The sequence below is a fragment of the Collinsella sp. AM38-1BH genome (assembly GCF_003467545.1).
Lineage (GTDB): Bacteria > Actinomycetota > Coriobacteriia > Coriobacteriales > Coriobacteriaceae > Collinsella.
Genome location: NZ_QSHC01000001.1, coordinates 236700 through 294370, shown reverse-complemented (window position 1 = coordinate 294370; position 57671 = coordinate 236700). Strand labels below are relative to the sequence as shown.

At 59.7% G+C, this 57671-nt stretch carries 46 protein-coding genes and 5 tRNA genes (1 of these 51 only partly in view); 35 read left to right on the top strand and 16 right to left on the bottom strand.

Features of this window, described 5'->3' with window-relative positions:
- The 7 genes from lysS to DW870_RS01180 form a co-directional block, all read left to right on the top strand.
- Positions 1-973, top strand: the final stretch of a protein-coding gene (gene lysS / locus DW870_RS01210) for a lysine--tRNA ligase (protein ID WP_117848026.1). The gene continues 992 nt to the left of window position 1, outside the view; only the last 973 of its 1965 coding nucleotides appear in the window; its start codon lies off the left edge, out of view; its stop codon occupies positions 971-973.
- A gap of 365 nt (positions 974-1338) precedes the next feature.
- Positions 1339-2907, top strand: a complete 1569-nt coding sequence (locus tag DW870_RS01205) for a threonine/serine exporter ThrE family protein (RefSeq protein WP_225093848.1) — start codon at positions 1339-1341, stop codon at positions 2905-2907.
- A 311-nt stretch (positions 2908-3218) separates the two neighbouring features.
- Positions 3219-3767, top strand: a complete 549-nt coding sequence (locus DW870_RS01200) for a DUF2798 domain-containing protein (RefSeq protein ID WP_117848029.1) — start codon at positions 3219-3221, stop codon at positions 3765-3767.
- Positions 3768-4048: 281 nt separating this feature from the next.
- Positions 4049-8488 (top strand): acyl-CoA dehydratase activase, encoded by a 4440-nt coding sequence (locus DW870_RS01195; RefSeq protein ID WP_117876645.1) that lies wholly within the window; start codon positions 4049-4051, stop codon positions 8486-8488.
- Entirely contained in the window at positions 8472-9161 is a 690-nt protein-coding gene (locus DW870_RS01190; protein ID WP_117848032.1) for a TetR/AcrR family transcriptional regulator, read from the top strand. The genes DW870_RS01195 and DW870_RS01190 overlap by 17 nt, the downstream gene beginning before the upstream one ends.
- A 197-nt stretch (positions 9162-9358) precedes the next feature.
- Complete coding sequence (locus DW870_RS01185) at positions 9359-12001, top strand: ATP-dependent Clp protease ATP-binding subunit (RefSeq protein ID WP_117848034.1); 2643 nt, start codon at positions 9359-9361, stop codon at positions 11999-12001.
- A 214-nt stretch (positions 12002-12215) separates the two neighbouring features.
- On the top strand, positions 12216-13673 hold the full coding sequence (locus tag DW870_RS01180) for an aminoacyl-histidine dipeptidase (protein WP_117876643.1): 1458 nt from the start codon (positions 12216-12218) through the stop codon (positions 13671-13673).
- Positions 13674-13753: 80 nt separating this feature from the next.
- Here the strand turns inward: DW870_RS01180 and DW870_RS09540 are convergent, their stop codons facing one another.
- Positions 13754-13981 (bottom strand): manganese efflux pump, encoded by a 228-nt coding sequence (locus tag DW870_RS09540; RefSeq protein ID WP_369831627.1) that lies wholly within the window; start codon positions 13979-13981, stop codon positions 13754-13756.
- A 20-nt stretch (positions 13982-14001) separates the two neighbouring features.
- Positions 14002-14331: a manganese efflux pump gene (locus DW870_RS09535; RefSeq protein WP_255414986.1), complete on the bottom strand. Its 330-nt coding sequence runs from the start codon at positions 14329-14331 to the stop codon at positions 14002-14004.
- A 373-nt stretch (positions 14332-14704) separates the two neighbouring features.
- Here DW870_RS09535 and disA point away from each other — a divergent pair, with 373 nt between their 5' ends.
- The 6 genes from disA to DW870_RS01145 all read left to right on the top strand — a co-directional run bounded on the left by disA (position 14705) and on the right by DW870_RS01145 (position 20166).
- On the top strand, positions 14705-15745 hold the full coding sequence (gene disA, locus DW870_RS01170; protein WP_369796797.1) for a DNA integrity scanning diadenylate cyclase DisA: 1041 nt from the start codon (positions 14705-14707) through the stop codon (positions 15743-15745).
- Positions 15745-16473, top strand: coding sequence for a 2-C-methyl-D-erythritol 4-phosphate cytidylyltransferase (ispD, locus tag DW870_RS01165; RefSeq protein WP_035137545.1), 729 nt, complete (start codon positions 15745-15747; stop codon positions 16471-16473). The genes disA and ispD overlap by 1 nt, the downstream gene beginning before the upstream one ends.
- Complete coding sequence (gene ispF, locus DW870_RS01160; RefSeq protein WP_006234975.1) at positions 16463-16957, top strand: 2-C-methyl-D-erythritol 2,4-cyclodiphosphate synthase; 495 nt, start codon at positions 16463-16465, stop codon at positions 16955-16957. The genes ispD and ispF overlap by 11 nt, the downstream gene beginning before the upstream one ends.
- 3 nt (positions 16958-16960) lie before the next feature.
- On the top strand, positions 16961-18427 hold the full coding sequence (gene cysS / locus DW870_RS01155) for a cysteine--tRNA ligase (protein ID WP_117848038.1): 1467 nt from the start codon (positions 16961-16963) through the stop codon (positions 18425-18427).
- Positions 18428-18570: 143 nt separating this feature from the next.
- A complete protein-coding gene (gene rlmB, locus DW870_RS01150) occupies positions 18571-19485 on the top strand; it encodes a 23S rRNA (guanosine(2251)-2'-O)-methyltransferase RlmB (protein WP_117848039.1) in 915 nt (304 codons plus the stop codon).
- Positions 19486-19488: 3 nt separating this feature from the next.
- Positions 19489-20166, top strand: coding sequence for an NYN domain-containing protein (locus DW870_RS01145; RefSeq protein WP_006234978.1), 678 nt, complete (start codon positions 19489-19491; stop codon positions 20164-20166).
- Between the two features lie 27 nt (positions 20167-20193).
- Here the strand turns inward: DW870_RS01145 and DW870_RS01140 are convergent, their stop codons facing one another.
- Positions 20194-21534, bottom strand: a complete 1341-nt coding sequence (locus DW870_RS01140) for a DNA-binding protein (protein WP_117848041.1) — start codon at positions 21532-21534, stop codon at positions 20194-20196.
- A 162-nt stretch (positions 21535-21696) separates the two neighbouring features.
- Here DW870_RS01140 and DW870_RS01135 point away from each other — a divergent pair.
- The 11 genes from DW870_RS01135 (at position 21697) to rplA (ending at position 26888) form a co-directional block, all read left to right on the top strand.
- Positions 21697-21771: transfer RNA gene (locus DW870_RS01135), tRNA-Thr, on the top strand.
- Positions 21772-22506: 735 nt separating this feature from the next.
- Positions 22507-22588 (top strand) — tRNA-Tyr (locus DW870_RS01130).
- 10 nt (positions 22589-22598) lie between these two features.
- Positions 22599-22674 (top strand) — tRNA-Thr (locus tag DW870_RS01125).
- A 3-nt stretch (positions 22675-22677) separates the two neighbouring features.
- Positions 22678-22754 (top strand) — tRNA-Met (locus DW870_RS01120).
- A gap of 96 nt (positions 22755-22850) precedes the next feature.
- Positions 22851-24041 carry an elongation factor Tu gene (gene tuf, locus DW870_RS01115; RefSeq protein WP_035137538.1) on the top strand — a complete coding sequence of 397 codons (1191 nt, stop codon included), beginning with the start codon at positions 22851-22853 and terminating at the stop codon, positions 24039-24041.
- Positions 24042-24320: 279 nt separating this feature from the next.
- Positions 24321-24470, top strand: a complete 150-nt coding sequence (gene rpmG, locus DW870_RS01110; RefSeq protein ID WP_022093895.1) for a 50S ribosomal protein L33 — start codon at positions 24321-24323, stop codon at positions 24468-24470.
- 13 nt (positions 24471-24483) lie between these two features.
- A tRNA-Trp gene (locus DW870_RS01105) sits at positions 24484-24559 on the top strand.
- 76 nt (positions 24560-24635) lie between these two features.
- Positions 24636-24974: a preprotein translocase subunit SecE gene (gene secE, locus DW870_RS01100; RefSeq protein WP_035137537.1), complete on the top strand. Its 339-nt coding sequence runs from the start codon at positions 24636-24638 to the stop codon at positions 24972-24974.
- Between the two features lie 3 nt (positions 24975-24977).
- Positions 24978-25514 (top strand): transcription termination/antitermination protein NusG, encoded by a 537-nt coding sequence (gene nusG / locus DW870_RS01095; RefSeq protein WP_099432095.1) that lies wholly within the window; start codon positions 24978-24980, stop codon positions 25512-25514.
- Positions 25515-25634: 120 nt separating this feature from the next.
- A complete protein-coding gene (gene rplK / locus DW870_RS01090; RefSeq protein ID WP_022093893.1) occupies positions 25635-26063 on the top strand; it encodes a 50S ribosomal protein L11 in 429 nt (142 codons plus the stop codon).
- Positions 26064-26180: 117 nt separating this feature from the next.
- Positions 26181-26888 carry a 50S ribosomal protein L1 gene (gene rplA, locus DW870_RS01085; RefSeq protein ID WP_022093892.1) on the top strand — a complete coding sequence of 236 codons (708 nt, stop codon included), beginning with the start codon at positions 26181-26183 and terminating at the stop codon, positions 26886-26888.
- 125 nt (positions 26889-27013) lie between these two features.
- On the opposite strand, the gene DW870_RS01080 is transcribed toward rplA, so the two are convergent.
- From DW870_RS01080 to DW870_RS01035, 10 genes are all read right to left on the bottom strand, one after another.
- A complete protein-coding gene (locus tag DW870_RS01080) occupies positions 27014-27724 on the bottom strand; it encodes a metallophosphoesterase (protein WP_006234987.1) in 711 nt (236 codons plus the stop codon).
- Positions 27721-29637, bottom strand: coding sequence for a BMP family ABC transporter substrate-binding protein (locus DW870_RS01075; protein ID WP_117769330.1), 1917 nt, complete (start codon positions 29635-29637; stop codon positions 27721-27723). Before DW870_RS01075 ends, DW870_RS01080 begins: the two co-directional genes overlap by 4 nt.
- Before the next feature lie 91 nt (positions 29638-29728).
- Positions 29729-30496 carry a mechanosensitive ion channel family protein gene (locus DW870_RS01070; RefSeq protein ID WP_117769332.1) on the bottom strand — a complete coding sequence of 256 codons (768 nt, stop codon included), beginning with the start codon at positions 30494-30496 and terminating at the stop codon, positions 29729-29731.
- A 129-nt stretch (positions 30497-30625) separates the two neighbouring features.
- On the bottom strand, positions 30626-32650 hold the full coding sequence (locus DW870_RS01065) for a bifunctional UDP-sugar hydrolase/5'-nucleotidase (protein ID WP_117876641.1): 2025 nt from the start codon (positions 32648-32650) through the stop codon (positions 30626-30628).
- Between the two features lie 158 nt (positions 32651-32808).
- Positions 32809-33603, bottom strand: a complete 795-nt coding sequence (locus tag DW870_RS01060) for an ABC transporter ATP-binding protein (protein ID WP_055250279.1) — start codon at positions 33601-33603, stop codon at positions 32809-32811.
- On the bottom strand, positions 33596-34519 hold the full coding sequence (locus DW870_RS01055; RefSeq protein WP_117876640.1) for an ABC transporter permease: 924 nt from the start codon (positions 34517-34519) through the stop codon (positions 33596-33598). The genes DW870_RS01060 and DW870_RS01055 overlap by 8 nt, the downstream gene beginning before the upstream one ends.
- A 204-nt stretch (positions 34520-34723) precedes the next feature.
- Positions 34724-35704: an ABC transporter substrate-binding protein gene (locus DW870_RS01050; RefSeq protein WP_117876638.1), complete on the bottom strand. Its 981-nt coding sequence runs from the start codon at positions 35702-35704 to the stop codon at positions 34724-34726.
- A 160-nt stretch (positions 35705-35864) separates the two neighbouring features.
- The gene (locus DW870_RS01045) at positions 35865-36650 is read right to left on the bottom strand and encodes a hypothetical protein (protein ID WP_117876636.1); all 786 of its coding nucleotides are present in this window, start codon (positions 36648-36650) and stop codon (positions 35865-35867) included.
- Positions 36651-36908: 258 nt separating this feature from the next.
- A complete protein-coding gene (gene asnS / locus DW870_RS01040; protein WP_022093883.1) occupies positions 36909-38312 on the bottom strand; it encodes an asparagine--tRNA ligase in 1404 nt (467 codons plus the stop codon).
- Between the two features lie 181 nt (positions 38313-38493).
- Positions 38494-39057 (bottom strand): PTS glucose transporter subunit IIA, encoded by a 564-nt coding sequence (locus DW870_RS01035; protein ID WP_233540370.1) that lies wholly within the window; start codon positions 39055-39057, stop codon positions 38494-38496.
- A 244-nt stretch (positions 39058-39301) separates the two neighbouring features.
- Here DW870_RS01035 and DW870_RS01030 point away from each other — a divergent pair, with 244 nt between their 5' ends.
- On the top strand, positions 39302-40204 hold the full coding sequence (locus DW870_RS01030; RefSeq protein ID WP_117876635.1) for an alpha/beta hydrolase: 903 nt from the start codon (positions 39302-39304) through the stop codon (positions 40202-40204).
- Positions 40205-40317: 113 nt separating this feature from the next.
- Here the strand turns inward: DW870_RS01030 and DW870_RS01025 are convergent, their stop codons facing one another.
- Entirely contained in the window at positions 40318-40968 is a 651-nt protein-coding gene (locus tag DW870_RS01025) for a GntR family transcriptional regulator (RefSeq protein ID WP_117583090.1), read from the bottom strand.
- A gap of 255 nt (positions 40969-41223) precedes the next feature.
- On the opposite strand from DW870_RS01025, the gene DW870_RS01020 reads away from it, so the two are divergent.
- From DW870_RS01020 to DW870_RS01005, 4 genes are all read left to right on the top strand, one after another.
- On the top strand, positions 41224-42000 hold the full coding sequence (locus tag DW870_RS01020; protein ID WP_117583089.1) for a dimethylarginine dimethylaminohydrolase family protein: 777 nt from the start codon (positions 41224-41226) through the stop codon (positions 41998-42000).
- 109 nt (positions 42001-42109) lie between these two features.
- Positions 42110-43573: a basic amino acid/polyamine antiporter gene (locus tag DW870_RS01015; RefSeq protein ID WP_117876633.1), complete on the top strand. Its 1464-nt coding sequence runs from the start codon at positions 42110-42112 to the stop codon at positions 43571-43573.
- A 584-nt stretch (positions 43574-44157) separates the two neighbouring features.
- Positions 44158-46569, top strand: coding sequence for a ferrous iron transport protein B (feoB, locus tag DW870_RS01010; RefSeq protein WP_117876631.1), 2412 nt, complete (start codon positions 44158-44160; stop codon positions 46567-46569).
- A gap of 314 nt (positions 46570-46883) precedes the next feature.
- Positions 46884-48548, top strand: a complete 1665-nt coding sequence (locus DW870_RS01005) for a PTS transporter subunit EIIC (protein WP_158551292.1) — start codon at positions 46884-46886, stop codon at positions 48546-48548.
- A 62-nt stretch (positions 48549-48610) separates the two neighbouring features.
- Here DW870_RS01005 and DW870_RS01000 read toward each other — a convergent pair whose 3' ends face one another.
- Positions 48611-49363, bottom strand: a complete 753-nt coding sequence (locus tag DW870_RS01000) for a MurR/RpiR family transcriptional regulator (protein ID WP_158550125.1) — start codon at positions 49361-49363, stop codon at positions 48611-48613.
- A gap of 175 nt (positions 49364-49538) precedes the next feature.
- Here DW870_RS01000 and DW870_RS00995 point away from each other — a divergent pair, with 175 nt between their 5' ends.
- From DW870_RS00995 to DW870_RS00975, 5 genes are all read left to right on the top strand, one after another.
- Positions 49539-50912, top strand: coding sequence for a 6-phospho-beta-glucosidase (locus DW870_RS00995; RefSeq protein WP_117583084.1), 1374 nt, complete (start codon positions 49539-49541; stop codon positions 50910-50912).
- Positions 50913-51077: 165 nt separating this feature from the next.
- The gene (locus tag DW870_RS00990) at positions 51078-51830 is read left to right on the top strand and encodes a hypothetical protein (protein ID WP_117583083.1); all 753 of its coding nucleotides are present in this window, start codon (positions 51078-51080) and stop codon (positions 51828-51830) included.
- A gap of 175 nt (positions 51831-52005) precedes the next feature.
- A complete protein-coding gene (locus DW870_RS00985) occupies positions 52006-53202 on the top strand; it encodes an MFS transporter (protein WP_117637617.1) in 1197 nt (398 codons plus the stop codon).
- 153 nt (positions 53203-53355) lie between these two features.
- A complete protein-coding gene (locus DW870_RS00980) occupies positions 53356-54732 on the top strand; it encodes an alpha-amylase family glycosyl hydrolase (protein ID WP_117876629.1) in 1377 nt (458 codons plus the stop codon).
- A 3-nt stretch (positions 54733-54735) separates the two neighbouring features.
- Positions 54736-55299 carry a DNA-deoxyinosine glycosylase gene (locus DW870_RS00975; RefSeq protein ID WP_117876627.1) on the top strand — a complete coding sequence of 188 codons (564 nt, stop codon included), beginning with the start codon at positions 54736-54738 and terminating at the stop codon, positions 55297-55299.
- 1 nt (position 55300) lies between these two features.
- Here DW870_RS00975 and DW870_RS00970 read toward each other — a convergent pair whose 3' ends face one another.
- On the bottom strand, positions 55301-55960 hold the full coding sequence (locus DW870_RS00970) for a hypothetical protein (protein ID WP_117876625.1): 660 nt from the start codon (positions 55958-55960) through the stop codon (positions 55301-55303).
- A 93-nt stretch (positions 55961-56053) separates the two neighbouring features.
- Here DW870_RS00970 and DW870_RS00965 point away from each other — a divergent pair, with 93 nt between their 5' ends.
- Positions 56054-57190 carry a pyridoxal phosphate-dependent aminotransferase gene (locus DW870_RS00965; RefSeq protein WP_117876623.1) on the top strand — a complete coding sequence of 379 codons (1137 nt, stop codon included), beginning with the start codon at positions 56054-56056 and terminating at the stop codon, positions 57188-57190.
- Positions 57191-57671 lie beyond the last annotated feature (481 nt).

Below are 57671 nucleotides of genomic sequence, written 5' to 3'. Positions count from 1 at the left end.
CGACGTGCTCGGCAAGCAGGTCACCATCGACACGCCGGTCGAGGAGCTTGCTGCCGCCGCGCGCGAGAAGGGCCTGGAGATCAAGCCCGAGTGGACTGCTGGCAAGATCATCGCCGAGATTTACGATGAGCTGGGCGAGGACACCATCGTTAACCCGACGTTCGTGTGCGATTACCCCATCGAGGTCAGCCCGCTCGCCAAGCGTTTTGAGGACGACCCGCGTTTGACCCACCGCTTTGAGCTGGTCATCGCCGGCCACGAGTACGCCAACGCTTTCTCCGAGCTCAACGACCCGGTCGACCAGGCCGAGCGCTTTGCCGCCCAGATGGCCGAGAAGGCCGGCGGTGACGACGAGGCCATGGAGTACGACGAGGACTACGTGCGCGCCCTCGAGTACGGTATGCCTCCCGCGGGCGGCATTGGCATTGGTATCGACCGCGTGGTCATGCTGCTCACCAACCAGGCTTCTATCCGCGACGTGCTGCTGTTCCCGCACATGAAGCCCGAGAAGGGTTTCCAGTCCGGTGCCGCTGCCGCCAAGGCTGCCGAGGCCGGCAACGCCGCGAGCCCGTTCGTTACGTCGCTTAAGCCCACGCTCGATTACTCCAAGATCGCCGTTGAGCCGCTGTTTGAGGAGTTCGTCGACTTTGATACCTTCTCCAAGAGCGACTTCCGCGCTGTGAAGGTCAAGGCATGCGAGGCCGTCAAGAAGTCCAAGAAGCTGCTGAACTTTACGCTCGACGACGGTACCGGTACCGACCGCACCATCCTCTCCGGTATTCACGCTTATTACGAGCCCGAGGACCTGGTCGGCAAGACCTTGCTCGCCATTACCAACCTGCCTCCACGCAAGATGATGGGTATTCCCAGCTGCGGCATGCTGATCAGCGCTGTCCACGAGGAGGAGGGCGAGGAGCGCCTCAACCTGATCCAGCTCGACGCCTCCATCCCTGCCGGCGCAAAGATGTACTAGGGGGTTACGCGGGTTTACCAACCCGCGTAACCAGTTGACGCTGCGCGCCGCCCAGGGCGACAATTTGTCATTCAAAAGGCAAGGCATGACCAGAAGGTCTATGCCTTGCCTTTTTCATGCCAACTTGTTCGCCCTGGACGTCGCTCGCTGTCCGTCCTCTATCTGCGGTGTTGCCCTGGTTGGCACTTAGGGACGTTCCTTTTCTGCCGGCACTTGGGGACAGTCCTTGTCAAGCTATTGGTGCAAGGGAGACGACTGCCCAACGGATATTGCGCACATGGCTCGCGTGACAGTCGTCTCTTTTATGTTTCCTTTAGCCGTTGCTGTCTAGGATGGGGGTTAGTCGGCAGGAAGGGAGCGTCTATATGGACGACGCGAGCGAGCGTGCAATCGAAGAGGACATGCTCGATCAGTTCAACTACTTTGATGATGAGGACGAGGAATTGATCGACCGTCGCGAGCCGGCGGCGCTCGATACTTTCGACCTTATTGATGAAGAGCCCGACGAGGACGAGGTCGGATCAGCGGAGCCCCCACAGCCTTCGCGCCTTGACTCGCTGCTTTCGAGAGCCCCCATGCACCACGGCGTTCGTGCCGGCGCGCTCCATATGAAAACTGACTGGCACCAGATCGTGACGGCAGGCGATGAGCTTGCCGTCGATGCGCCACTCACCGATAAGTCATCCATCATCTGCCGCACCGGCATGCTTATGCTGGCAAGCGGAACAGGTGCCTGGCGCGTGCGCGATACCATGAATCGTGTTGCTGCCGTACTCGGCGTCACGATTCACGTCGACCTGAGTCTTCTGTCGTTTGAGTGCACTTGCATCGAAGATGGCCACTGCTTTAACGAGGTTGTCAGCCTGCCCACAACGGGAGTCAATACCCATCGCATTTGGATGATGGAGAGTTTCCTCAAGGAAATCGAGACCTATGGTCGTCGCTTCACGGTACACGAGTATCACGAGATGCTCAGGACCGTTGAGAGCTCAAAGCCTGATTACTCTCCCTGGCAACAGGGCCTTGCGGCAGCCTGTGCTTGCGGCGCCTTCGTCTTTTTGCTCGGCGGCGGCCCTATCGAGATGGCCTGCGCGTTCGTGGGCGCGGGTGTCGGCAACTTTGCCCGCTCCCATATTCTCAAGCAAGGCCTTGGTCAGTTCAGCGCGCTGACGACCGGCGTTGCGCTCGCTTGCGTTTCGTATCTGCTGGCATTGCTCGGCCTTGGCCAGGTCATACCGGGGGCAATGTCGCACCAAGAAGGCTATATCGGCGCCATGCTCTTTGTGATTCCCGGCTTTCCACTCATTACGGCAGGCCTCGACATCGCTAAGCTCGACATGCGAAGCGGTATCGAGCGCCTTTCATATGCCGTATCGATTATTGTGATGGCGACCCTCGTAGGTTGGATGGTTGCCGAGTGTGTTGGCCTGGCGCCGGACGACTTTGCCCCACTGGGCCTTTCGCCGCTTGCCCTTACGCTCCTGCGCGTGGTGATGAGCTTCGTTGGCGTATTCGGCTTCTCGGTGATGTTCAACAGCCCGGTAAAGATGGCCGCGGCAGCTGGGTTGATCGGCGCCGTGTCCAATACCCTGCGTCTGACCCTTGTCGATGCGCCGACGATGATTCCCTTCCTGGGCCTCAGCACGGGAATGCCTCCCGAGGCAGCAGCGTTTATCGGCGCGCTGGTATCGGGGCTGCTCGCAAGCTTGGCTGAAGTCAAGCTCACCTACCCGCGCATCGCCCTCACGGTGCCTTCGATTGTCATTATGGTGCCGGGCTTGTATCTGTATCGCTCGATGTATTACATGTGCACCTTCGACACGGTCAATATGCTCGGCTGGTTTGTGCGCGCAGTGCTCATCGTAGCGTTTCTGCCCGTTGGACTGGGTGTGGCGCGTACGCTCACCGACCCTCGCTGGCGCCACACCAGCTAATTGGTACAAGGGGGACAGGTTACTTTGCACCAAATGAGTTGCGGTGAAATAGGGACTGAATTGTTGCTTAAAGGGTCAAAACAGTCCGTATTCCACCGCAACTTATGGGGTCGGGGGTTTTGGTGCCCTGCATCTCCACAAACTCAACGCTTACGAAGCGCGCGCCGTTCGTGTTAGGGTAGTTCCACCACATAAGTAGTCGCAGACGCGCGTAACACGGGCGGGCGAGATGAAGTCCCAACAGCTCCATCTTGCCCGCCCGTTTTTGTTGCGTGGCGCCGCGGTACAACACAGAGAGGAATCTGCCCTTTATGCCTATCAACAAACGGGAGAGCCTGCTGTTCACCTTTATCATGTGCTTTTGCATGGTGCTCTGGATGAGCATCTACAACGTTGCCCTGCAGCATGGGGCCATCAACGGCGAGGTTGTTGCCGCCGCGTGGCTCGGCTTCCCCGTTGCCTACATTTTTGCCATGTGCTGCGACTGGTTTGTTGCCAGTCCCCTTGCCAAGGGTTTCGCTTTTAAATTCCTGGTCACGCCGGGCAAGAGCTCGCCACTTGCCATGACGCTCGCCGTCAGCTCCTGCATGGTCGTTCCCATGGTCATCATCATGTCGCTGTACGGTGCCTGTGAGGGTCTGACGCACATGCCCGGCGGCATCCTTGCGAACCTGTATTCCGTGCCCGCGATCTGGATGATCAACATCCCGCATAATTTTGTGATGGCGCTGCCGTGGAACCTTTTGGTAGCCGGTCCGATTTCCCGCTTCGTCTTCCGTCGCGCCTTCCCTGTGGGGACGGTTTTCGAGGAGGAGCATGCCGAGCTCTTGGAGCAGGCTATGGCTCCTGAGTGCGAGTAGCTCGCTTAGGGATCTGCTGAGCGCGGGCGACTTGCTTGGTTGGAGCCCTAAGCGTGGATAGCTCTCTCGGCGACATCGCGGGCGTGAGCGGTGCGCATGACCGGAGGGCCCGTGCTGCTCCGTTGCCCGACGTGCTAGCGCGCAGAACAATCTGTTGGTGCATTCGGCGGCTGCTGAAGCGTTTCGGCAGCCGCTTTTTATACGGAGTTTAAATACAACAGTCTGTTGTATTACGTAGAGTGGTATATCTCTAGCGGGAAAAATGCGAGAGACGGAGCATTATGGCGTTGCTAGTAGGACTGGACGTAGGGTCGACGACGACCAAAGTTTACGCGATGCACGAGGATATGACCGAGGCGTGGTGGGGATATCGCCGCCACGGGGCGTGTCAGACAGCGAGCGTGCGCGCCATGCTCGGCGAGCTCGCCGAGCGCTTTCCCCATGAGTCGCTGCGCGTTGCGGTGACCGGCTCGGGTGCGCGCGATATCGCGACCGCGCTGGGCGCCTCGTACGTTCAGGAGGTGGTCGCCAACGCGCTCGCGATCAGCAGGTTCTATCCGCAGACGCGCTGCGCCATCGAGCTGGGCGGCCAAGACGCCAAGATGATCTTCTTCCGCACCAACGATAAGGGAGACATCGAGGTTGCCGACATGCGCATGAACGGCTCGTGCGCAGGCGGTACCGGTGCATTTATCGACGAGATGGCAAAGCTCATGGGGGTCGGCACCGAATCGGGCGAGTTCGAGCAGCTCGCAAGCCGGGGAACGACCGTCCACGAGGTCTCGGGCCGCTGCGGCGTGTACGCAAAGACCGATATCCAGCCGCTGCTCAACGAGGGCATTCCTGCCACCGACCTGGCGCTTTCGGCGCTTCACGCGGTCGCCCGCCAAACGATCGGCGGTCTGGCCCAGGGTATCGACATCGAGCCGCCGGTAATCTTCGAGGGCGGTACGCTCGCCTACAACCCCACACTGGTCCGCGTGTTCCGGGAGCAACTGAATCTATCGGACGATCAGGTTATCGTCCCGCGCGATCCGCAGATCATGGTCGCGCGCGGTGCCGCCCTGTCGCTGACCGACATGTTCGCATCGTCCCAACCGATCGACCTTCCCGACGCTTTTGTCCGGCTGGATAAGCTCGAGACGGTCGCGCCCGCAAGCGGGGAGGGACGTCTTGCCCAGCCCTTTTTTGCCACACCTGCCGAGCAGGCGGATTTTACGGCACGCCATGGCAAAGAGACGCCGGCAAAGGGTCCGGATGCGTATGCGCCCGGAGAGACGGTGCGTGTGGCGCTCGGTATCGATTCGGGGAGCACGACGACCAAGTTCGCCCTGGTCGATGAGGCGGGTGAGCTTGTCGATTCGTTCTACGCGTCTAATAACGGCAGACCGCTCGACGTCGCCCAACAGGGTCTTGTCAGCTTGAAGAACCGCTGGGAGACAGCGGGAGTCACGCTTGCGATCGATGCCGTGGGCACCACGGGATACGGCGAGGAGCTTTTCGCGCGCGCGTTCCACGCCGACTACCATACGGTCGAGACGGTCGCGCACGCCCGCGCCGCGTGCGCATGCGTTCCCGATGCGACCTTCGTGCTCGACATCGGCGGACAGGATATGAAGGCCATCTGGCTCAACCACGGCGTGCTGACCGATATCGTCGTCAACGAGGCGTGCTCTGCGGGCTGCGGCTCGTTCCTCGAGGGTTTTGCCAAAAACCTCGGAATAGCCGTTGAGGATATCGCGACCGAGGCATTTTCGTCCAAAGCCCCCGCCGTTCTCGGCAGCCGCTGCACGGTGTTCATGAACAGCAGCGTCGTTTCCGAGCAGCGGCGCGGTAAGGGTCCGGGCGACATCATGGCCGGTCTCTGCCGTTCGATTATCGAGAACGTGTTCACCAAGGTCATTCGCGTTTCAAATCTCAACCGTCTGGGCGACAAAGTCGTCGTCCAGGGCGGCACGTTCCGAAACGACGCGGTGCTGCGCGCATTCGAGCAGTATCTGGGCAAACCCGTCACGCGTGCGCCCCACCCGGGGCTGATGGGCGCTATCGGTATCGCCCTGCTCGCGCGCGAGGAATGCCGCAAGGGCGACGCCGGCACGTCGTTTATCGGGCTCGATGCCGTGGAGCGCTTCGAGCATCGCGAGTTCGGCGGCGTTACCTGCCGTCGGTGCAACAACCGCTGCCAGCGCGCGGTCGTGGCATTTGGCGACGGCTCGCTTTACGTCACGGGCAATCGCTGCCCGCGCGGCGGCGCCATCTCATGGGATGAGCTCGTGCGCGAGGTTCCCGCGGCGGAGGAGCTGCGTCCGCAGGGTGCTTGCGAGGCACAGGCACCCGGCACGGGGCGCGACCGGACCGCGGCTGCCCCCAATCTCTTTGTCGACCGCGAGAAGCTGCTGTTCGAGTCGTACCCCACGGTTCCCGTCTGCGGGGGGCGCGATGTCACGATCGGCATTCCCCGTGTGCTCGAGTTCTGGGACACCATGCCGTTCTGGTCGACGTTCTTCAGCACGCTCGGCTTTAAGGTGCGCGTCTCGGGACGCAGCACCAAGGCGATGTACGAGCGCGGTCTGGCGCACGTCACATCCGACACCGTGTGCTTCCCGGCCAAGCTCGTCCACGGGCACATCCGCAATCTCGTCGACGCCGGCGTCGACCGCATCTTCATGCCCATCATCACGACGGTGCCCACCGAAAACACCGCCTCTACCAGCGAGTGGATGTGCGCCGTCGTAAAGGGATACCCCTACGTGATGCGCAATTCCGATAACCCGGAGGAGCGTTTCGGCGTTCCGTTCGATACGCCGCTGTTCCACTGGTACGACGAGGGCGACCGAAACCGCCAGCTCAAGGCGTGGTGCAAGGAGACCTTCGATATCGATGCCGACCTGGTTGCCAAGGCGACCGAGCAGGCGGACCGCGCGCAGGAGACGTTTGAGAACCAGCTGCAGCTGCGCGGCAGGCAGGTGCTCGAGAACGTGCGCGAGGACGGCGGCTACGCGGTGGTGATCGCTTCGCGCCCGTACCACAACGACCCGCTGGTCAACCACGGGCTGCCCAAGCTCTTCTCTGAGCGCGGCATCCCCGTGCTGACGCCCGATGCGGTGCCGGGGGTCTGCAACGTCGATCTTTCCAACAGCCGCATCGACATCGTGAACAACTACCATGCGCGCATGCTGTCGTGCGCGGTCATCGTCGCATCGACGCCCGAGCTCGAGCTCGTGCAGATGGGCAGCTTCGGCTGCGGCCACGATGCGTATCTCACCGACGAGATCGCGCGCATGATGGGCGAGATGGGCTCCAAGGTTCCGATGATGATCAAGCTCGATGAGAGCGACGTCGCCGGTCCCATGGGCATTCGCGTGCGTTCGTTTATCGAGTCGGTCAACCGTCGTCGCGCGGAAGAGCGTGCCGAGGGCGCCCGGGTGCACGCGGTCCATCCGCTCGACGACCCGTATAAGGTCAAGTACACCAAGCGCGACCGGCACGACAAGATCGCGCTGGTCCCCAACACCTCCCATGCGTTCTGCAGGCTCATGACCGCGGCGATGCGCAATCAGGGCGTGCGCGCCGAGGCCCTTGATATCGGGCGCGAGGATGCCATCCGCCTGGGCAAACGCTATGTGCACAACGACATCTGCTTCCCCGCGCAAATCGTGATCGGCGAGGCGCTCGCGGCACTCAAGAGCGGTAAGTACGACCCGCACGACGTCGCCGTGGTGACTGGCAAGTATATCGGCGACTGCCGCCTGACGCACTACATGCCCCTGCTGCGCCGCGCGCTCGACGACGCGGGATACGACTATGTCCCGGTGCTCACCAACGACGACGTCGATGCCCACAATGCGCATCCGGGCTTCAAGCTCGGCCTTGGCCCGAGCATCCAGATCGCCTACGGTCTTCCCATGATCGATGCCCTCGAGGCCATGCTTAGGCGCATCCGTCCCTATGAGCTCGAGAAGGGCGCGGCGGACGCTGCGTTCGACCGCGCGCTCGATGAGGTTATCGAGGGCATGGAGCGCTCGGGGCTGAGAGGCCAGGCGACGGGCTTCAAACGCGCGCTTGCGATCATGGACGCCGTTCCGTACGACCGCTCGAACCCGCATCCGACCGTTCTCATCGTGGGCGAGTACCTGCTCAATTTCCATCTCGGCGCCAACCACGAGATCGAGCGCTACCTCGAGGACAACGGGCTCGAGGTCATCGAGGCGCGCATGACCGACGTGATCCGCAAGACCTATTTCTACAAGCATGCGCAGTCGCGCGAGTTCCACGTCGACCTGTCGCTGCCCGAAAAGGCCTGGTACGCCACGGCGGACAACCTGTTCGAGCTCGCGCACGACCGTTGCGACCGCCTGGGCGCGGCGAGCCCGCTCTACGAGCCGCCGACGCGCATGCCCGAGCTCGTGCGCGCGAGCGATAAGATCCTGCACCATACGTTCGATGCGGGCGAGGGCGTGCTGATTCCGGCGGAGATCCTCGAGCACGCCAAGCGCGGCTGCCGCAACTTCGTGATCCTGCAGCCGTTCGGGTGTCTGCCCAACCATGTCGTGGGGCGCGGGCTCATCCATGCGCTCAAGGAGCAGTATCCCACGGCGCAGTTCCTGCCGCTCGACTACGATCCCGACGTGAGCTTCGCCAACGTGGAGAACCGTCTTCAGATGCTCATCATGAACGCCAAGGCGCAGGGGTGCGGTGAGGCGCATGGCGAGACCGCGTAAGGACGCCGATGCGCCCGATGCACGCACCCGTATCATCGAGGCGTTTTGGGAGCTCATCGAGAACAACAGCATCTTCGAGCTGTCGGTTGGCGAGGTGACCCGCGCCGCCCAGTGCAATCGCGGAACGTTTTACTACTATTTTCACGATTTCGATGAACTCGTCGCCATCGCCATAGCCCAGCTGCTGCAGGATAACGAGCTCATCACCGATGCCCTCTGGCATTTTTCGAGCGAGGGCGACCTTTCGGCGTTCGACCGGCGCGACGTCCGCTGCCTGCTGCGGCGCATCGTCATCACCATGAGGGCGGGTGCCGCCGAGCAGGTCGAGCAGGGCATCCATACGATCATCATCGACCGCGTGAGAGAGATCGTCCACCCCGACGGAGAAGAGCTCAAGGCAGATTCGAGCTTTGCGGTGGGCTTTCTGGTCTCGGGCATCATGGGCTTTGTGATGGCGGTCGGCTTTGCCCGGGAGGGCGGCGAGGAGATAGACCTCGAGCAGCTGGGGGACAGCGCGTGCGCGTACCTGAGGGCGGTCGCCATGCAGACGGTTGAAACGGTCGCGCAAGTCGAGGGCGTCGATACATCCGAGCTGCTCGAACGCGTCTCCAAGGAGGCCGATGCCTATCGCGCATCGCGTGCGACGAGTCCCGACGTGGTGAAAGACGTCTAGGGTTTCTCTTGCGGGGCGCCCGTCGCGCATCGCGCGGTGAGTCCCGCGATGCGGTCATAACCTGCATTCATGTGAGCCGGGTTTATAGATATTCCTCCAGCTGTTAACATATACTCCATATGGGTAAAGAGACCAAAGCGCTGCCGCGGGGCGGCGCTTTGCGTTTGAAAAAACTAGCTCGTCTAAGAGGAACTAGCATGTTAGACCGTTTTACCGATCGTGCGCGTAAGGTCATGTCCATGGCCAAGCAAGAAGCGCTCGATCTTCATTCAAATAAGGTGGGCACCGAGCACCTGCTGCTCGCGCTTGCCAAGGAGGACGAGGGCATTGCCGCCGAGGCGCTGCGTTCGCTCGACATCTCCTATGATGACATCATGGATACTCTCAAAGAGGTCCAGACCACGGTTCCCGAGCCCAGTGAGGAGACCGAGGCGGCCAAGCTCGCCTTTACGCCGCTCGTCATTAGCGTGATGGAGCGTTCATTCCGCGTGGCGCGCGAGAACAACCAGACCTACGTGTCGACCGAGCACTTGCTGATCGGCATCGTCGAAGAGGGCAACGGCATGGCCATGGACATCCTCATGCGCCTGGGTGTGTCGTCCGCCTCCATCAAAAAGGCTATCGAGAAACTCACCGCCAAGGACCAGGACAAGAAGCGTCCGCTCGCCGGCGCCGGTGCTGGTCGTCCCGGTGCGGGCCTGCCGTTCTTTAGCGGCTCGGATACCTCTCAGCAAAGGGGGGGTGGCACCGATACGCTTAAGCAGTTCGCGACCAACCTCACGCAGAAGGCGCGCGACGGCGAGCTCGACCCTGTAATTGGTCGCGAAAAGGAAGTCCAGCGTATGATGGAAATTCTTTCGCGCCGCACCAAGAACAACCCGCTCATTCTGGGCGACCCCGGCGTGGGCAAGACGGCCATCGTCGAGGGCCTGGCTCAGCAGATTGCAGCCGGCAACGTGCCCGAGAACCTCATGAACCAGAATATCTGGACGCTCGACCTGCCGGGCCTCGTGGCGGGCGCCAAGTATCGCGGCGAGTTTGAGGAGCGCCTCAAGAACGTGATCCAGGAGGCCACCGAAGCTGACGACGTCATCCTGTTTATTGACGAGATGCACACCATCATCGGTGCCGGCTCTGCCGAGGGCTCCATCGACGCGAGCTCCATGCTCAAGCCCGTTCTCGCACGCGGTGCTTTCCAGATCATCGGTGCCACCACGGCCGAGGAGTTCCGCAAGTACCTCACCAAGGACCCGGCCTTCGAGCGTCGCTTCCAGACCATCGATGTCGAGGAGCCGAGCGTCGAGGACACGGTCAAGATCCTGACCGCGCTCAAGCCGCGCTACGAGGAGCACCACCATGTGCGCTATACGCAGGGTGCTATCGAGGCCGCCGCGAACCTCTCCGACCGCTACATCCAGGATCGCTTCCTGCCCGATAAGGCCATCGACCTCATTGACGAGGCCGGCGCCCGCGCCCGCATCGCCGCCAACCGCGCGCCCGAGCCGGTGCGCGAGGCCGAGCATCGCGTGGAGGAGCTTAAGGCCGCCGCGCAGGAGGCCACCGAGAGCGACGACATGAACAAGGCCGCCGAGATCACCGAGCAGCAAAAGGCTGCCGAGATTGAGCTCGCCGAGGCCAAGGCTGCCTGGACGGCCGAGCTCGACGCCAGCCCGCTCACCATCGATGTCTCCCAGATTGCCGACATCGTGTCCGTGACCTCGGGCGTGCCGGTGTCCTCGCTCACCGAGAGCGAGAGCCGCCGCCTGCTGCAGGCCGAAAGCGTGCTCAAGACGCGCATCATCGGTCAGGACGAGGCCGTCGAGGCCGTTGCCAAGGCCGTGCGCCGCAGCCGCTCGCCGCTCAAGGACCCGCGTCGCCCCGGCGGCAGCTTTATCTTCCTGGGCCCCACCGGCACGGGCAAAACCGAGCTCGCCAAGACGCTCGCCGAGTATCTCTTTGGCAGCAAGGACGCGCTCATCAGCTTCGATATGTCGGAGTTTGGCAGTGAGTTCGAGGTCTCCAAGCTCATCGGTAGCCCCCCGGGCTATGTGGGCCACGACGAGGGCGGCCAGCTCACCAAGGCTGTTCGCCGTCACCCGTACTCGGTCGTGCTGTTCGACGAGATCGAGAAGGCGCACCCCGACATCTTCAATATCCTGCTGCAGGTGTTGGAGGAGGGCCGTCTGACCGATAGCCAGGGCAAGACGGTCGACTTCCGCAATACGGTGATCATCATGACGTCAAACGTGGGCGCCCGCGAGATCGCGCAGGATGCGAGCGTTGGCTTTGGCACCACCGGCGAGCAGAGTCTCACGTCGAGCGAGATCAAGGGCCGTGCGATGGGCGAGCTCAAGCGCCTGTTCCGCCCCGAGCTGCTCAACCGTATCGACGATATTGTGGTGTTCCAGAAGCTCTCGGGCGAGAACCTGACCAAGATTGCGCACCTGCTGGTGGACGATCTGCGCCAGCGCCTGATCGCAAACGGCATGAACATCAAGCTTACCGATGCGGCCTACGACAAGATTGTGGCGGAGGGTACCGACCTCACCAACGGCGCGCGTCCTCTGCGTCGTGCCATCCAAAAGCTCATCGAGGATCCGCTGTCCGAGGAGCTGCTGGCCGGTGAGTGGGGCGAGGGCGATACCGTCCTGTGCGACGTGGTCGACGGCAAGTTTGTCTTTAGCCACGGCACGGGTGAGATTCCGGCGCCGCGTCCGGCGGGTGCACTCGGGGGCGATACCGCTCCGGCGGCGCCGCACACCGGAAACGCCGCGCCTGTGAGCAGTGGCGTGAGCTCGGGCCCCGGCGGCATGATGCAAGCCGGTTCCGGCGCGCTGTAGGGCGTGGCGACAATTTGATACGCGCAATCGAGGCGCTCCGGAAAGGGCGCCTCGATTTGTAGAGCTGCGGTAACTGTGACCGTTACGCTATGCGGTCCACCGTTAGCCGATGATGCGAGGGCGCTCGGCGTTTTCGACTGGTTTATGCACGCAAAGTCTGGGAATATACAAGTCGCATGTCTTACTGTCTAACCAGTTGCGCCAAGGAGGCACCATGGACTACAAGATTACCGGCTACGAGCCCGCCCAGCTGTTCCATTTCTTTGAGGAGGTCAGCGCGATCCCCCGCGGGTCTGGCAACGAGAAGGGCATCAGCGATTTTCTGGTCGCGTTTGCCAAGGAGCGCGGCCTCGATGTGTACCAGGACGAGGTCTACAACGTCATCATTCGCAAGCCCGCATCTGCCGGTGCCGAGAATGCCCCGACCGTGATGCTGCAGGGCCACATCGATATGGTGTGCGACAAGTTGGGCTCCGTTGAGCACGACTTTACGACTGATGGTATCGACCTTGTCGTCAAGGACGGCGTCCTCACCGCTAACGGCACCACTCTGGGCGCCGACAACGGTATTGCCGTCGCTCTGATGCTCACTGTTCTCGATGACGATTCGATCATTCACCCCGCCCTCGAGTGCGTGTTCACCACCGACGAGGAGACTGGCCTGGTCGGCGCCGAGACGCTCGACAAGTCCCAGATTAGCGCCCGCACCATGATTAACCTCGACTCCGAGGAAGAGGGCGTTGCCACCGTCAGCTGTGCCGGCGGCGTCGTCGTTACCTACGCCTGCCCGATCGTGCGCGAGCACAAGACCGGTAGCACCCTCACGCTCGACATCTCCGGCCTGCTGGGCGGTCACTCCGGCAGCGATATCCACCTGGAGCGCGGCAATGGTAACCTCATCATGGCCCGCATCATCGACCGCCTGATGGTCGCCGGCGAGCCCGCCATCGTTAGCTTTAACGGCGGCACCAAGGACAACGCCATCAACCGTGAGTGCAAGGCTGTTCTGGTCTACGTCGACCACGCTGCCGCCGAGGCCGCGGCCCAGATCGCAAGGGGCATCATCGCCGACGTCACCGCCGAGCTTGAGGTCTTCGACCCCGGCTTTACCTGCACCGTCGAGATTGCCGACGACGCCGAGGTCGAGGCCATGGACCAGAAGTCCGCGCTTGCCCTCATCCGCGCCCTGCGTCTTGCCCCCAACGGTGTGATCCGCCGCAACGTCGCCACCGACGGCTCCGTCGAGGTTTCCTCCAACATCGGTGTGGTTGCCACCTCTGACGACGAGGTCAAGATCATGCTGTCCCCGCGCTCCTCGATCACCTCGCTGCAGAACGAGTTCAAGGACCGTCTGCAGACGCTGGCCGATGTCCTGGGCTTCGACGCCAAGTTCGAGTTCGAGTATCCCGGCTGGAGCTATGCCGAGCATTCGCCGGTCCGCGACGTCTTCGTCGAGAGCTATCGCGAGCTCTTTGGTTCCGAGCTGCGCATCGAGTCCATTCACGCCGGCCTTGAGTGCGGCCTGTTTGCCGAGGCCCTGCACGGCCTGGACGCCATCGCCGTGGGTCCGACGCTCTCCGATGTCCACACCCCGGACGAGAGCATGGAGCTCGCTTCTGCCGAGCGCTTCTACGAGCTGCTCATCGATGTCCTCAAGCGCCTCGCTGCGTAAAGGTCGCCTTAGTTAAGCCGCTCTAAAACGGCTGGCTATGAAAACGACCGCTTGGCGTAATGCCGGGCGGCCGTTATTCGTTACAGTGCGAGAATCCCCAGATGCTCAAGCAAGATCTTAAGCCCGATGAGGACGAGCACGACGCCACCCACGATGGTGGCGGGCTTTTCGTAGCGCGCGCCAAAGGTGTGGCCGATCGCTACGCCGGCAACGGAGAAGACAAAGGTCGTGATGCCAATGAGCGACACGGCGGGAACGATATCGACCGAGAGCGCGGCAAACGAGATGCCCACGGCAAGCGCGTCAATCGAGGTGGCGATGGCAAGGATTAGATATTCGCCAGGTCGATCTTTTCGGCATCCTTGCCGTCGCCTTCGTTCTCGTCCTCAGTAAAGGCTTCCCACAGCATCTTGCCGCCGATAAAGGCGAGCAGGATAAAGGCGATCCAGTGGTCGATGGGGCTGATGATGCCCATGAACTGGCTACCAAGGGCCCACCCAATTACGGGCATGCCGGCCTGGAAACCGCCAAAGAACAGGCCGAGTATCACGGCGACCTTAAGGTTGATCCTTTTCATGCCAAGGCCCTTGCAGATGGATACGGCAAAAGCGTCCATAGAAAGGCCGATAGCGAGCAACACAAGCTCTGCGAGTCCCATAGTCTGGCTCCCTCTCTGCGGGCGGGCCCGCGTGTACCTCTTGGGGGAGTAACAAAAAAGACCCGTGGCGTACGCGTTGCGCGCACAGCCACGAGTCTCGTTCATTAAGGCAAGCCAGGCCGCATCGGCCAGTGTGTTGACTTGCCGCGCCACCGGAGGCGAACCCGATCACGCGACTACTCCCTCATTTATGCGAATCCCGATGCTACCACATGAACAGCTGATTTGGGTTGGGCTCTCAGCTGTGTTCGCTCATTCTGTAAGCATCGGATTTCGCAAGCGCCGCAGGGACAAACCGTGAGAAACTATTTAGCGTTTATGGAGCGTATACGATGGGAGCGATGCCTTGGATAAGAACGAGCTGCAAAAGCGTATGGAACAGGCCATCCGCCTGACGGCACCTGGTCAGCCGATCCGCACCGCCCTCGACATGATCATCGCCGGTCACCTGGGCGCCCTTATCTGCGTCGGCGACACCGAAAACGTGCTCGCTGCCGGTAACGACGGCTTCCCGCTCAACATTTCGTTTACCTCGAACCGCCTGTTCGAGCTTTCCAAGATGGACGGCGCCATCGTTATCGATGGCGACCTCACCCAGATCCTGCGCGCCAACTTCCACCTCAATCCCGATCCCTCGCTCGCCACGAGTGAGACGGGCATGCGTCACCGTACTGCCGCTCGCATGTCGGTGCTCACCGATGCCATCGTGATCTCGGTTTCGGCTCGTCGCGCCGTCGTCAACGTGTACGTCCACGGCAAGAGCTACGAGATCCAGCCCGTCACCACCATCATGAGCTCGGTCAACCAGCTCGTCGCCACGCTCCAGACTACCCGTCAGTCGCTCGATCGCTCCCTGCTGCGCCTGACGGCCCTCGAGCTCGACGACTACGTCACACTCGCCGACATTACCGGTATTTTCTCGAGCTTCGAGATCATGCAGCAGGCAAAGACCGAGCTTAAGGATTGCATTGTCAAGCTGGGCAACCAGGGTAAGCTCGTGCAGATGCAGCTCGAGCAGCTCGCGGGCTCCAGCATGGATACCGAATACGACTTGATGATCCGCGACTACGCGAGCGATTCCTCTGAGGCCAACGCCGAGAAGATTCGCGCCGAGCTGAGCCGTATGACGCCTAAGGACCTGTCCGACCCGCAGCACGTGGCGGCAGTTCTGGGCTATGACGACTTGGACGAGGACTCCGTCATGACGCCGCTGGGCCTGCGCACGCTTTCGCGCGTGTCCGTCGTGCGCGACGGCGTGGCCGAGAAGATCGTCGACGAGTACGGCTCGCTGCAGGAGCTCATGGACGACATCAGCGAGGATCCGGAGCGCTTGGGCGACTTTGGCGTCAACAACCCTGCCATTCTTGCGGACTCGCTGTACCGCATGAAGGGCACCAAACAGGGGAACGCATAATGGCGCCCGTATGCGCCGTGGTCGTTGCCGGCGGCAGCGGCCAGCGCTTTGGAAATCCCGGCGGCAAGCAGCTCGTTAATGTGGCGGGCCGTCCGCTCATGAGCTGGTCCATCCGCGCGTTCGATCGTAGCGATAAGGTCGGCCATATCGTCGTGGTTTGCCCTGCCGAGCGCCGTGCCGAGATGCGCCGCCTGGCCATTGACCCGTTTGACTATGACACGCCCATCAGCTTTGCCGATGCCGGCGATACCCGTCAGGATTCCACCCGTGCCGGCGTGCATGCGGTTCCGGCGGGTTTCGAATATGTCGCCATCCACGACGGCGCTCGTCCGCTCATTACGACCGAGGCCATCGACCACGCTATCGACGTGCTCGTGAGCGACCGTGCCCTCGACGGTGTCGTGTGCGGTCAGCCCGCGATCGACACGCTCAAGATCGTTGACGGCGATAATATCGTCGAGACGCCGCCGCGTGAACTCTACTGGGCAGCGCAGACGCCGCAGATCTTTAGCGTCGATGCTATGAAGCGCGCCCACGCTGCAGCCATTGCCGAGGGCTTTATCGGTACCGATGATTCGTCGCTGGTCGAGCGCATGGGTGGGCGCGTCCGCTGCGTCCAGAGCCCACGCGATAACCTTAAGGTGACGGTGCCCGAGGACCTGCGTCCCGTAACCGCGATTCTGCTTGGCCGCATGGCCGAGGGAGAGGACCTTCCCCATGTTCAGTAACCTGCGCATTGGCCATGGCTACGACGTTCACCGTCTGGTGGAGGGGCGTCGATGTATCATCGGCGGTGTCGACATTCCCTACGAGCGCGGCCTGCTGGGCCACTCGGATGCCGATGTGCTCGCGCACGCCTTGGCCGACGCCATTCTGGGCGCCTGCCGTGGGGGAGACATCGGCAAGCTATTCCCCGACACCGATCCCGCCTACGAGGGTGCCGATTCGATGGTGCTGCTTGCCCGCGTGATGGACTATGCGCGTGAGCTGGGCTTTGAGTTTGTCGATGCCGATTGCACCATTGCCTGCCAGCAGCCTAAGATCACCCCGCATCGCGATGCCATGCGCGCCAACCTTGCCCATGCCCTGGGCGTTGACGTCGAAAACGTGGGCGTCGCCGCCACTACGACCGAAAAGCTCGGTTGGGAAGGCCAGGGCGAGGGAATCGGCGCCTGGGCCGTCTGCCTGCTACAGAAAACCGTTAAGGAGTAACGAATGCGTATCTACAACAGCGCTACCCATAAAAAGGAAGAGTTCCAGCCCATCGAGTCCGGCAAGGTCCGCATGTACGTGTGCGGCCCCACGGTCTACGACAACATCCACATCGGCAACGCCCGTACGTTCATCAGCTTTGACGTGATTCGCCGCTGGCTCATCGCGAGCGGTTACGAGGTCACGTTCGCCCAGAACCTCACCGATGTCGACGACAAGATCATCAAGCGCGCCAACGAGCAGGGCCGTACGGCCGCCGAGGTCGCGACGGAGTTCTCCGACAAGTTCATCGGCGTCATGCGCGCCGCCAACGTGCTCGATCCCGATGTGCGCCCCCGCGCCACCAAGGAGATCGGCCCCATGATCGCCATGATCAAGACGCTTATCGAGCAGGGCCACGCTTACGCAGCCGATAACGGCGACGTGTACTTTGCCGTGCGCAGCGATCCCAACTATGGTCAGGTCTCGGGCCGCAACATCGACGACCTTATGGTTGGCGCGCGCATCGAGGAGAACGAGGACAAGAACGACCCGCTCGACTTTGCCCTGTGGAAGGCCGCCAAGCCCGGCGAGCCCAGCTGGCCGAGCCCCTGGGGCGAGGGCCGTCCCGGTTGGCACACCGAGTGCGCCGCCATGGTGCATCGCTACCTGGGCACTCCGATCGACATCCACGGCGGCGGCTCCGACCTTGCCTTCCCGCATCACGAGAACGAGTGCGCCCAGGCCACCTGCGCCTGGCACCAGGGCTTCTCCAACACCTGGATGCACACGGGCATGCTGCTGGTAGACGGCGAGAAGATGTCCAAGTCGCTCGGCAACTTCTTTACGCTGGCCGAGGTCCTCGAGCAGCACTCCGCTGCCGCCCTGCGCCTGCTGATGCTGCAGACGAGCTATCGCTCGCCGCTCGACTTTTCTTGGGAGCGCCTGGAGGGTGCCGAGAACTCGCTCACGCGTATCGCCGGTACGGTCGAGAACCTGCGTTGGGCCGCGAACCACGCGACGGCCGATGCCGACGAAGCGGCTGCCGAGGCGTTTGCCGCCAAGGCCGCCGAGACCCGTGCCACCTTTAAGGAGTGCATGGACGACGACTTTAACACCGCTGGTGCCATGGGTGCCGTCTTTGGCTTTGTCACCGAGTGCAACCAGTACCTGGAGCAGGCGGGCGACGCTGCCGACAAGACCGCCGCGCTTGCCGCCGCCGACACGCTGGCCGAGCTGCTCGATACGTTTGGCGTCGAGCTTCCCGAGCCCAAGGTCGAGCTGCCGCTGGGTCTGCTGGGCGTTGCCGCCGGCCTGGTCGCCTACACGGGCGACGACGTGGACGAGGCCGCTGCCAAGATTCTCGAGGCCCGCGCCGAGGCCCGTGCCGTCAAGAACTGGGACCTGGCAGACGCCATCCGCGACCAGCTCAAGGACTTGGGCCTCACCATTGAAGATACGGCCGCGGGTACTCGTATTAAGACCCTCTAGTATTTGTCGACCGTTCGAGGTGTGGCAGATTGCCTTGAAAGGGGAAGGCATAGACCTGGTGGTCATGCCCGACGATTGAAAGGCAAGGTGCCGTGGCTCGGACGGTCGATTCTTGTTCGTTATCTATTTAAGGAGGCCGTTTTATGGCCGACAATCGCAAGCGTGTACCGCGTGGAGGCAAACAGGCCGCTTCTGGCTCGCGTCCGATTCGCCACAATGACCGCGCTGCCGCTCCCAAGGGCCAGCGCGATCGCACCCAGGCCGCACGTCCGCAGCGCGATCGCAACCGCGACGCTGCCCAGGCTCCCAAGGGTGAGTTCATCGAGGGTCGCCGTGCTGCTGCCGAGGCGCTGCGCACCGGTTTTCCCATCAAGTGCGCGCTCATTGCCGAGGGCGGGGAGCGCGATGCCGCCTTGTCGCGCCTGGTCGACGACCTCAACGCTGCGGGCGTCCGCATCAAGTATGTGCCGCGCGCGCAGCTCGACGCACTGTCGAGCCATGGCGCTCACCAGGGTATCGCGCTCGAGGTTGGTAACTTCCCTTACGCCGATGTCGCCGACATCCTCGACCGCGCGGGTGACGGACCGGCGCTCGTCGTCGTGCTCGACCATGTGACTGACGACGGCAACTTTGGTGCCATCGTGCGTTCCGCCGAGGTTGTGGGCGCGGCCGGCGTCATCATCGCCAACAAGCGCGCCGCCGGCGTGACCGTGGGCAGCTACAAGACTTCAGCCGGCGCCGTCATGCATCTGCCTATCGCGCAGGTGCCCAACATCGCCCGCGCACTCGACGATCTTAAGGACGCTGGCTTTTGGGTGGGCGGTGCCTCCGAGCACGCCGAAGGCAGTTGCTGGGATGCTCCCTTCGAGGGCCGCGTGGCGCTCGTCATGGGCTCCGAGGGCGACGGCATCTCGCGCCTGGTGCTCGAGAAATGCGACTTTTTGGCCAAGCTTCCCCAGCGCGGCATGACCGAGAGCCTCAATGTTGCCCAGGCGACCACGGCGCTGTGCTTTGAGTGGCTGCGCCGCAACGCCGGCGAGCTCATGGGGGAGGAGTAGCGCATGTCCAAAAAGAACCGCGCCAAGTCCAAGGCCAAGCGCTTTGGCGAGGGCTCGGCCAAGCCGATTGTTTCGGCCGCGACCTATGGCGTGGGCGGCAATGCGTTTGCGCAGGCCATCGCCGATCCGGTCTCGACGGTGCACTCCAACAAGCCCGAGCTGCTGGTGGTCGACGGCTACAACGTGATCCACTGTACGCCGCGCTACGAAAAGCTCGTGTACGACCATTCTGACGATCCGTATTCCAGCGACGTTCACGATATGGCGCGCACGGCGCTCATTAATGACGTAGCTGCGTTTGCCCAGGGCCGCTACGAGGCTGTGATCGTATTTGACGGCGCGGGCAATATCTCCAGCGAGCGCCCCAACCTACCGGCCCGCGGTGTGCGCATTGAGTTTTCGCCGACGGGTGTTTCGGCCGATACCGTGGTGCAGAAGCTCTGCATCGAGGCACGTGAGGAAGGCCGCGCGTGCTCCGTGGTATCGAGCGACGGCACGATCCAGGCCGTTGTCATGGGCAAGGGCGTCACGCGCATCTCGAGCCGTATGCTGGTGGACGAGATCAAACAGATCGATAACGACGTTCACGAGGCAGAGGAAGCTCCGCAGATTAAGATGACTCTGGGCAGCCGCCTGAGTCCCGATGCCCTGGCCAAGCTCAAGGCCCTGCGCGGACGGTAGGGGAGTTGGCGGGGCAATGCTGCCTTGCTAACTCCATTCAGCGATGTCGATCATTCTTTCGAGGCGCCACGTTAGCGCCTCTTTTAGATAAGGCAGTCTCGCTGCTAGGGCATCGTTTTTAGACAGAATCTCGATTGCCTCGTCGACAAAACCTTCGAGTTTGCCCCCGTCAAACCAGCTCATATCCTCAACAAGCAACATTTGTTTCGCGGGACTTGAATGGAACTGCGCGCTGGCAAAACTGTGCTCTCCTGCCCTAAGCTCCTCTAGAGATATGTTGCACCAGAGCGATGAGCCCGAATCGAAGATGGGGGCTGGTCTGCAGGCCAGTGAGTTGACGTTTCGCACGAGGCCGAAGTTGCGCCAATGACGATCGTAGTTGGCGATGATGTCGTCGCATACGATCATGCGGTCAAGGGCATCCTTAACGCCTGCCACCCCGAGCTCCTCGCAATTTGCTACATATCGCTCGTAGTCGGTTAGCCGTTCATCTGCGTTTGCGTGCTGGTTTACATAGAACGCAGGGACATACTCTTCTTCATCAGTTAAGAAGACATCGCATATGCTCAGGGCGGAAGTGCCCGTGCCCTCGAGCGAGTAAGGCACGTAATCGCAGGCGTTTAGGATGCGACGGTGGAGCGCGGTCGCCACCAGCTCGTTATAAGGTTCCTGGTTCAGGTGCGCTCCTGCCTTATGCAGAATTCGACGCCCGCCCTCGCACGTCCAGTACTTTTGAAGATTGCCGTCCGAGGTGTTATCGGGCTTTGCGGCAGCCGCTTTTCCCTCTGGGGCAAAGGGCGCAATGGACAGCGAGACGTCATCAAAGGCGTTATTGAAGAAGTTGATATCCTCCCAGGCGAGACCGGAATCTTGGGGTCTAATCCAATACTGGTCGGATAGGGAGAGGCCAAGATTTCGCTGGACGAGTTCATCGGGAACATCGACTGCGGCTTCTGCAAGCAGGGAGGCTAGCCCAATGCGTGCGAGCGGGATACCGCGGCCGCGCCACCAGATGCGGAAGGAGTCGAGCGATATGGGGCTATTAGGGCCAAATACTCCAATAGGGGCGTGGGCGTAATCGATGTCGGCGCCGATGTGGGTAAAGTCTTTTCGAGATGTGCTGTAGACCAGCTGAGCGACTTCGTGCGTGCGATTCATGAGGGTGAACGCGATCTCGCTCTTACCGTGGCCGCGGCGGGGACGTCCCCCCGTTTTGGTCACGGAGCGGAGTCGCGTGTCGACGCTGTCTTTGTCGATGAGCCATACACCAGAAGCCTTGCGGGCCTCAAGTGCTCCGTTTTTTATGAGCTCCTGCACCCTGCGCGGAGTGATGCCGAGCAGTTCGGCTGCTTCCTTGGTAGTAAGCATCGCGAAACCCTTCGTCAGAACGAATAGTTTTATATATAGCAATTGTAATTAAAACTATTCGTTCTGACGAATGGTTTTGAGATGTGGTCGGGTGAAGGGCCTGTTGCGCCTCGTCGGCAATTCCTTTATTCTTAACTGGCTTCGCGTGAAAGCGCCAAGTGTGCCAGTGTGGCGCAACGGTAGCGCAACTGATTTGTAATCAGTGGGTTGCAGGTTCGATTCCTGTCACTGGCTCCATGAGAGTTTCGGGCTCTGTCTCCAATTGGGACAGGGCCCGTTTCTATTTATGTCGACATGTAAGCGGGTTTGACTCCCACCAAGCTTCAGGTTTGTCTCGATCTGTAACACGGGTGGGCTGAAAACCCTCCTTATAGTTACAGATTGAGACAATGCCAAGGGTTGGCCGATAATATCTCGATCTGTAACACGAAGAGGCTGAAACCGTTCTTACTGTTACAGAATGAGACGTAAGCTGGTGTCTCTGCGTAATATCTCGATCTGTAACAGATGGGGGAGGAATAACCCTCTTACTGTTACAGATCGAGACAAAGGCCGGACCGGTCCCAGTCATCCTGGTCGAGTGAGGATTTCCGGACATACGAGGGTGGATAATCTCCCACTTTGGACTCGAAGCCACGCCAAAAGTGGGAGATTATCCACGCTCGATTCTGTCTGGGAAGCCCCGATCTCGACCTATATATAGGTGCAAATAAGCCATTATCGAAGTTCGATCCTGAAGGTGTACTCCACTACACCAAAGTGTTACCTCGGGAAACGTCACCTCAGTATTCAAAACCACCGTCCTTCATATCCAAACTCAACAAAACCGCAGGTCACAGCTATATAGATACGCCCGGCACCGTGTATCTAGAGGTTTTCGTTGACAGCCCCCAAGGTTGCATCGTATTATCTTTTTCGTTCGCGGGGGCGGCGGTCCAAAAGACCAAAGGACCTGCGGATACTTGAACGATTGGGAGTTTGCCCGAGTGGTTAATGGGGACGGGCTGTAAACCCGTTGGCTCTGCCTACATAGGTTCGAATCCTATAGCTCCCACCCGTCAAGTGCCTGTATAGCTCAGTCGGTAGAGCACTTCGTTGGTAACGAAGAGGTCACCAGTTCAAGTCTGGTTGCAGGCTCCATCCGGCGGTGTAGCTCAGTTGGTTAGAGCACACGGTTCATACCCGTGGCGTCACTGGTTCGAATCCAGTCACCGCTACCATAGGTAACACGGTGGCTTCTCAATAGTATGTTGAGAGGCCACTATGGTATAAAGGCAAAGTCCCGTCCGGGGACGACCTGTTTAGAGGAGGGCTTTATGGCCAAAGAGAAGTTTGAGCGCACTAAGCCGCATGTTAACATCGGCACCATTGGTCACGTCGACCACGGCAAGACCACGCTGACCGCTGCCATCACCAAGGTTCTCTCCGAGACCGAGGGCTGCAAGGCTGACTTCACTGCGTTCGAGAACATCGACAAGGCTCCCGAGGAGCGCGAGCGCGGCATCACGATTTCCGTCTCCCACGTTGAGTACGAGACCGCTGCCCGTCACTACGCTCACGTTGACTGCCCGGGCCACGCTGACTACGTCAAGAACATGATCTCCGGCGCTGCTCAGATGGACGGCGCTATCCTGGTCATCGCTGCTACCGACGGCCCCATGGCTCAGACCCGCGAGCACATCCTGCTCGCCCGTCAGGTCGGCGTTCCCTACATCGTCGTCTTCCTGAACAAGTGCGACATGGTCGACGATGACGAGCTCATCGACCTCGTCGAGATGGAGACCCGTGAGCTCCTCTCCGAGTACGATTTCCCCGGCGACGACATCCCCGTCATCCGTGGCTCCGCTCTGGGCGCTCTCGAGGGCGACGCCAAGTGGATGGACGCCATTCGCGAGCTCATGAAGGCCGTCGACGAGTACATCCCGACGCCTGCTCGTAACAACGACCTCCCGTTCCTGATGGCCGTTGAGGACGTTATGACCATCTCCGGCCGTGGTACCGTTGCTACTGGCCGTGTCGAGCGCGGTGAGCTCAAGCTCAACGAGCCCGTCGAGATCGTCGGCATCAAGGATACCCAGAACACCGTCGTTACCGGTATCGAGATGTTCCGTAAGTCCATGGACTTCTGCGAGGCTGGCGACAACGTCGGTCTGCTGCTCCGCGGCATCAAGCGTGAGGACATCGAGCGCGGCCAGGTTCTCTGCAAGCCCGGTTCGGTTACCCCGCACACCAAGTTCACCGGCGAGATCTACGTTCTGACCAAGGAGGAGGGCGGCCGTCACACCCCGTTCTTCGATGGTTATCGTCCTCAGTTCTACTTCCGTACCACCGACGTTACCGGTACGGTCAAGCTCCCCGAGGGCACCGAGATGGCTATGCCTGGTGACCACATCACCATCGAGGGCGACCTCATCCACCCGATCGCCATGGAGGAGGGCCTGCGCTTCGCTATCCGCGAGGGTGGCCACACCGTCGGTTCGGGCATCGTCTCCACGATCATTGAGTAAATTAGCTCTTTGATATAGCTGACTTAGAGAACCCGGCACTTATATGGGTGCCGGGTTCTTTTCTGCAATGGATATTGAGCCGTTGCTGGTGTCGAGAGGATCGATAATGGTCCTGGATGCACCGTCGATTAGCTCTCGATGGCTTCATTGATGTGTTCCAAATATGAATGGATCCACCGAGAACCAATTGACTCGAGGTTTTCATTGACAGCACTTACGTGGAGCTGATAAAGTATCAACTCGTGCCCGTACGGGGCGGAAATGAAAGGTTCAGGATACATGCGTACTCTAGTTACTCTTGCGTGCACTGAGTGCAAGCGCCGCAACTATACGACCACCAAGAACAAGTCGACCATGCCTGATCGTATGGAGATCAAGAAGTATTGCCCCTGGTGCCGTCACCACACGCTGCACAAAGAGACTCGCTAGTCTCTAGTCACATACGCCAGTAGTTCAATTGGTAGAGCATCGGTCTCCAAAACCGAGTGTTGAGGGTTCGAGTCCTTCCTGGCGTGCCAGTCATTATTCCGTAAGCTCCCACTTGGGGGCTTACGGTTTACTCATGTATAAGCGCATTGCGCGGAGGTAACCCAAATGGCCAACAAGAAGAACAAGAAGAAGGCTCAGCAGCCGGCACCTGCCAACAAAGCTGCCGCCAACTCCAAGGTTGAGGCCAAGAAGGCCGTTGCCAAGAAGAACGAGAAGGCTGCGAAGTCCAAGAAGAACGAGAAGCCTGGTTTCTTCGCCCGCACCAAGAAGTATTTCGCTTCGGTCAAGTCCGAGATGAAGCGTGTCACGTGGCCCGATAAGAAGGAGCTCGTGAACTACTCGGTTGTTGTTTGCGCTTCTCTGATCGTCGTCGGCGTCGTCATCGCTCTGCTCGATGCTGGCTTTGGCGAGGCTCTTGCTCTGTTCTCTGGATTGAGGGGCTAAACCATGTCTAAGCGTTGGTACGTCGTTCACACTTACTCTGGATACGAGAACCGCGTTAAGTCCGATCTCGAGCATCGCATCGAGACTATGGGCATGCAGGACCGTATCTTTGATATCGAGATTCCTATGGAGCGCGTCACCGAGATTAAAGAGGGTGGCAAGCGTGAGACCAAGGATTCCAAGATCTTCCCGGGTTATGTCCTGGTCCGCATGGAGATGGATGACGATGCTTGGACGTGTGTTCGTAACACGCCTGGCGTCACCGGTTTCCTAGGCGGCAACGGCAAGCCCGCTCCGCTTTCCCGCGACGAGTACAACAAGATGACTCGTCGTCCCGGTAAGGGCGATTCGCCCAAGCGCACCTCGGTTGATATTGAGGTCGGTACGTCCGTCCGCGTCACCGATGGCCCGCTTACCGACTTTGATGGCAAGGTCTCCGAGGTTAACACCGAGGCTGGCAAGCTCAAGGTCACGCTGATGATCTTTGGCCGCGAGACGCCGGTCGAGCTCGACTTTAACCAGGTCGCTGTCATCGCTTAAGTTTTCGTCCGTTCGCGCGAGCGTGCTTCTTCTGTGACTGCTCATCTCAGGAGTGCTTCTAACACGTGCGTGCTTACGATATAGCAAGTACTTCACACTCGTGATTCGAAAGGAATGACCATGGCTGAGAAGAAGGTTGCCAACGTCATTAAGCTCCAGATTCCTGCTGGTGCAGCAAACCCCGCTCCTCCCGTCGGCCCCGCCCTGGGCGCTGCTGGCGTGAACATCATGCAGTTCTGCCAGGCCTTTAACGCCGAGACGCAGGACAAGAAGGGTGACATCATCCCCGTTGAGATCTCTGTCTACGAGGACAAGTCCTTCTCCTTCATCACCAAGACCCCGCCGGCGGCTCACCTTATCAAGAAGGAGCTGAACCTCAAGTCTGGTTCCGCTAAGCCCCAGGCTGACAAGGTTGGTCAGCTCTCCCAGGAGCAGCTCACCAAGATCGCCGAGATCAAGATGCCGGACCTCAATGCCAACGACATTGACGCCGCCAAGAAGATCATCGCCGGTACCGCCCGTTCCATGGGCGTCACCATCGCTGAGTAGCGATTTCTTATGGTAACGGCGGGTGCTCCGACCGGGGCGCCCGTTAAATGTGTGCAATAGGGCACACGATACGATGTGGGAGGGCTCACGCCCGTTTAACCACAGGAGGTAATGCACATGGCTAAGCATGGTAAGAGCTATAACGCCGCTGCCGAGAAGATCGACCGCGCCACGCTCTACACCCCCCTTCAGGCTGCCAAGCTCATCAAGGAGCTCGACACCGCCAAGTTCGACGAGACCGTCGAGGCTCACTTCCGTCTGGGCATCGATACTCGTAAGGCTGACCAGAACATCCGTGGTTCCATCTCCCTGCCCCACGGCACCGGCAAGACCGTTCGTGTTGCCGTCTTCGCCGAGGGCGAGAAGGCCCGTGAGGCTGAGGCTGCCGGCGCCGACATCATCGGTTCCGACGAGCTCGTCGCCCAGATTCAGAAGGGCGAGATCAACTTCGACGCCGCTATCGCTACGCCGAACATGATGGCCAAGGTTGGCCGCATCGGTAAGATCCTTGGTCCCCGTGGCCTCATGCCGAACCCCAAGCTCGGCACCGTGACCATGGACGTCGCCAAGATGGTCTCCGAGCTCAAGGCTGGCCGCGTTGAGTACCGCGCCGACCGCTACGGCATCTGCCACGTGCCCCTGGGCAAGAAGTCCTTCTCTGAGCAGCAGCTCGTCGAGAACTACGCTGCCCTGTACACCGAGATTCTGCGCGTCAAGCCCTCTTCTGCTAAGGGCAAGTACGTCAAGTCCATCTCCGTGTCTTCCACCATGGGCCCTGGCGTCAAGGTCGATCCCGCTGTCCAGCGTGACTTCCTGGCTGAGTAACTGCTAGTTACTGCCTGAGTACAGCAAGCATTGCTAAAGAAACCCGGTTCTGCCTTGTGCAGGACCGGGTTTCTTGCTATCGCGTCAAAAGCACCATAAAGGGGACAGTGTCCCCTTTATGGTGGTTACCAGGGTGTTCTGGCTGTTGAGGACTCGATGGCATCGTGGCGTTTGAGCTCGCGGCGCATGGTTTGCGAATTGAGCCAGGCTGCCTGCCAGCCACGGATGGGGTAGCGCGTCTGGTCGAGCTCAAACTGCGTATAGCCGCAGGCGTTGATGATCGTCGTTCCACACACATGCTGCCGCTCGCGCTGAAAATCGTAACCGTAGCTTTGGTGTACATGCCCATGCACCATGTAGTCGGCCCCCCAGGATTCAAGCGCCGTGTTAAAGCACTCAAACCCTCGATGCGGCAGATCGTCCAGATCACCCATACCGGCGGCGGGTGCATGGGTAAGCAGAATGTCGCACCCGCCGACCATCCTAACCTTACGCGACAGCTTACGCATGCGCTTGGACATCTCGCGTTCGGTGTACATGTTGGCGCCGTCGCGATAACGCATGGACCCGCCAAGGCCCGCAATGCGAATCCCTCGGTACGTGTACACGCTGTCTTCTACGCAGATACATCCGCCCGGTGCATGACGTGCGTAGCGGTCATCGTGATTGCCACGCACGTAGATGAGCGGTTTGTTGATGACCGTAACCAAAAACTCAAGATAGTCCGGGTCCAGATCGCCGGCGGACAAAATCAGGTCGACGCCCTCAAAGCGTTCCTTGCGAAAGCACTCCCAAAGGCATCGTTCTTCGGTATCGGCTATGGCAAGGATTTTCATAGGGCAGGGACTTTCGGCTCATCGTCGAGCTGCGGAATGGTGCCTACCACGTTATCCGCCAGCCAATTCATCTCGACAATCTGCGTGCTCGGCAGCGGAGGGAAGCCTTCGATCTGTACCACGCCGTTCTGGCTGTGGAGCTCGCCGCCAAAGGGGTTGATGGATCCCTCAACAATGCCGTTACGGAGCAACTGCACGAGTTTGCGCGTCTGGTAGGGTAGGCCCGGAGCGTAACGGATGTCGATAACGCCAGAGCTCATGCCGTACCAGTAGTTGACGGCGCGCACTTGGTTGTCATCGCTGGTCTCGTCCCACGTGCCGTGCAGAAGGCTGCGAACGATGAGCTCGTAGTAACGGCCCCAGTTCCATACCGGCATGGCGATGCCGGTAACCTTGCCATCGACCAGGCGGTGAAGTCCGTAGGCCGTGGGGTCTTCGAGCGACTTTGACATGTCGGCGCCGGTCATGACGCTTACACCTTCGCGGCACATGGCCTCGGCAAGGCCTCCGGCGGGCACATCGCCCCAAGTCAGGATAATTTGCGCACGGGGGTCGAGCAGCGAGGCGCCAATCGCAAAGGCGTTGATCTCGCTGAGCGCGCCCGAGGCGAAGACCGACGCGTGGTAGCCGATGCGGTGGTTGTCCGCCATGCTGGCGGCAAGGGCGCCCAGGAGGAACTTGGCCTCGTACATCTTGCCAAAGTACGAACGGACGCTTTGATGGGGAAGGCCGATAGAGCAGTTGAGGAACCGAACCTGGGGATACTCAACGGCAGCCCTGAGCGTGTATTCCATCAGGCGGTGCGAGGTCGAGAAGATGACGTTTGCCCCATGTTTGACAGCCGTTTCCACGGCGGCGTAGAACACATCCGGATCGTGACAGTCCTCGAACGCCTCGGTGCGCACGATACCGCCAAAGTGCTCATCGAGATACTGACGCCCTTGGTCGTGCAGGCTGTCCCAGCTCGACGTCGCACAGGGGAACTCATGGATAAAGGCGATGCGCAGGGGGTTGGTCGCCGAATAGACGGTCTTGCCCATAAAGAAGTTGAGCACGCCGGAGGTGGACTTGGCGGGCGACTCCTCCTCGTCGACGCTCGGCGCTTCAACAAGATCGACCTTGTCCTCGTCATTTTTGCCGGCAATGACCAGCTCGCGCCAAATCTTGCACAGGCGGTTTACGACGATATCCGTTGGCGTATCCAGCAGGCGGTCCTGGTTGTACACATTGAGGTACACGAGCATGGCGTCGGCGGGCGTAATGTCCAGGTGGTCGCCGCCTGCGCGAAGGTAGGCGCGCTTAAAGAGCAGGAAGGTGTGGCGCAGGTAGTCGACCTTTTTCTGCGGCCATTTTTCGATAAGATTCTGACCGAGCATCTTGGCGAGCGTCTCGTAGCTTCCCTCACGCGAGAACTCGATCTCGTATAGGGGGCAGACGCGCCAAAACGCGCAGAATTCACCGTACAGGCGGCTTTCGACGGAATCCCATGTGCCGGGGTAGAGACGGGTGACCCTGGCCGAAACCGTTGGAGCGTCCAAGAATTTGAGGACACTGACGCGTTTATTGCCTTCCTGGACATAGAACCGATGCATGAACTCGGTGACGATGATGGGGTCGCGATAGCCCTCGGTTACCTGGATGTCGTAGAGGTTGGACCACTTGCGGGCGAACTCGGTGTTAAACGGCAGCAGGGGCATAAAGTTGCATGAAAAGGCGGACTGACGGCCCTTGGTGACAGTGCCGACGACCATTTCGATCGGAATATCCCGCAGGCCGACACTCACTCGCTGACCTAAGGGGAGCTGAGCAATCAAACTGTCGAGGTCCGTAAGGTATGGATGCTCGCTTTGGCTAATGGCGCGTCGACGTCCTTGCTCGCCGCGCTTGCGTGCTTGACGATAGGCCTCTTCCATGATGTTGCTCCCTTAGTCGTTTAAACAACTACATAAACCATGGTACCACGAATGAAAACCACCACAAAGGTGCCTGTCCCTTTTTGGCGGGTTAGGCGATGATGGGTGCGATGGCGCGGATGCAGGCGTCGGCTGCCGTGAAAGTAGTGCTGTCGTCGCTGACGATAAAGACGATCTTTCCTTTGATGCCAAAGTCGCCGATTTCGCTAAAGAGTACGTAGGGCTCCTTGTCAAAGCCCGAGATGGGAAGCACGGCGGCTTTGGTGGCGCTGGTCAGCTCGTCTGCCAGTGCGTCCAGTGAAGCCCACTTGGACGTGTCCTTGACCGCGACGGGCACGGCAACGCGCCCAAAGGGCATGAGGTGCACGAGCGTGTTCTTGGAGATGTTGGAGTTGGGGACGATGATGGTCTGCCCACAGGCATCCTCAATCGTTGTATGGCGCCAAGTGATGTCTTGGACCACGCCGGATACGCCGCCGACCTCGATATTGTCGCCGGGCTTGATGATGCCCATAAAGGTCACCTGCATGCCGCCGATAAGGTTTGACAGCGTGTCCTGAAAGCCGAGCGAGATGGCGATGCCGCCGACGCCAAGGGCGGCGACGAGCGCGTTTGCGTTAATGCCAAAGCAGTTATCGAGGATAAAGCTGCCGCCAATCATCCAGATGACGGCGCGCGCGATGTTGATGAAGATACTCGATGCCGGAAGCGGGTTATCGTCTCGGTTAAGCAGATGGTTCAGGGTCTTGGATACGACCTTGGCGGCGACGGCGGTGCCTATCGCCAAGATGACGGCCCAGATGATGTTGTGGACCCACCGTTGCTCAAAGAAATGAAGAATCGGCTCAAACAATTCCATGTAGGGAAAACCTCCTAATGATCGTTCAACCATGATACCCACCAAGAAGCCCGTCCGATCAAATTCGGACGGGCTTCTGTGCTCGATATAAGGTTTACGCGGCGGGGCTGTAAGGCCCGGCGGTGTAGCTTAGCGTCGACGCTTCCAGATAATGCCGAGCATGATGACGATGATGCCGCCGATAAGGCACGCGCCAACTACTGCCAGCGTGCGGTCTCCCGTTGCGGCGAGCTTACCGGTCGTCTTCTTGGTGATGACCTTCGTGGTCGTCGTGTCCGTCTTAGGCGAGGGCTTAGGCGTCGGGGCCGGTGTGGGCGTGGGGTCCACGGCAGCGGAGCCAAAGCTGATGGTGCCCGCGAGCGAGGTCATCTTGCTCTCCCAGCTGTCCTGCCCGATCAGCGCCCTTAGCGCTGACTCGCAGGTACCCCACTCGGTGTGCTTGGTGGCGTTTGCGAAGGTGGGGAAGTCGGTCGTGTTGGTGATGATGTAGTTGTTGGTGGCGACGGTATAGGTCTTGGCGGGGTCGAGCGTGCTGCCGTCTTTGGTGAGTGTGGCGCTCACAATGCGCTTGCCTTCGGGCTGTGTCCAATCAATCGTCACGTTGATGCCGCCAAAGGAGAGAACGCTGCCAGAGTCATCGCGCCACTTGTACTTGTCTTGCGCCTCCTGCTCGCTGTGACCGGCCGCCACATAAGCCTGCTGAAGCTCGTAGCTGTCGTTGCAATCGTCGCTGATTTGTAGCGAGTGCTCGAGCGCTGCGAGGAAGTCCGCGCCGGTCATGGTCCAGGTCTCCACAGTGTTGCCGTAGGGCGAGATGGCGATGACGTTGCCGGCGGTCACGTTGCCCGCCGCGATGCCGCCGCGGATGCCGCCAGCGTTTTCGATAGCGAAGTCCGCGCCCGTCAGGGCAAGATAGGAGCCGCAAATCACGTGGCCGATGGTCTGGGCCTTGGTGGTGTCGCCCTCCTTGCCGGGGCGGAAATCGGTGGTGCGCACCATTTCCCAACCATGCGTGCCTGCGGCGTCCTCGCCGTAGAAATAGTTGGTGGTGGATGTGCCGAGCACCTTGTTCGATTCGTTTTCAAAGTCCTCGTCGAGCGGCTTGATCTTGTTGCGGACGGCTTCAAGGCGGCTTTGGTAGTCGGAGCCCTTGTCGGGGTCTGTCAAAAGGTCGTTGACGTTCTTGGCGGTGTAGAGCTTCTCGTCGCTGCCGTCTGCAGGGACCGTGACCGTGTCATCGTCGGTCGTCTCGGTGCCATTCGTGTCGTATTTGTACGGAATGGAAAGCAGCCCCACCTCGGCAAAGGCGCTGCCTGCCTCGACAACGTGGATCGTCTTGCCGTCGGCTCCCGTCACCTTCTCGTTAAGGTTGATGTGCTCGTGGCCTGCGATAAGGGCATCGACGCCACGGAGCCGCGTGGCAAAGGTCTTTGCGTCGAGCGTGTGCGCGATACACACAACAACATCGCAGCCCTCCTTGCGCAGCTGCTCTGCCTCGGCATTGATGGCGTTCGCGGCACTCGAGAAGCTGGTGCCCGCGACCAGGTCCGCGCGCAGCGAGGAACCTAGCGACTCATCCATGGCTCCGACGACGCCGACCTTGATTTTGTAGTCGAATGTGGAGTGATCCTCGCTATCCTCCCAGGTGCGATCGAGCGTCTTCGTGATGCTCGAGCTCCATGCGCCGTTCGAGGACGTTGCATTCGCGCAGAGCATGGCGAAGGGCGTGCCGGTGGTGCTGTAGCCGGTCATGGTGCGGAGTTTGTCCGCGCCGTAGCTCCAGTCGTGGTTGCCTGGCGTGGTTGCGTCGTAGCCGTCGGCGTAGAAGGTGTCCATGAGCTCGGCGATGCTCTTGCCCTCGCTCATGGTGGCGAAGGACTGTCCGTGGAAGGTGTCGCCCGCATCGAGTAAAAGATCGGGGGCGCTGCTTTGGGCGCTATAGAGAACCGCCAGTCCGTCAAAGCCCACAGTGCCGGTGCCCTTGCTTGCGTTGTAGCTGTACTTGTAGCTGCCGTGGATATCGTTGGTGTGCATGACGGCCACGGAGCCGTCAATAGCGGCGGGCAGGTTTCCCGCGCAAGCGAGGCTTGGGATGCCTGCGAGCGCGCCGGCAAACAACGCGGCGGCCAACGCAAAGCGGGGGAGTCTTTTCATGGCAGTTTCCTTAGTTCTTAGCCAGAATGTCTGGTTGAATATCGGATTATCGACATAATATGCGAAAACCGCCGCAAGGGCCTCTGTCCCTTTGCGGCGGTTTTGGCGTTTGCGCAGATAAAACCTACCAAAATAAACCTGTCCCTTTTTGGCAGGTTTTAGCTTAGCAGCATGCGGTCGTTGGCGAGCTCGCCGCCCGAGACCTCCTCGAACTTCTGCAGCAGGTCGGCCACGGTGAGCGACTTCTTCTCGTCGCCGGCCACGTCGTAGATCACATGGCCCTCGTGCATCATGATCAGACGGTTGCCCAGACGGATGGCGTCGTTCATGTTGTGCGTGACCATGAGCGTGGTCAGGTGGTTCTCGTCGACGATCTCCTCGGTCAGGTTAAGCACCTTAGAGGCCGTCTTGGGGTCGAGGGCCGCGGTGTGCTCGTCGAGCAGCAGCAGGCGCGGCCTGGTGAGCGTGGCCATCAGCAGGGTGAGTGCCTGGCGCTGGCCACCCGAGAGCAGGCCGACCTTGGCGTTGAGACGCGTGTCCAGACCAAGGTCCAGGCGCTTGAGCAGCTCGACGTACTCATCTTTCTCGGCCTTGGTGACGCCCCACGAAAGACCGCGACGCTGGCCGCGGCGCTTGGCGAGGGCCAAGTTCTCGGCAATCTGCATGTCGGCTGCGGTGCCGCGCATGGGGTCCTGGAACACGCGGCCCAGGTACTTGGCGCGCTGCGACTCGCTCAGACGCGAGATGTCGGTGCCGTCGAGCTCGATAACGCCCGAATCGAGCGGATATACGCCGGCGATCATGTTGAGCAGCGTGGATTTGCCGGCGCCGTTGCCGCCGATCACGGTTACAAAGTCGCCGTCGTTGAGAGTAAGGTCGACGCCGGTAAGAGCGCGCTTCTCGGTGACGGTGCCCTTGTTAAAGGTCTTCTTGACGTGTGAGAGCTTAAGCATCTGCCTCATCCCCCTTCGTGTAGGAGCTGCGGAGCTTATAGCGCTCCCAAACCACGGGCACGCACAGGGCCACGGCAACGATCACGGCGGAGAGCAGCTTCATGTCGTTGGCGTCCATGCCCAGCTGCAGCACGATGGCGCGAATGAGGAAGTACACCACGGAGCCAAAGACTGCAGAGGCAAGACGGACACTAAACTGCGTCAGACCGCCGGGTAGCAGGCGGCCGAGCACCTCGCCGATAACAATGGCGGCAAGACCGATAACGATGGCGCCGGTACCCATGCCAATGTCGGCATACTTTTGGCTCTGGCAGATAAGTGCGCCAGAGAGGCCGATAAGGGCGTTGGAGAGCACGAGGGCGACCATCTTGGTGGAGTTGGTGTTGACGCCCAGGGCGCGGATCATGTACTCGTTGTTGCCGGTGGCACGCAGCGCCGAGCCGATCTCGGTGCCAAAGAACCAGTACAGGATGGCAACGATCGCCACGGCCAGCACAATGCCCAAGATAATGGCAACGGTGGACTGCGGCAGACCCGTCATGTTGCTGACTGCCGAGAACACGGTGCCCTTGGCGAGGATGGGCGTGTTGGACTTGCCCATGATGCGCAGGTTGATGGACCACAGGCTGATCTGGGTGAGGATTCCGGCAAGGATCGCGGGGATCTCGAAGACGGTGGTCAGAATACCCGTGACGGCGCCCGCGATGGCGCCGGCGCACATACCGGCCAGCACGGCGAGCAGCGGGTCGACGTTATTGTTGACGATGAGTACGGCGCAGACGCAGCCGCCGAGGGCAAAGCTGCCGTCGCAGGTCATATCGGGAATGTCGAGCAGGCGGAACGTGATAAACACGCCAAGCACCATAATGCCCCAGAGGACGCCCTGCGAAACGGCGCCCTGCAATGCAATGAGCATGCTTCATACCTCCTAGGATAGGATGGACACGTGAGTCACCATAATAGCGGTAACAATGCATAAAAGAGCTGCGGACGAATGTTTTGTCTCATCCGTAACAAGCAGGGCGAACGCCGGTCTTTGGCGTTCGCCCCTGTGGCTCAGATATTGAATAACACGGCAACGGCGCAAGTATGGGCCCTAGGCACATCGCCGCGCATGCCGCTACTCGTCCAGAGCGGAAAGATCGATGCCCAGCGCCTCGGCCATTTCGTCGTTCTTGACGACGACCAGGTCCTTGCTCGAGAGGTGCTTGATCGGCATGTCTTCGGGCTTGGCCTCGCCCTTCAGGATCTTAACGGCCATCTCGCCCGCGGCGTAGCCCAGGTCCTCATAGTTGATGGAGAGGGTGAACAGGCCGCCGGCCATGCACATACCCTCCTCGCCAGTCACGAAGGGGAGCTTGTTCTCCTTGCAGATCTGGCCGACCTGCGAGGCACCCGCGGCGATGGTGTTGTCGGTGGGGGAGTACAGCGCGTCGACCTTGCCCACGGCAGACTCGACGACGGACTGGATCTCGTTGGAGCTCGAGACGGTGAAATCGGTGTACTCGAGGCCCAGCTTATCGAGCTCCTTTTTGGCGGCCTTGATCTGGACGTCGGAGTTGGACTCGGCGGTGCAGTAGAGCAGGCCGACCTTTTTAACGTCGGGCAGGACCTTCTGCATCATCTCGAGCTGCTCGGCGACCGGGGTGAGGTCGGAAGCGCCCGTGACGTTGGTGCCGGGCTTGTCGTTGTCCTGGACCAGGCCGGAGGCGGCGTAGTCGGTGATGGCGCAGCCCACGATGGGGATATCCGCCGTGGCACCGGCAGCAGCCTGTGCGGCGGGCGTGGCGATGGCGTAGATCAGGTCGACGCCATCGCCCACGAACTTGTCGGCGATGGACTTACACGTGGACTGGTCGTTCTGGGCGTTCTTCTGGTCGATCTTGACCTTAAGGCCGCTTTTCTTGATGGCCTTGACAAAGCCGTCGTTGGCGGCATCGAGTGCGGAGTGCTCGGTGAGCTGTAGAACGCCGATGGTGTAGTCGGAACCGGCGGCAGCAGAGCCGGAACCAGAGTTGCCGCCGCATCCGGCGAGCGGGGCGAGCGCGAGCAGGCCGGCGGAGACCAGAAGGCTCCTGCGGCTGATGGTGATGTCCTTCATATCATTACCCCCAGTATAAAAATGGCTGGAAACACTGCACTGGGACAAAGTGCAAGTGGAACTATAGTAGCGCTGATGTCCATTTTTACAACAGCCTGGCGGGTTTTTTAATACAGAATCGGATGGGCGGTACGGGTAGTCGAATGGGCGGCGGAGGGTCTTATGCGGCGGAGGAGGCGTCGTCCTCGTCTAGGGCGGCGAAGAGCTTCTTGCCGTCGAGCAGACGCGTGCTGACGTTTCTCATACGGGCGATCTCTACGGTACGCAACGTGTCATCGGCGCCTCGGGCGTCATAGACCGTTCCCAGCAGATACGAGATGCCATCGCGCTGCCTGATGGCAAAGGGACGGAGTGTCATCCGTGCTGCTTCGGTTTCGCCGCGTGTCGTGACGCTCGAAATATCAAAACTCACCGTGGTTCCGTGGTCGATGGCCTGCTCGACGAGCTCGCAAGTGTCGATGCGCTTGATGGGCGTGCGTGTTGCCTTGGTAGCCTTGCTGCCTGCGCTTGGAGCGGGTTCGGGTGTATCGAGGTAGTCGCGAACGTCGGCACTCGCCATGGCAACTAAATGCTGCGCCATGCTCTTGCGGATAGCGATAGGCGTGGAGCGGTTGCGCATGACCATACCGTGGAGTCGGATGATCTCTTCATCGGTGAGCGGGCGGGTAAGAAGTTTGTAGCCCACGCCGCGTTTGTACTCAATTTCGTATCCGGCATGGCGAAGCGCGGAGATGGCGGTGTAGATGCTGCGACGCGCCGCCGAGATGGGCATGCGGGCGGGGTCGTCGGGATGGGCGAGGCGCCGGATCAACTCATCGGAAAGCATGGCCTTGTCCTCGCCGGTGTTTTCGCTTAATAGTTGCAGGATGCGAACGGCGCGATAGGCTGCCATCGAGGCGGCGCCTCTGGTCGTGGTATCGTAGGTTTCAACAGCGGCTTCGGTCATGGTGCCCACGTCCTTTCCGTTTTGGGTGGCGACGGTATGGAGCCTAGGACGTAGGGCTTTCCCAGGGGCGCAGGGTGCTCTGGGCGGTCGGTAGTCGTCGGCAAACGGCGGGTCGAGTTTTCAACAGCCCTGCTCAACTGACCAAAAACTTGCCAAAAGCTTGACGGATGCTGTTGAAAAAAGCGTCTCTCGACCGATGTCGAGAGACGCTTATGCGATGAGCGTCGGCGTGTGGCGATGCGAGCTGGCGTCCGACGATTAGAAGTCGGCGTTACCCACGGTGCGAGGGTGCGGCAGGACGTCGCGGATGTTGCCCACGCCGGTGAGGTACATGACCAAGCGCTCGAAGCCCAGACCGTAGCCGGCGTGCTTGCAGGAACCGTAGCGGCGCAGGTCAAGGTAGTACTTGTACTGCTCGGGATTCATGCCCAGGTCCTTGATGCGGGCCTCGAGCAGATCCAGGCGCTCCTCGCGCTGGGAGCCGCCGATGATCTCGCCGATACCGGGAACCAGGCAGTCGGCGGCGGCGACGGTCTTGCCGTCCTCGTTCATGCGCATGTAGAACGCCTTGATCTCGGCCGGGTAGTCGGTCACGAAGGTCGGGCGCTTAAAGTGCTCCTCGGTCAGGAAGCGCTCGTGCTCGGTCTGCAAGTCGATGCCCCAGCTGACGGGGTAATCAAACTGGTGGCCAGCAGCGACTGCCTGCTCCAGGATCTCGACGGCCTCGGTGTAGGTAACGCGGGCAAAGTCGGAGTTGGCGACATGGTCCAGGCGCTCGAGCAGACCCTTGTCCACAAACTTGTTGAGCATGTTGAGCTCGTCGGGGCAGGTTGCCATGACGTCCTTGAGGACATACTTGAGCATGGCCTCGGCGTTATCCATATAGTCGTTAAGGTCGGCAAAGGCCATCTCGGGCTCGATCATCCAAAACTCGGCGGCGTGGCGCGTGGTGTTGGAGTTTTCGGCGCGGAAGGTGGGGCCAAAGGTGTACACGTCGCCAAAGGCCATGGCAAAGTTCTCGGCATTGAGCTGGCCGGACACGGTGAGGCTTGCATGCTTGCCAAAGAAGTCCTGGCTCCAGTCGACCTCGCCGGACTCGGTGAGGGGCGGATTTTTGGGGTCGAGCGTGGTCACGCGGAACATCTCGCCGGCGCCCTCGCAGTCACTCGTGGTGATGATGGGGGTGTTGACGTAGACAAAGCCCTGCTCCTGGAAGAAGCGGTGGATGGCGGCAGCCGCGACAGAGCGGATGCGGAAGACGGCGCGGAACAGGTTGGTGCGCGGGCGCAGGTGCTGCTGGGTGCGCAGGAACTCGACGGTTGCGCGCTTCTTCTGCAGCGGGTAATCCGGGGCGCTCGTGCCCTCGACCTCGATGGAGGTGGCAGAAAGCTCGAAAGGCTGGGGCGCATCGGGGGTCAGCTTGACGGTGCCGGTGCAAATGAGTGCGGCCGAGACGTTTTGATGGGCGATCTCGTCGTAGTTGTCGAGTGCCTCGCGGTTCATGACGACCTGCAGGTCGCGGAAGCAGCTGCCGTCGTTGAGCGTAACAAAGCCAAAGTTCTTCATGTCGCGGACGGACTTGACCCAGCCGGCGACGGTGACGGTCTGGCCGCCGAGCGATTCGGCATCGGCATAGAGCTGCGCGATTTTGGTGCGGTTCACGTATCCTCCCATAACGGTTGAATGATAGTTATCCATACAGTTCGATATTTTAGCAGCTCGGCTCATTTGGGCTATACAGATAAAGCATTGGCGGGATGGTTTTTCAAACGAAAAGTGCCCGCGGCCAAATGGTCGCGGGCACTTGACGAGGTGCCTTTTGGCTGTGTGGCGCGGGGCCTGGCTACTTGGTCTTGGCTACCAGCAGCGGGTCGCCAAGCTTGACGAGCGGGTTGCCGCCGATAAGCGTTCCAGACTCGCCGACATGGTCGATACTCTTAAGACGATCGAGCTCGGAGACGATGACGGTTACGATGTCCTCGTGACCAGCGGCCTTAATGGCCTCGCGGTCGAAGCTGATGAGCGGCTGGCCTGCCTTGACCACATCGCCCATCTCGACAAAGCGGGCAAAACCCTTGCCGTTCATTTCCACGGTGCCCAAGCCAACATGGATGAACACGCGAAGACCGTCCTCGGTGATCATGCCAATGGAGTGGTTGGTGACAGTGGTGGCGCCGATGCGGCCGTTGGCGGGCGCATAGATGGTGTCGGTAATGGGCTCGATGCCATAGCCCTGGCCAAGCATGCCCGAGGCGATCGTCTCGTCGGGAACTTCGTCCAGATTGACGAGCACGCCGTTGACGGGGGCATAGATGACGCCTTCGCGGGTGGCGAAGCTTGCTGCGGGCGGAACGGACGCCTCGCCGGTCGAGGTGAAGGTGGACTTAAGCGAATCGAGCAGACCCATAGTTGCCTCCAACTTAAATAGGCGCATATCGCGCGTTTGGTTTGCCGGAAACGTTTCATATGTGTTTCGCGGCTTGGTCAACGCCCCCTATTCTACGCTGCTCAGCGATACCTCTGAGCTGGGATTATGTGATATATCAGTTGGAGGGAAACTTATTGCCGGAGAGTTTCTGCGTCCTGCACCCAACTGGGGTACGCTTAGATGCGAAAAACAAGGGCGCATAATTTGCGCGAAGGGAGCACATATGATTGTCGAGAACCATGCGCTGTGGGGCGAGGAGCCGACCGAGGATTATCCGGCGACCTTTACGTATCTGGGTGCCGAGCGGCTGCCCGACAAGCCCAATGGCCGCCGCCCCGCGGTGATCATCTGCGGCGGAGGCGGGTTTACGCATATCGCTCCGCACGAGCAGGACCCGGTGGCGTTTGCATTTTTGGACCGCGGCTACCAGGCCTTTGTGCTCAACTATGTCACGAGTTCTACGGGCGACGTGAGCTTTCCGCACCCGCAGGCGGACCTCGCCAAGATGGTCGCTACCGTGCGCGCCAACGCCGACGAGTGGCATGTCGATCCCAGGCGCGTGTGCGTCGTGGGTTTCTCGGCGGGCGGCATGATCTGCGCCTCGTTGGCAACGCAGTGGAAGACCGGACCTTTCGCGGGCCTTGCCGGGGCTCGTCCGGAGGATATTCGTCCCGACGCCGTGGTGCTGGGCTATCCGTTGCTCGACCTTGCCTATGTGCGCGATATGCAGACGCGCGACCCGCGCATCGACCTGCGCGTGCCCAAGACGGGTGGCAAGACGGGGCGCGATTTGCTCAACGACTATCTGTCGATGGTGACGGGCGGCGAGGCGACCGATGAGCACCTGGCCGACATTTGCCCTACCACGCACGTTTCGCGCCAGATGCCCCCGACCTTTGTGTGGGGCGTTTCGGACGACAAGACGGCGCCGATTGCGCAGGTCTATCCGTTTGCGCAGCGCATGGCCGAGGAGGGCGTCGCTTGCGAGATGCACGTCTTTGACCAGGGCGGTCACGGCCTTTCGCTCGGCAACGCCAACACCGCGGTCGACAACGAGGACAAACAGGTGGCGGTCCGTCCCTGGATTCGCCTAGCCTTCCGCTTTTTGGAACGCCACGGTTTCTAGACCGCGCAGCACGAGAGTGGATAATCTCCCATTTTTTGGTCTGCTTTTCGACAAAAACGGGGGATTATCCACTCTCGTGAGATGGGCGTCTGATAGCTTTCCTTGTTGTATTTCTACCAAACGGTGAACTGGGCGTTTTCCGTGTTCCAATGGACATCGCGAACGTAGTCGCGCACGCCCGTCGCGTCTCGTGCTTCGAACAACTCAAGAATATGAGCATGTTCGTTGTTGGCTTTATTGAGCAGTTTGCAAGCCGTCTCTTGGTCAACAGTCTCGTAATCGCGCTTGATAAAGCAACGCTCGAGCTGCGAGATCATATCGCGCAGACGGTCGTTGCCACAGCGGTTGAAGTACGTAAGGTGAAAGTCTCGCTGAATGTCGTCATACTTACGGATGAGACCGCCTTGGATCGCGAGGTCCATGGAGCCGACGAGAAATTTCAGCTGCGTAATATCGTCGTCAGTTAGATTCGGACAGGCGAGATATGCGGCCTGCCCGTCGAGCGGCCCCATAATCTCAAAGACTTCAACGGCGTTTTGCTGATCGAACCCACGGACGCGGAATCCGCGGCGGGGGAGATTGTCCAGGTAGCCGTCGCTTGCCAGCTGGATGAGCGCTTCGCGGACCGGCGTGCGCGACACGCCCATGGCATCGCAGATCGCCTGCTCGCTCAGCCGGTCGCCGGCCGAAAGCTCGCCGGCGTCAATACGGCTCGAAATATAGTCGTATACGTGGTCCTTCAGGGGCTTTCTGAGCGTTTCCATGAGCCTATGTTCCTTAACGGTATATTTCTAAAAGCAAATACGTTTCACTTGAATAGCTCAGTTGAATTATAGAACGACCAGCTAAATCATGCTACTTTGCGCCGATGCGTAAGAATACGCTTACCGAAGAATACCTACCGTTCAGGATTGTATACAATATACAAAACAGGAAAACCGCCCTAAGATAAAGCCATCGAAAGGAAGGCGGGCGCGAAGAAGTCCCGCTCTCTGCTAAGAGATCCAAGGAGGATCATCATGACCAAGTTCAGCCACGTCATCATCCGCCGCCCCGGCAAGTCCCTGAGCAATGGCATCACGAGTGCCCCCGAGCTTGGCCAGCCCATCTACGAGCGCGCCATCGAGGAGCACTACGATTACGAGCATGCGCTCGAGCAGTGCGGCGTTGACGTGTCGGTGCTGCCGGCACTCGAGCAGTATCCCGACAGCTGCTTCGTCGAAGATCCGGCCGTTATCACTCGCTGCGGCGCCATCATTACCAACCCCGGCGCCGATAGCCGCAACGGCGAGAAGGACGAGATTGAGCCGGCCGTCCGTCGCTTCTTTGACGACGAGCATGTCAAGCACATCGTTTCTCCGGGCACGCTTGACGGCGGCGACGTCATGATGGTCGGTGACCATTTCTACGTCGGTCGCTCCGCTCGTACCAACGAAGAGGGCATTCGCCAGTTCTGTGAGATTCTCGAGGGCTGGGGCCTCGAGGGTTCTGAGGTTCCGCTGGAGGAGGTCCTGCACCTCAAGACGGGCGTCAACTACATAGAGGACAACAACATGCTCGTCTCTGGTGAGTTCATCGATAAGCCCGACTTTGCCCAGTACAACAAGATCGTCGTGCCCGAGGACGAGGCGTACGGCGCCAACTGCATCTGGGTCAACGGTACGGTCATCGTTGCCGAGGGCTATCCGACTGTGCTCAAGGCCGTGCAGGATCTGGGCTACAAGACACTCGTCGTCGACACCTCCGAGTATCGCAAGGTCGACGGCGGCCTTTCTTGCCTGTCGCTGCGCTTCTAACGCGATAGCTGTAACAGTCTGATGATCGCTTGACCGATGGCCCGGCACCCGATTCGGGACGTCCGGGCCATCTTTCGTTCGATCACATGATGAAGGGGGTGCACATACAATGGCCTCTAAAGCTCAAAATGAAGAGATTATCGACCCTAATGGCCTCGATCTCTTCCGTCTGACCATGATGGTCATTACCGCCAGTATTTGTGGCGGCATCTTTTCGCTTGCCGGCGATATGGCAGCAGGCGGGGCAAATACCGGTGCGGTTATCGTCTCGTGGGGAATTTGCTTCATTGGCGTCTTTGCACTGATGATGGTGTTCAACGGTTTGTCTCAGGCCCGTCCCGACCTGACCGGCGGCATCTATGCATACGCTGCGGCCGGTTTTGGCGATTACATTGGATTCAACTCCGCCTGGGGCTACTGGATCAGCGCATGTCTTTCCAACGTGAGCTTCGCGCTCTTGCTGTTTAGCGCGCTGGGCTATTTCTTCCCTGCGTTTGGCGCGGGTAACAACCTGCTTTCCATCGTCTGCGCCAGCGTGTTTTTGTGGTTCCTTACCGCCCTTGTGCTTCGTGGTGTTAAGGAGGCTGCGGGCATTAACACGATCGTCACGTTGGCGAAGCTGGTGCCGCTGGGGCTCTTTGTGCTGAGTATCGTGCTCCTGGGTAAGTTCAACGTCGATATCTTTATGGACAACTTCTGGGGAGAGCCGGCTGGTCCTGGCTTTGGCGAGCAGGTTGTCTCGACCATGATCGCCCTTGTCTGGGTCTTCACGGGCATCGAGGGCGCTGTCGTTATCTCGGGCCGTGCTAAGTACGTGCGTGACGTCGGCCGCTCGACGGCGCTCGGATTTGCGGCTGTATTCACGCTGTATCTGATCATCTCGATGCTGTCGCTCGGCATTATGCCGCGCGAGGAGATGGCACAGCTCGCAACGCCCTCCATGGCGGGAATTCTCGAGTGCGCAATCGGTCCGGTTGGTGCTGCCATCGTAAACCTTGGCGTTATCCTCTCGCTGGTCGGCGCGATGCTGGGCTACGTCATCATCGCTTCCGAGACGCCGTTCGAGGCGGCGCGCCAGGGTTCCTTCCCGCTGGCGTTTGCTAAGACGAACAAGCATGATGCCCCGGTGGTGACGATTCTCGTGAGCTCCGGAATCACGCAGCTCTTCTTGATCGTGTCGTATGTGGCGGCGAGCACCTACCAGTTCTTCTATAGCTGCGCGGTTAACACGATTCTGGTTCCGTATGTCTGCTCGGCTGCCTATTACATGGTGATTGGTTGGAAGAAGGAGCATCTGGACGGACCGCATGCGCCAAGCGTCGGCAAGGCGCGATTCTTCGGCACGCTCGGCTTCATTTACACATTGTTCCTTGTGTGGTCGACGGGCCTCCAGGGCGTCATGATCACGACGATCCTTTTTGCTCCGGCCATTCCCGTTTATATGCTGGGCGAGCGAGGTCGCGGTAAGCCGGTACTTCCGCACCTGCACGACAAGCTGATCGCAGCGGTGGTCATTGTCGTGGCGGTCATCTCGCTGTATCTGCACTTTGCCGGCATTGCGCCGATAGTCTAAGACTATGGCGAGTTTCATTGTTTGGTAAGCCGGCGGGCATCGCGTGTCGGTGCTGCTTGGCACTCCATAACTGATGTGGGTCTCTATAACGTGCCTTTGGGAGCGCCCACCAAGCCCGCGCAGGTGACATTTGTTGCCAGCGCGGGCTTTTGCTGTTGCGGCGAAATGCTGCCAGCAGCTGGGGACGTTCCTATTGTGCCGGCACCCTGGGACACTCCTTGGACGTTCCGTATACGACGGAGGGAACAGATCATTTTGTCGAGGGGCGGGCGGCTGCTTCGGTCCTCGGGGAAACCACGTCCCGTTTCGAGAGCAGATTCCGGGCCGCAGTTTCCCCGAGGGCCCCATTGGGAAATTGCATCCCAGTCTGAGCGCCGATTCCGGGCTGCAGTTTCCGCTAGATGCTTCAACCGGAAAGCCCATCCCGTTTAGGTGTTCCGGAGTGGGATTCGGTTTCCGCAGCAGGCCCGTCTGGGAAGCAATGACCCAGAATCCCCCTTGCAACAATCTGTCGATTGAACGTCGTTGCGTGTTCGCGTTATCATGCATGGTTAAAATTGGTTAGCCATGGCAAACGGTTAGCCATGGTGAACATAAATACAACGCCCTGTGGGCGCCGGGGGAGGAACACGGACGTGAAGCTCGATACACTCGAGATTGGAAAGGACGCCGTTGTCGCATCGGTGGCATCGGACGATCAGGCACTCCGACAGCATATTTTGGACATGGGTCTAACGCCGGGCACCGAAGTCACCATGATGAAGTACGCCCCCATGGGCGACCCGCTCGAGATTCGCCTGCGTGGCTACGAGTTGACGCTGCGCAAGGACGATGCCGCACGCATTGAGCTCGTGGATGTGCACGACACCGATACCGGCCCGCGCGTTAACGCCGCAATCGGCACGACGGAGCATCCGGCCCTGGGCGAGGGGACGTATTCGCCCCGTGCGGCAAAAACGGCCGTGCCCGAGGGCGCACCGCTGCATTTTGCCCTTGCCGGTAACCAAAACTGCGGCAAGACCACGCTGTTCAACCAGCTGACGGGCTCCAACCAGCACGTCGGTAACTTTCCCGGCGTGACGGTCGACCGCAAAGATGGCACCATCCGTAATCATCCCGAGGCGAGCGTTACCGACCTGCCTGGCATTTACTCCCTGTCGCCGTACACAGGCGAAGAGGTCGTGAGCCGTCAGTTCATTCTCGACGAGCGCCCGGATGCCATCATCGACATCATCGACGCCACCAACATCGAACGTAACCTGTACCTGACGCTGCAGCTTATGGAGCTCGACCGCCCCATGGTCATCGCGCTCAACATGATGGACGAGGTGACGGCCAACGGCGGCGCCGTGGACGTCAATCTGCTCGAGAGCCTGTTGGGCGTGCCTGTTGTCCCCATTAGCGCTGCCCGCAACGAGGGTATCGGCGAGCTGGTGGATCATGCCTTGCACGTGGCGCGGTTCCGCGAGCGCCCCGGTCGCCTGGACTTTTGCGCACCCGATGGTCCAGACGGCGGTGCGCTGCATCGCTGCATCCACGGCATCGCCAACCTTATCGAGGACCATGCCGCGACGGCGCACATTCCCGTGCGTTTTGCGGCGACCAAGCTGGTCGAGGGCGATGAGCTGGTAACCGAGGCGCTTCACCTGGATCGCAATGAGCTCGACGCTATCGAGCACATCATTACCCAGATGGAGGGCGAGGCCGGCACCGACCGCCTATCTGCGTTGGCCGATATGCGTTTTAGCTTTATCGGCGACGTGTGCGGGCGTTGCGTCGTCAAGCCGCACGAAAGCCGCGAGCACGTGCGCTCCGTCAAGATTGACCGCATCCTGACAGGTCGTTACACAGCCATTCCGGCGTTTCTGGTGATCATGGGCCTCGTCTTTTGGCTGACGTTTGGCGTGATCGGCGCGGCGTTGCAGGGACTCATGGAGGACGGTATCGCTGCCATCATCGCCTCGGCCGATGCGGGCCTCAAGGCGTTCGGAACCAACGACGTGGTGCGCTCGCTGGCTGTCGACGGCGTGCTTACGGGCGTGGGTAGCGTGCTGACCTTCCTGCCGATTATCGTCGTGCTCTTCTTGTTCCTCTCCATTCTGGAAGATTCCGGATACATGGCACGCGTGGCCTTTGTCATGGATAAGGTGCTGCGTCGCTTTGGCCTGTCGGGCCGCAGCTTTGTGCCCATGCTCGTCGGTTTTGGCTGCACCGTGCCGGCTATCATGTCGACCCGTACGCTCCCATCCGAGCACGACCGCAAGATGACCGTCATGCTCACACCGTTCATGAGCTGCTCGGCCAAGCTGCCGGTTTACGGCTTGCTGTGCGGGGCGTTTTTCCCACAGGCGACGGTTCCCGCCATGGTCTCGCTCTATCTGATTGGTATTGCGGTTGGTTGCATTGCGGCTTTGGTGCTCAACCGTACGGCATTTAAGGGCGATCCGGTGCCGTTTATCATGGAGCTCCCCAATTACCGCCTGCCGAGCGCCAAGACGACGGTGATGCTGGCATGGGATAAGGCCAAGGACTTTATTACCAAGGCCTTTACCATTATCTTTGCCGCTACGGTGGTCATCTGGTTCCTGCAGACGTTCGATATCCGCTTTAACGTGGTCGCCGACCAGTCGCAAAGCCTGCTTGCCGGTCTGGGTAGCATCATCGCACCGGTGTTGGCCCCGCTCGGCTTTGGCGACTGGCGCGCCTCGACGGCACTCGTCACGGGACTTATTGCCAAGGAGAGCGTCATCTCGACGCTCACGGTGCTTTTGGGCGCAACCTCTCCCGCGGCACTGTCAGCCATGTTTTCGCCGTTTACCGTCTACGTGTTCTTGGTCTTTACGCTGCTGTACCCGCCTTGCGTGGCGTCCATCGGCGCCGTCAAGAGCGAGTTGGGCGCGCGCTATGCCGTGGCCGTATTCGCGTTTCAGGTGACGGTCGCCTGGATCGTGGCGTTTGTCGTGCATTCGGCGGGCATATTGCTGGGGTTGGCTTAGGGGCGCGTTGATGCTCCGCGCTTTTGGGCGAGCAACAATTCAATAAATATGAGCCAAAATACCGGTAATTTTCGGCCTGCGGGGACTGTCCTACGCTGCAGGTTGCCGTTCGCTGCCTATTTGCTGCCGTTTACGGATTCGTAAATACTTGCAATCGTCGGTCGATTTAACCGCATTACGCGATGCCGATGCGCATTTTGTGTGCCCCTTTCTACAATCACTTTGTGTCTATTGCCGAACATGTCTTCCGTTTCGCCTGTGTGGGGACGTGGGGTGCAATAGTCGTTTGTAGAGGCTCATTGAGGAGGGAATTGATGAAAGAAAAATTCCAATCGTTCGGAAAGGCAATGCTCGTTCCGATTACGCTCATTGCCATTTCCGGTCTCTTTTTGGGTATCGGTAGCGTTTTTACGACCGAACTGACCCTTGTGTCCCTTGGCGTTAATTGGGACTGGTATGCCGCTTCGCCGCTCTTTACGTTCTTCTCGGTATTTAAGGGTCTCGGCGAGGTAATCATTGGAAACCTCGGTGTTTTGTTTGCCGTCGGCTGCGCCTTCTCCTTGTCTCGCAAAGAGAAGGGCTGGGCTGCCTTTTCTGCCCTTGTCTGCTATCTCACCATGCTCAAGACGGTTGAGATTCTGCTTGGAGCAGCTGGCTTGGCTGCCGACAATACAACGGTGGAAGCTCTTCAGAAGGTCGGCCTTACGTCCATTCAGGCGAGTGAGCAGTCCGCACTCTACACTACCTCGCTCGGCTTTTTTGGCTACAGCTCTGGTGTCTTTGGCGGCATTATCGTGGGCTGCCTGGTCGCCTGGATCACCGGCCGTTTTTACAAGACCAAGCTTCCAACGGCGCTGGCGTTTTTTGCGGGCAGTCGAACGGTTCCCATTGTATCGCTGGTCGCCGGTGGCGTCCTGGGCGGCATCATGTACTTCGTTTGGCCCGTCATCGGTGGATGCTTCTCGGGTATTGCGACGTTCGTGAAAGGCTCCGGTCTGGTCGGTACGTTTGTCTATCGCTGGGTGCTCGAGAGCCTTGTGCCGTTTGGCTTGCATCCGCTGCTCGAGACGCCCATGTATTGGACTGAGCTTGGCGGCTCCATGGTCGTCGACGGAACGCGCGTGGTGGGCAATAGCGCTATTCAGCTTGCACAGCTCGCTTCTCCCAGTAGCGACAAGCTCTTGGTTAGGGCCTTCATGGCTGGCTATGGCATTAACGATTACGCGTTGTTCCCGGGCATCGCCCTTGCTATGTGGTCTTGTGCCAAGCCCCAGAACCGCAAGAAGGTTGCTGGTCTTTTAATCCCCACAGTGATTTCGACTGTTTTCTTTGGCGTTACGGAGCCTATTCTCTTTACGTTCCTGTTTGCCGCCCCCTGGCTCTACTTTGGCGTTTACGCTCCGCTTTCCGGACTGGGTGAAGTTCTCTCGGAGGCAATGGGCGTTTCGGTGTACCAGGGAAATATCAAGGACCTGATCCCATTCTTATTCCGCCCCGAGAAGCTTAATCTGCTTCCGTACCTTATTCTGCTCCCCGCCTTTTTCCTGGCAGCTTTCTTCCTCTTCCGGTTCTTTATTACTAAGTTCGATATCAAGACGCCCGGTCGAGACGATGGTGACGATATTGAGTTGATCAACAGCAGAGCCGAGTTCGAGGCAAAGGCCGCTGAGGCAAAGGGCGAGTCTGATAGCACTCCCGAGAAGGCAGTCCAGGGCCGTGCGACCAAGGACAGCGCGCTTGCTGTTGGCATTGTCGAAGCGCTTGGTGGAGCCGACAACATTGATGATCTTGACAACTGCATCTCACGTCTTCGCGTGATTGTCAAGGATGGTTCTAAGGTTGCAGACGACGAGGTGTTCACCAAGAATCTTGAAGCTATGGGCGTTATCCGCCTGAGCGACAAGGCAATCCAGGTCATTTACGGTCCTCGTGTCGGCGAAGTCGCTTCTGAGGTGCACGAAGTTCTCGGTGACGAGTAAAACGCGCAAGTGGCTTTCAATTGCATAGCGCAATTCCAGGGCTTGGCTTCCTATCGCATGATTTAGGGAGCCAAGCCTTCTTGTTTTAGATTGTCAAGGCAGATACTCAATAGTTCTTCGAATGCGAGAATACAACTTCCGGTAAAGCAGTTAGGCTTAACGTTCTTAAGATCCATTGGGTGATCGTCATGTATCGTAAAGATCGCGTCTGCCGTCTTGGCGAGCTCGCTGTCTTCGTTGCCGGTAAACGCGAGGGTCGTAATGCCCGCGTCGTGGCATGCCCTTGCGGTTTCCAGGATGGCTTCTGTCTGGCCCGATTTGGATATGAGCATCATGCAGCTGAGCGTATTTCGGTTGGATTCGACAAACTGATCGGTTTCTAGGAAGTCCTGTATGACGGCCAAAAAGCCAAGTCCAACGAGCTTGGTCGCCATGTACTGCGCAACGATGCGTGAGAAGCCCTCTCCGTTTACTCCGATCATTCTGTTGCGATGCAGTGCGGCGATGAATACGTCTACATCTCCGGTGTGGCATACGAAGTGGACGCTACTGTCTTTGAGTGATTGATTCATTTCGCGGGAGACATGCTGAAGGTGCTTGAGATCGTACATCATTTCGCGGTAGCCACGGTAGCCGAGCTTTTTCGAAAGCCTGATGACTGTCGTCATGCTGGTAAAGCATGCCATGGCGACGGGTTTTATGCCAATATCATCGAGGGTGTCGATATTGTTGAGCAGGTATTCGAGTACGCTTTGCTCGGTTTCGGATAGCTTTGCGGCTGAGTAGAGCTTGGAAATCTGCTTTTTATCAACCATCGGTGCTCCCTTCCCGCCGGACGTGTGTGGCCGCTTCCGTTGCGTAAATAATAACTCCTTGGGGAATTCCTTTCCCGCCTTGCAGCCGGGGCGGGAAGCGGCCCTCCATGCTGGATACAATATCCATACACAGGCGAACCATGCAATATTGAATGTGCTAATTGGGGGTTTCGATATGAAACTTACGGTCATAGGCGGCGGTGGCGTCCGCTCCATGTTTTTGGCAAAGAGCATAGCCCAGCAGGCGTCATCGCTTGGAATCGATGAACTTGTGTTTATGGACAATGATCCCGAGAAGCTGCGCATCTACGGTGGCCTTGCCGCCCATGTCTCGGGCATGCTTTGCCCCACGCTTAATTTTTCACTGACGGGCGATGCAGTCGAGGCCGTTAAGGACGCCGATTACGTGATCACGACGATTCGCGTCGGTGGGGACCATATGCGCGTTCGCGATGAGCGCATTGCTCTCTCACATGGGGTTCTTGGCCAAGAGACGACTGGCGCAGCCGGCGTGTCTTTTGCCATGCGCTCCGTCCCTGCGCTTGCTTCGTATTGCGAGTTAATCAAGAAGTACGCAAAGCCGGGCGTCAAGGTGTTTAACTTTACTAATCCCGCCGGCGTCGTATCTCAGGCCTTACGCGATATGGGCTACGATTTTACTTATGGCATTTGCGATGCCCCCTCGGGCATGTTGCATCAGTTTGCCGAGTATAAAGGCGTTGATCCCGCATCGGTTCAGGGCGAGTGCTATGGACTCAACCACCTCTCGTTCTTCCGCAATGTGACGGTTGACGGCGAGGACATCATGCCCGACTTGATCCACGACGACGGGGCATATGCTCATACGGATCTTAGGTTCTTCGAGAAGGATCTCGTTCTAAATCGCGGATGCGTGCCAAATGAGTACCTATACTATTTCTACTATCGCGAGCGCGCCGTTGCCAACGTTCTCTCTTCGCCCCAGACGCGCGGCGAACTAATCGAAGAAATTAATCGAGAAATGACGAGCGAGCTTGCATCTATCGATATTGAGAACGACTTCGAAAAGGGCCTCGCGTGCTTTGAGAAGTGGTACGGAATGCGCGAAAACAACTACATGGCGGCCGAGACAGGTATTCACCGCGACAAGCCGTGGACGTTTGACGTGTACGGCAAAGATGCTGGCGGATACGCAGGTGTTGCGCTCCGTTTCATGGATATTGCTCGCTCTGGCAAGACGCAGCAGATGATCCTGTGCACCCCCAACAATGGCGCCATCCCCGGCCTTCTCGATACAGATGTCATCGAGTCAACGTGCGATATCTCCACCGATGGCTGTGTACCGCATCGCGTCGAAGCCGATTCTGTGCCCGCGGGAAACCTCGAATTGATTCGTCGCGTCAAGTACTACGAGCGCACCGTGGCGCGTGGCATCGTTAACCGATCGAAGCGCGACATTGTCGAGAGCCTCGCGATGCACCCGCTCGTTAATTCGTACTCCTTGGCGAAAGACATCGCCGCGCAGTACTTTGAGCTTAACCGCGACTACATCGACGGCTGGACAGACTAGTCTGGACGTTAAAACTAGAAATCATGGATGGGCGGACCGGCGTTTATATTGGCGCTCGTTCGCCCTGCCTAGTAAGAAAACGGGTATAGAGTGAACTTGCGAGAGAACTTCAATGTCTTTCTGGAATCGGGCGATCGGGCGAAGGGATGCCGGAGTGGCTGCACGATGGCGTTATATATCCCCTTGTTTGTTATGAGCGCGCTTCAAATTGGTGTATCAAACGTTGCAACTGAGCTCGCCTATATCAATCCGTCCATTACGCTTATTTGCACTGTGGTCGCGGCCTTTTTAAACCTGCTTCTATCGAATGTGGCTTTTTCATTATTTGCCGTCGACCGGTCCAAAGAGACGGTGCAACCTGCTCGAACCCCTCCGGTTTATCTCTTGGCCTCGACGGTTCCCCTCCAGATTTCTGGGGCGCTGCTAATTTATTTGGTTCACTTGATTTTATCGGCAATTGTAGTCTTTGCCTCGCTTGCGAGCAGCCAGCTCGGGGTGTTGTGCTCGCTTGTGGTGGCAGTAATCGTGACGCTTCTTTCCGCGTCGTTCGTATTCGTGTTAATTGAAGATGCGGACGTGGAGCAGAGGGGACTACGAGGCATTCGGTTTGCACCACGCTACATCATGCGTTCGGTCACGGTGCTTCGTTCCTCCTGCAGGGAAATCGCGCGTCCCGCAACGCTGCTGGTGGCATGGAACCTGGTTGCAAGTTGCGCTATCCAGGTTCTTGTTGGATGGGTAGTTTCGAGTGCGGCGCTGCCGTCGGCACTTTCAGTGACGGCGCTTGTACATGAGGGACTTTATTATGGGGCGTTTGCTTATATGCTGCTTTTGCTAGTTCATTGTGCGGTTGCGAGTTGGCTCGAAATTGACGTGCTCATGGGGGTGTCCTTGTGCGTATCCGAGCAGGCGCGATAGCCCGAAGATGAAGCCGCGTTTTCGACATTGAGTTTCTGCGTACCTTGCTTTCTAAGCAGAATTGGCGCGCCATCTGTTAACGATCGTTTTCCAAGAATTCTTTTGTTGCTCATTTTATAGACTTCTCATTGCTATAATCGCCCACCGCTCTAGATGATCGGAGAGGTTTTCCTATATGGCTCAAACAAAGCAAGGTGGTATCGCACTCAGTCAGTGGCTCCCGCTTATCGGGCTCGCCTGCTGCGCGTTCGTGTTCAACACGTCGGAGTTTATGCCCATCGGCCTTCTGACTGATATCGCCGCATCGTTCTCGCTCACCGAGGCCCAGGCAGGCATCATGATCTCGGTCTATGCTTGGGGCGTCATGCTGCTGTCGCTGCCACTCATGGTGTTTGCCTCGCGCTTTGAGTTCAAGTGGATGCTGCTCGGCGTGCTCGCCGTGTTTTCTCTGGGTCAGTTCCTGTCCGCTGTGGCACCGACATATCCCATCCTGGTCTGTGCGCGCCTGGTGGTCGCTTGCGCACATGCCGTGTTCTGGTCGGTCGCCTCGATTATGGCCTCGCGCCTGGTTGACGCCCGCCACGGGGCGCTCGCCATCAGCATGATCGCCACGGGCTCGTCTATCGCGCAGATTTTCGGCCTGCCCCTCGGTCGTGCCATCGGCCTGGCCGTGGGCTGGCGCATGACGTTTGCCGTGGTCGGGGTTTTCTCTGCCGCCGCGGTGGTGTACCAGGCAGCGGTGTTCCCGGCCATGCCGGCGGGTGAGCGCTTTACCGTTAAGCAGCTGCCCGAGCTGCTCAAGAACCCGTTCCTGATCGCGCTCTACGCGGTCACGGTCTTTATGGCGACCGGCTATTACGCAAGCTACAGCTATATCGAGCCCTTCCTGGCGCAGGTCGCGCACGTCGATGCGGGTGCCATCACCATGACGCTGACGGCGTTTGGCTGTTCTGGTCTGCTCGGAAGCTGGCTGTTTGGCCGCCTGTTCGATGGGCATCGCTTCCCGTTCTTGGCTATCACGCTCTCCGGCGTGCCGGTGGCTCTGCTGCTTATGGCCCCCGCAGCCTCGGCGCTCGTGTTGGTGCTTGCCGTCTGCGCACTATGGGGCTGCTGCGCCACGGCCTTTAACGTGGCGTTTCAGGCCGAGCTCATCAAGTACACGCCGGCGGACTCGTCGGCCGTCGCCATGTCGATCTTCTCGGGCCTGTTTAACCTTGGTATCGGCACGGGCACCGCGATCGGCGGAGCCGTGGTTTCGGGTCCCGGTATCGCTTGGATTGGCTTCGTGGGCGGGGCGATTACCGTCGTGGGCGTCATCCTCGCCATCACCGTACTGTTCCCGGCCATACGCCGTGCCAAACCCGTTGCCTAATCACGTCCTCTCATCAGTTGCGGTGGAATAGTTCCTGTTTAAGGCCTCTGAAGGCCAAAGCAGGAACTATTCCACCGCAACTTATTTTGGGGAAGAGGATACAAGCTGGGCATACAATGGATGTCGTTGTGTTGGGCTTACCGGGAGGTTGCTATGTGGGCATACGAGACGACGTTCTACCAGATCTATCCGCTGGGCTTTTGCGGAGCTCCGCGCGAGAACGTCGCGCCCGTTGCCGAGGACGAGCTCTCCCAAGCTGCTGGTACCGCGTCCAATCCCGATGCCCCCATCATGAAAATCGCCCAATGGGCCGATTACCTGCAGGAGCTCGGTATCGGTGCCGTGCTGATCAACCCTCCGCTTGAGTCCGATAGCCATGGCTACGACACGCGCAGCCTGCGCCATATCGACCGTCGCCTGGGTGGGGACGCCGACTTTGCCGCCGTATGCGACACGCTGCACGCCCATGGCATCCGCGTGGTGCTTGATGCCGTCTTCAACCACGTCGGTCGTGGCTTTTGGGCCTTCCGCGATGTGCAGGAGCGCAAGTGGGACTCGCCCTACAAGGATTGGTTCCACATTAGCTTTGACGGCGACTCCTGCTATGGCGATGGCTTTTGGTACGAGGGCTGGGAAGGCCATTTTGAGCTTGTGAAGCTCAACCTGCAAAATCCCGCTGTGGTCGATTACCTGCTCGAGTCTGTGCGCCGTTGGGCCGACGTCTTTGGCGTTGACGGCCTGCGCCTGGACGTTGCCTATATGCTCGACCGCGACTTTATGCGCCGCCTGCACGCCTTTGCCCGTGAGCTCAAGCCCGACTTTGTGCTGATCGGCGAGACGCTCCACGGCGACTACAACCAGATCGTCAACGACGAGATGCTCGACTCCTGCATCAACTACGAGTGCTACAAGGGCCTGTACTCCAGCTTTAACTCGGTCAATATGTTCGAGATCGCGCACTCGCTGCACCGTCAGTTTGGCGGCGACCCTTGGTGCATCTACCGCGGCAAGCACCTGCTGTCGTTTGTCGACAACCACGACGTGCCGCGCCTGGCAAGCATCCTCACCGACAAGTCGTGCCTGCGTCCCGCCTATGGCATGCTCTTTGGCATGCCGGGCATCCCGTGCGTCTACTATGGCAGCGAGTGGGGAATTGCTGGCGAAAAGGGCGGCTCCGATGGCGACTGGGCGCTGCGCCCTGCGCTCGATGAGCCTGCGCCCAACGAGATGACGGCGTTCATCACGCAGCTTGCGCACCTTCGCTCGGCCGACGACGCGGCGGCCCGTGCTCTCAACTATGGTGCCTATCGCAATGTGGTGATCCAGAACAAGCAGCTGCTGTTCGAGCGCGCCTGCGACGACGCGACGGTGCTCGTGGCGGTGAACGCCGTGGGCGAGCCTTACACCTTTGCCGCCGGCGAGCTCAACGGGTCCTTTGTCGACCTGCTTGGCGACGGCGTGCCCACGGTCGAGCTGGCGGGCTCCCTTGAGCTTGCGCCCTACGAGGTGCGCTATCTGTTGAGGGCCTAGGCCATGGCTGCGTCCGACGTGGGCTATCAACATATTGAGCATGGGTTTGAGCCCGTGTTCGACCAGCACTCGCGCGTTTTGGTGCTGGGGTCGTTTCCCTCGGTGCTTTCGCGCGCCAATGCCTTTTATTACGGCAACCCTCAGAATCGCTTTTGGCGCGTGATGGCCGCGTGTCTCGGTGTGCCCGTGCCGCCCAACGAGGGCGACCCTTTGGCAGGCAGCGAGCCTGCGACGCTCGACGTCTCGATTGCCGCCAAGCGATCCATGCTGCTGAACGGCGGCGTAGCCCTGTGGGATGTGATTGAGGGCTGCGACATTAAGGGCTCGAGTGACGCGAGCATCAAAAACGTCGTTCCGGCAGATATCGAGCGCATTACGGGCAATGCGCCTATTGAGCTGGTGGTGTGTAATGGAGGTACGGCGGGGCGCCTCTATAAGCGCTATCTACAGGAGCGGACAGGCCTGTCCGCTGTCGTATTGCCGTCAACTAGTCCCGCTAACGCGGCTTGGCGTCTGGAACGTCTTGTTGAGCGTTGGCACGAAGCCGTTGACTGGATCGTACGGTAGTCTAGATCCTTGATTGAACATGGGCGCCGAGGCGTTTGATGATGGCGCGCCAGATTGGTGCGGGCACGGCGGGCCTGGCGCGCACCATGCCGTCGGCATCGACGCTACCGGCATTGCCGCCGCCAAGCAGCTGCGCATGCTCTATGGAGCAGCCCATGCGCACGGCGCCCACAAGCTTGTCCATCGCTTCCGAAAATGGTCGACGCAAGAGGCCCATGCGCGGGGAATGGCGAAGCGCTGCGATGCCGCTGCCGGCACAGATGACAACGCCGTCGCACCATGGCAGGTTACGTAGAATGCATGCCCGGTACAGGCGGTCGAGGACTTCGTCCGCCTGTTTGTTGTTTTTGGACAGGGCCTGGACGACGACATAGACGCGCGCGTCTGTATTCTTAAGGCGATCGAGCACCTGCTCGACAGTGATCATAGCCTCATCATCAAATGCATCATCAACAGCGAGCACCATGCCATCGACTGCATCGGCATCATCCGCCTCTAAATCGACCGGGTGGGGGAGCGCGGTGCCGGAAAGCTGAGCATAGGCGGCGATGGCATCCTGCAGGTCCCAGAGCAAAAACTCAAGATCGGCGCTATCGGGAATGCTGATATACGCAATGGTTCGCAACGTTTTTGGTACATCGCCGCGTGCGGTCGTCTCCATGCCGCCTCCTTTCCGGTTGGTTTCCGTTTAGGTTATACCGTCTGGTGGCGTCCCGCCGCGCTATCCTAGTGCAACCCTTACGAAAGGAACGCCATGCGTCTGCCCATGAACACCTCGCTTACCACGCTCAAGCCCTCAGGCATCCGTCGGATCAATGCGCTCGCCGCCCAGCACCCGGGGTGCATCGCGCTCGCGCTCGGCGAGCCCGATTTTCCCACGCCCGATGTGATTAGCGCCGAGGTGACCGCCGCGCTGGGCCGCGGCGATACGCACTATCCGCCCAACAACGGTCGCCCCGCCCTGCGTGAGGCGTTGTCTGCTTACATGGGGGACGCGGGCCTTATGTTTTCCGCCGATGAGGTCATCCTGACCGACGGTGCGACCGAGGCGCTGTCGGCAACATTCATGGCTATGCTCAACCCCGGCGACGAGGTCATTATCCCCACGCCGGCCTTTGGCCTGTACGAAAGCATCGTCGTGGCCAATCACGCCAAAGCGGTCTTTTTGGATACGGAGCCCGCGCAATTTCAGATTGACGAGGACGCACTTCGTGCTTGCGTGACGCCGGCGACCAAAGCCATCGTCATCTGCTCGCCCAACAATCCTACGGGCTGCATCCTTGACGCGGCATCGCTCGACGCCGTGGCGCGCGTGGCAGACCGGGCGGGCATCTACGTAATCTGCGACGACGTATACAACCGCTTGGTCTATGCGGACGGCTACGAGCGCTTCGCCCAGCGCCACCCGGAGCTGCGTGAGCAGACGGTAGTCATCGAGAGCTTCTCCAAGCCCTGGGCTATGACCGGCTGGCGCCTGGGCTGGCTCGCAGCCGCAGCCCCCGTCATCGCCGAGATCGCAAAGGCCCACCAATACCTAGTATCGAGCGCCGTCTCCTTTGAGATGGATGCCGCAACGCGAGCCCTCACCGTCGACCCAACCCCCATGCTCGAAGTCTACCGAGCCCGCCGCGAACGCGTACTCGCAGCCTTAGACGCCATGGGCCTCGACGTAGTAGAGCCCGCAGGAGCCTTCTACGCCTTCCCCAGCATCAAACAATTCGGCCTGACAAGCGAAGACTTCTGCATCAAAGCCATCAAAGAGGCAAACGTAGCCCTAGTTCCGGGAGACTGCTTCGGAACCGAAGGCCACGTCCGCCTCAGCTACTGCGTCTCCGACAAAGACCTAGACGAAGGCCTCCACCGCCTGTCCACCTTCATTTCGACCTTGTAGTCCTCAGGGACGCAACACATCAGCCCACCGACATAAGGGTTATGCGTGGGGCGCGCCGGCCAACGGCAACCCTGGCTGCCCCAAAGTCAACACAGGTCGCGCCGCCAAAGGCCAGGCGCAAGCTTTTCGTAGATTCCGCACGAGCCGAAGGCCACTTAATGTGGCCTTCGTGCGAGCCCAGGACCTGACCGAGCGAAAAGCTTGCGCCTGGCCTTTGGCGGCGCGACCGAGATGGTGGAATTGTGTGCGGCCAGGGTTGCCGTTGACCGACGCCGGGGTCCCCGCCATAATACTTTCGGTTCACGCACGAATCCGCTGCCAGAGACAGCCGGCGCAAACGGGTCTTACCCGCGAGCTTAATGGGACTTCCCGCCAGCCGAGGTGGTCGAGTAGATATGTCTTCTCGCCCCCGTCGCTCATGCAGCGCGGGGGCTTTCTTTTTGGACATGCCCCCGTCACGTCCTTGTGGCGGACCGTGCCC

Excerpts from the sequence above, each read along its gene's own strand:
- DW870_RS01190 (WP_117848032.1), top strand. The coding sequence starts at position 8,472 with ATGGCGAGACCGCGTAAGGACGCCGATGCGCCCGATGCACGCACCCGT.
- DW870_RS00995 (WP_117583084.1), top strand. The coding sequence starts at position 49,539 with ATGAAACTTACGGTCATAGGCGGCGGTGGCGTCCGCTCCATGTTTTTG.
- DW870_RS00980 (WP_117876629.1), top strand. The coding sequence starts at position 53,356 with ATGTGGGCATACGAGACGACGTTCTACCAGATCTATCCGCTGGGCTTT.
- rplA (WP_022093892.1), top strand. The coding sequence starts at position 26,181 with ATGGCTAAGCATGGTAAGAGCTATAACGCCGCTGCCGAGAAGATCGAC.
- ispF (WP_006234975.1), top strand. The coding sequence starts at position 16,463 with ATGTTCAGTAACCTGCGCATTGGCCATGGCTACGACGTTCACCGTCTG.
- DW870_RS00965 (WP_117876623.1), top strand. The coding sequence starts at position 56,054 with ATGCGTCTGCCCATGAACACCTCGCTTACCACGCTCAAGCCCTCAGGC.
- DW870_RS01060 (WP_055250279.1), bottom strand. The coding sequence starts at position 33,603 with ATGCTTAAGCTCTCACACGTCAAGAAGACCTTTAACAAGGGCACCGTC.
- DW870_RS01070 (WP_117769332.1), bottom strand. The coding sequence starts at position 30,496 with ATGGAATTGTTTGAGCCGATTCTTCATTTCTTTGAGCAACGGTGGGTC.
- DW870_RS01030 (WP_117876635.1), top strand. The coding sequence starts at position 39,302 with ATGATTGTCGAGAACCATGCGCTGTGGGGCGAGGAGCCGACCGAGGAT.
- DW870_RS01055 (WP_117876640.1), bottom strand. The coding sequence starts at position 34,519 with ATGCTCATTGCATTGCAGGGCGCCGTTTCGCAGGGCGTCCTCTGGGGC.
- tuf (WP_035137538.1), top strand. The coding sequence starts at position 22,851 with ATGGCCAAAGAGAAGTTTGAGCGCACTAAGCCGCATGTTAACATCGGC.
- DW870_RS01145 (WP_006234978.1), top strand. The coding sequence starts at position 19,489 with ATGTCCAAAAAGAACCGCGCCAAGTCCAAGGCCAAGCGCTTTGGCGAG.
- rpmG (WP_022093895.1), top strand. The coding sequence starts at position 24,321 with ATGCGTACTCTAGTTACTCTTGCGTGCACTGAGTGCAAGCGCCGCAAC.
- DW870_RS01075 (WP_117769330.1), bottom strand. The coding sequence starts at position 29,637 with ATGGAAGAGGCCTATCGTCAAGCACGCAAGCGCGGCGAGCAAGGACGT.
- feoB (WP_117876631.1), top strand. The coding sequence starts at position 44,158 with ATGGTGAACATAAATACAACGCCCTGTGGGCGCCGGGGGAGGAACACG.
- DW870_RS00975 (WP_117876627.1), top strand. The coding sequence starts at position 54,736 with ATGGCTGCGTCCGACGTGGGCTATCAACATATTGAGCATGGGTTTGAG.
- DW870_RS01015 (WP_117876633.1), top strand. The coding sequence starts at position 42,110 with ATGGCCTCTAAAGCTCAAAATGAAGAGATTATCGACCCTAATGGCCTC.
- cysS (WP_117848038.1), top strand. The coding sequence starts at position 16,961 with ATGCGTATCTACAACAGCGCTACCCATAAAAAGGAAGAGTTCCAGCCC.
- DW870_RS01065 (WP_117876641.1), bottom strand. The coding sequence starts at position 32,650 with ATGAAAAGACTCCCCCGCTTTGCGTTGGCCGCCGCGTTGTTTGCCGGC.
- DW870_RS01180 (WP_117876643.1), top strand. The coding sequence starts at position 12,216 with ATGGACTACAAGATTACCGGCTACGAGCCCGCCCAGCTGTTCCATTTC.
- DW870_RS00990 (WP_117583083.1), top strand. The coding sequence starts at position 51,078 with ATGGCGTTATATATCCCCTTGTTTGTTATGAGCGCGCTTCAAATTGGT.
- DW870_RS01185 (WP_117848034.1), top strand. The coding sequence starts at position 9,359 with ATGTTAGACCGTTTTACCGATCGTGCGCGTAAGGTCATGTCCATGGCC.
- DW870_RS01000 (WP_158550125.1), bottom strand. The coding sequence starts at position 49,363 with ATGGTTGATAAAAAGCAGATTTCCAAGCTCTACTCAGCCGCAAAGCTA.
- rplK (WP_022093893.1), top strand. The coding sequence starts at position 25,635 with ATGGCTGAGAAGAAGGTTGCCAACGTCATTAAGCTCCAGATTCCTGCT.
- DW870_RS00985 (WP_117637617.1), top strand. The coding sequence starts at position 52,006 with ATGGCTCAAACAAAGCAAGGTGGTATCGCACTCAGTCAGTGGCTCCCG.
- DW870_RS00970 (WP_117876625.1), bottom strand. The coding sequence starts at position 55,960 with ATGGAGACGACCGCACGCGGCGATGTACCAAAAACGTTGCGAACCATT.
- DW870_RS01080 (WP_006234987.1), bottom strand. The coding sequence starts at position 27,724 with ATGAAAATCCTTGCCATAGCCGATACCGAAGAACGATGCCTTTGGGAG.
- disA (WP_369796797.1), top strand. The coding sequence starts at position 14,705 with ATGGAACAGGCCATCCGCCTGACGGCACCTGGTCAGCCGATCCGCACC.
- DW870_RS01050 (WP_117876638.1), bottom strand. The coding sequence starts at position 35,704 with ATGAAGGACATCACCATCAGCCGCAGGAGCCTTCTGGTCTCCGCCGGC.
- ispD (WP_035137545.1), top strand. The coding sequence starts at position 15,745 with ATGGCGCCCGTATGCGCCGTGGTCGTTGCCGGCGGCAGCGGCCAGCGC.
- DW870_RS01140 (WP_117848041.1), bottom strand. The coding sequence starts at position 21,534 with ATGCTTACTACCAAGGAAGCAGCCGAACTGCTCGGCATCACTCCGCGC.
- DW870_RS01025 (WP_117583090.1), bottom strand. The coding sequence starts at position 40,968 with ATGGAAACGCTCAGAAAGCCCCTGAAGGACCACGTATACGACTATATT.
- DW870_RS01205 (WP_225093848.1), top strand. The coding sequence starts at position 1,339 with ATGGACGACGCGAGCGAGCGTGCAATCGAAGAGGACATGCTCGATCAG.
- DW870_RS01200 (WP_117848029.1), top strand. The coding sequence starts at position 3,219 with ATGCCTATCAACAAACGGGAGAGCCTGCTGTTCACCTTTATCATGTGC.
- DW870_RS01020 (WP_117583089.1), top strand. The coding sequence starts at position 41,224 with ATGACCAAGTTCAGCCACGTCATCATCCGCCGCCCCGGCAAGTCCCTG.
- rlmB (WP_117848039.1), top strand. The coding sequence starts at position 18,571 with ATGGCCGACAATCGCAAGCGTGTACCGCGTGGAGGCAAACAGGCCGCT.
- DW870_RS01045 (WP_117876636.1), bottom strand. The coding sequence starts at position 36,650 with ATGACCGAAGCCGCTGTTGAAACCTACGATACCACGACCAGAGGCGCC.
- secE (WP_035137537.1), top strand. The coding sequence starts at position 24,636 with ATGGCCAACAAGAAGAACAAGAAGAAGGCTCAGCAGCCGGCACCTGCC.
- nusG (WP_099432095.1), top strand. The coding sequence starts at position 24,978 with ATGTCTAAGCGTTGGTACGTCGTTCACACTTACTCTGGATACGAGAAC.
- DW870_RS01035 (WP_233540370.1), bottom strand. The coding sequence starts at position 39,057 with ATGGGTCTGCTCGATTCGCTTAAGTCCACCTTCACCTCGACCGGCGAG.
- DW870_RS01195 (WP_117876645.1), top strand. The coding sequence starts at position 4,049 with ATGGCGTTGCTAGTAGGACTGGACGTAGGGTCGACGACGACCAAAGTT.
- DW870_RS01005 (WP_158551292.1), top strand. The coding sequence starts at position 46,884 with ATGAAAGAAAAATTCCAATCGTTCGGAAAGGCAATGCTCGTTCCGATT.
- DW870_RS09535 (WP_255414986.1), bottom strand. The coding sequence starts at position 14,331 with ATGGGACTCGCAGAGCTTGTGTTGCTCGCTATCGGCCTTTCTATGGAC.